We start from the raw sequence: 56,180 nt of genomic DNA, 5'->3' as shown, positions 1-56,180 counted from the left end.
CGGGTCCTGGAGCACGATCCTCGAGGTGGTCGTCTCGGCAGGCGGGGTCGTCCTGGAACCGCACCATCCTCGTGACGTTCCGGTCCGGGAGGCTCTGCCGTACCGGCGCCGTGCGGAGTGGTGGGCGACGGCTCCACGGCTCGATACCCCCGATGCTCGTGTCCGTGGGCTGCTGCAGACCAGCGTCGAGGATCTCGGCATCCTGCGAATCTTCGACTCCGACGACCCCGACCACCCGGTCGTCGCGGCCGGAGCTCCGTGGTTCATGGCCCTGTTCGGCCGTGACGCGCTGATCTCGTCGCTGATGATGCTGCCGCTCTCGCCTGAGCTGGCGCTGGACACCTGCCACGTCCTGGCCGCACACCAGGGGCGGCAACGCGATGCGGTGTCGGAGGAGGAACCGGGGCGGATCCTGCACGAGCTGCGGCTCGGTCCGGCGGGGACGCTGGCACTCGGTGGGGGCAGTGCCTACTTCGGGAGCGTCGACGCGACGCCGCTCTTCGTCGTGGCCGTCGGACAGGTCGCTCGCTGGTCCGGCCCTGCCGCGGTCACTCCCGACCTGCTCCAGGCAGTCGACCGCGCCCTGGACTGGATCACGGAGTCCAGCGACCGCGACGGGTTCTTGTCGTACGTCCGCAAGACCCCGAACGGTCTGCGCAACCAAGGGTGGAAGGACTCCTGGGACGGCGTGAACTTCGCCGACGGCCGGCTCGCGGAGCCGCCCATCGCGCTGGCCGAGGTCCAGGGCTACGTCTACGCCGCATTCCGCGCTCGGGCAGACCTCGCCGACGCACTCGAGGGCGGCCGCCATGCCGGGGAGTGGCGCCGACGGGCCGACGACCTCAAGGAGCGGTTCGGCCAACGCTTCTGGTTGCCCGACCGCGGCTGGTACGCCGCCGCGCTCGACCGTGACCAGCAACCCGTCGATGCCCTCACCTCAGCGCTCGGGCACCTGCTGTGGTCCGGCATCGTCGACCTGCGGCTCGCCGACCAGGTGGTGTCCCACCTGCTGTCGCCCGAGCTCTTCTCCGGCTGGGGAATCCGGACCCTCGCCTCTTCCATGGGCCGCTACGACCCGTTGAGCTACCACAACGGGTCGGTGTGGCCGCACGACACGGCCCTGTGTGTCTCCGGGCTGGCGCGCTACGGCTACACCGTCGAGGCCGCGCGAGTCGCGAACGCCCTGCTCGACGCCGCCCGCGTCTTCGACCACCGGTTGCCCGAGCTGTTCGGCGGCTTCGACCGCGCGACGACCGGCATCCCGGTGCCGTACCCGGCGGCGTGCTCGCCTCAGGCGTGGGCGGCGGCCGCGCCCGTGGAGATCATGCGGTCGCTGCTGGGGCTGGAGCCGGGGCAGGACGGTCTCGAGTGCGAGCCGTTCCTGCCCGACCAGATGCTCCCGCTCCGGCTGGACGGCCTGCGCTGGCGGGGCGCGACCTACACGATCGAGGTGGACCCGGCCGGACGGCACCGGATGGGACCAGGCTCCTGACCCGCCGACCGACGACGGGCGAGCTCACCGGACGGGCACGGTCCAGCGGACCCGGGTGCCGTGCGGGTCGACGTCGCGGACCTCGAGGTCACCGCCGAGCTCGCGTGCCCGGAGTGCAGCGTTGGCCAGGCCGCTGTGCGGCAGGTCGCCGTCGAGGCCCTTCCCGTCGTCGGTGACCAGCAGGGTCACCTCGGTCGGGAGTGCGTTCACCTCGATCGCCAGCTCCGTCGCGTTCGCGTGGCGGGCCGCGTTGGACAGCAGCTCGCGCAGCACCGCCTCCAGGTGCCGCGCGTGGTCGGACGTGAGCAGCGTGTCCACGGGGCCGGTGAGTCCGAGGGTCGGCCGGAAGCCGAGCATCTCCTCCGCCTCATCCACGAGGGCCAGGATCTTCGCCCGCGCGGAGCCGACGGGACGCTGGAGCTCGAAGATGGTCATCCGGATGTCGCGGATGGTGGCGTCGAGATCGGCGATCAGGCGATCGAGGCGGTCCCCGCCCGGTGGGTGCACCTGGTGGCGCAAGCCTTCGAGCCCCATCCCGGTGGCGAACAGCCGCTGGATCACGAGGTCGTGCAGGTCGCGAGCGATCCGGTCGCGGTCGGTCAGCACGGCCAGGGCCTCGCGGTCGCGGAGGGCCTGCACCCGGTCGAGGGCGAGGCCGGCCTGCTCGGCGAAACCACAGACGAGGTCGTGGCTGTCCGGGTCCACGGGCGCTGGCGCGGCGACCAGCGCGACGGGCGGGTGCACCCGCGTCGGCAACGGCACGACCATGCCCCACGCGAACCGGCGCGGCCGGTCCCCGCGTGCCGCCGCCTGGATGGCTGGGCCCTGCGCTGTCAGCCGCTGGCGCAGGGCGACGGCGCCGTCGCCGTCGGAGGCACTCATCAGGTGGAGGTCGTGCGTGCGCAGGAGGACCCCGACGGTGTCACATCCGAACGCCGTGCGGGCGGCGCTGGCGACGAGCTCGAGCGGTCCAGGCCCGCCCTCCGGGTTGCCGGCAGCCTCGGTGACGCGGGCGATGGCCTCCAGCATCGTTCGCCGTGACTCGGTTCGGGCGTAGGCGAGGGCGTTGGCGATCGTGAAGCCGGCCACCCGGGCGAGTGCCTGCACCAACGATGCGTCCTCGGCGGTGAACGGGAGGCCCTCCCGCTTCTCGGTCAGGTAGAGGTTCCCGAAGACCTCGCCCCGCACGGTCACGGGCACGCCGAGGAACGTCGTCATCGGTGGGTGGCCGGCCGGGAACCCGTAGGACGCGAGATGGTCCTGGATCCGATCCAGCCGCAAGGGCCGGGGGTCGTCGATCACGAGTCCGAGGAGTCCTCTCCCGTGCGGGGGGTCTCCGATCGCGGCACGCTCCGAGGCGTCGAGGCCGTGGGTGACGAAGTCGCTGAGCGAGCGGTCCGGAGCGATCACCCCCAGCGCGCCGTACCGTGCGCCGGTGAGGTCGCAGGCGGCTCGCACGATGCGGTCCAGGACGTGGTGCGGGTCGAACTCGGAGCTGATCGCCACCATGGCGTCGAGCAGTGCCTGGGCCGCGGCGGGCAGCCCAGACGCGCCCTCCCTCGTGTCGTCGCCGACCACGTGGCCCATCCTCACTCCGGCCCGGGGCCGGGCGGAATGGTCAATTCGGGGGTCCGCGGGACGGGCGGACCATTGACCCGGTCCTGCGGGCCTCTCGGCTCTGGCGCGAGCCGTGCTCCCTGCCGAGGCTGGGTGTGGGGCGGCCTGCCACCGAGACGAAGGGGGAGCGCATGCGTGCGGAACTGAGCCTGGGAAGGGTCGGCGGATTCCCCGTGGCGGTCAGCTGGAGCACCGCGGTGGTGGTGCTGCTGCTGACCTGGGCGCTCGCCGACGGCGTGCTGCCGACAGCGGTCCCCGGCCGAGCGGTCGGGACGTACTACGCGGCGGGGGTGTCGGGTGCGGTCCTCCTGATCGCCTCGCACCGGTCCTGAGGAGATCGCCGTCATGCGAGCCGACCGCACCTACGGAGCCGTCGTACTGGCTTGGGCAGGCGCCGTGGGTGCGGTCGCCGGCTCCGACGACCTGCTGGCGCGGGTCAGGTCCTTGTCCGCACGCGGGGTCCACGTCGGGATCCTGGGACGCGGCGCGGCTCGGCAGCTGGGCACGATGCCGGGACCGGGCCAGGTGTGGTGCGTCGACGACACCCTGCCCGTTGCACGGCCGGAGCTGTTCCGGCGGTTCCACGATCTCGGTGTGGGCCCCGACCTGGTCCTGGTGCTGGAGGGCCCGGACTCGCCGCTCGAGATGCTCGACGACCAGCTGCGGCGATCAGGGCGGCTCCGGGTGCCGGACATCGATCGCGACCCGCGCTGGGTCGTGCAGCGTCAGGGACAGGCGGCGAACCGGCGTCGCGTCGACGAGGCTCTCTTCACGTTGTGCTCCGGCTACGTGGGCACCCGAGGTGCGGTCGAGGAACAGGTTCCAGGCCGCGAGGCGATGGTGCTGGCCGCGGGGGTGTACGCCGGCGACCGTCCGGAGGACGGCCTGGTGGTCGGTCCGAGCTGGACCGATGTCTCGTCGCTGAGCCCTGTCGAGCAGGACGTGCGCTGGCTCGACCTGCGCAGCGGCGTCCTGGTACGGGAGCAGGTCGCCGCGGGCACTCGACCGTTCAGGAGCGCCCGGTTCGCCAGCCTCGCCCTGCCGGGGTCGGCCGCGATGAGGGTCGAGGCGCCGGCGGACCAGGTCCGCTCCGTGGCGGGCGAGGGGGGAGAGGTGTGGCGGTGGTGCGAGGGCGCAGCTGGGGGCGGAGTCGGGGTGATGATCCGCGACTGCACCAGCACGGACGACGACCTGCACACCCACGAGCGCCTCGCGGCGTTCGTGGGCGAGCCCAGCTCCGTTCCGCGTCGAGCCGATGCCGAGGAGCATCTGGGGGCCGCGGCCCGGCAGGGCTTCGACCGCCTGCTCTCAGCGCAGCGACGGGAGTGGGCCGAGCGCTGGGCCACGGCCGGGGTCAGCGTGCCTGACGATCCGGAGCTCGAGCTGGGCCTTCGCTTCCTGCTCTTCCACCTCTGGTCCCTGAGCGACGGTCACGGCGAGCTCGCCGTGGGGGCGCGCGGGCTGTCCGGCAGTGGGTACGCCGGCCACGTCTTCTGGGACGCCGACGTGTTCGTGCTGCCGGCCATGATGACGATCGCCCCGGCGGCGGCGGCCGCGATGGTCCGCTACCGCTTGAGTCGGCTCCCGGCGGCTCGCGCACACGCCGAGGCTCACGGATGCCACGGAGCCCGGTTCCCGTGGGAGTCGGCTCTCACCGGCGACGACGTCACTCCGCGGCACGGCCAGCTCGGGGGAGAGGAGGTGCCCATCTTCACGGGGCTTCGCGAGGAGCACGTGACGGCTGACGTCGCTTGGGCGGTCGTGCGCCAGGCGCGATGGGCAGGACGCGACCTCTCCGCGCAGGAGCGCCGTCTGCTGGCAGCGACGGCGGACTACTGGGTGTCCCGGATTCCGGTGGGTGCGGATCGGCGGGCGCACCTTCGCGGTGTCATCGGGCCGGACGAGTACCACGAGGACGTCGACGACAACGCCTTCACCAACGTCATGGTGAGGTGGAACCTGAGGGCCGCAGCGGCGGAGGTCCCGCGCGCGGGCCAGGCGCGACGGCGCAGGTGGCTGGACCTCGCCGATGCGATCGTCGACGGCTATGACGAGGAGACGGGGCGCTACGAGCAGTTCCAGGGCTACTTCGCGCTCGAGCCGTTGACGGTCGGCGACCTGGGTCCGCCGCCGTTGGCCGCCGACGTCCTGATCGGACGGCGGCGTGTCGCCCGGTCCCAGCTGATCAAGCAGGCCGATGTGCTCATGCTTCACATGATGGTGCCGGGCGAGGTCGCACCGGGGTCGCTCCAGGCGAACCTCGACCACTACCTGCCCCGCACGGCCCACGGCTCCTCGCTCTCACCCGCGGTCAATGCGCTGGTGCTCGCCCGTGGTGGACACCCGGACCAAGCCCGTGCGCTGCTCAGGACGGCGTTGCGGATCGACCTCGACGACCTCGCCGCAACGACCGCGGGCGGTCTTCATCTCGGTGCGATGGGTGGCGCCTGGCAGGCGTTCCTCTTCGGCTTCGTCGGTGTCGAGGTGGTCGATGCGGTGCTGTGCATCGATCCGCACCTCCCCGCGAGCTGGCGGGAGGTCGAGGTGGCCTTCCGGTGCCTCTCCTCGGACGTGCGGGTACGGGTGGGCGAGGGCGTGGTGACGGTCTCGTCACGGTGTCCGATCCGCGCGCGCCGGGGTACGGCACCGGTCGTCGAGATCCCGGGCGGGCACCGGCCACGTCGGCTCGAGAGGAGTCGGGGATGAATGACGTCGTCACGATCGTGGAAGCGCCCCAGAGCCGTCAGGTGGCGATGGACGTCGGCGCCGCCGGAGCGCGGTTGCTGGGCTGTCGGTCGCGGACCGTGACGGTCGGCGTGCGCGGATCCGACGCGGTCGTCGAGGTCGCGCGCGCCACGCTGGCCGACCCGCACGTCGACGCGCTGGTCCTGGCAGGCACCCCGGAGGGGGCGCCGTCGTGGCGGATCATCACGGAGGCGACGAAGCCGGTGTTCGTGGTCCCGACGGGCTCGCGGTCGCCGAGTGGTGGCTTCCGGCGGGTACTCCTGCCCCTCGACGGTGGGCCGGCGGCCACCGCCGCTGCCGCCGCCGTGGTCCGGCGGATGGCGCCGGACACCGTCATCCTCGCCACGCACGTCTTCAGTGAGGGCACGGTGCCGGCCTTCTGGGACCAAGCCGCCCATGCCGGCGTCGCGTGGGGCAAGGAGTTCGTCGCCCGGAACCTCCCCGCCGCGGCAGACCTGCGACTGTGCCGGGGCGACCCAGCAGCGGAGGTCGTCGCCCAGGCCGACGAGTGTGGGGCTGATCTCCTCGTCCTCGGGTGGGCGCAACAGCTCACGGGGAGCCGGGCCAAGGTCGTCCGCCGGGCACTCGCCGGCCGGGTCCCGGTCCTCCTCGTCGGAGCCGTGGCAGGCGAGCAGCCGGGACGGTCCTAGCGGGACCCGGCGTCACCGGGTGCGGCCGGCGCTCAGCAGCGCGGTGTAGAGCCGTTCGTGGTCGGCGGCCATCCGTTGCAGCGAGAACCGTCGCGCGACCTCTCGGCGACAGGCGATGCGGTCGATGGTGTCGAGTCGACCGACTGCGGTGACCGCCTCGGTCTCGCTCTCGGCCAGGAAGCCGGTCCGACCGCTGGCCACGATCTCGGGCGCGGCGCCCCTGGGCCGCGTGATCACCGGCGTCCCGGTCGCCATGGCCTCGACCATGACGAGCCCGAAGGGCTCCGGCCAGTCGATCGGGTTGACCAGTCCGGCGGAGCGGCCCACCAGGTCGACCCGCTCGGCGGTGCCCAGCTCGGCGACCTCGTCCTCGGTCGCCGACAGCAACGGCCGCACGCACGTGCGGTAGTAGTCGAGCTCCTCGGGTTCGCGCATCTTGGACACGATCCGCAAGGGGCGACCGGCCGCGTGGGCGATCCGGACCGCCGCCGCCACGCCCTTGTCGGGGGACATCCGGCCCACGAAGACGAGGTGGTCCTCGTCGCCCGGCCCGAACCGGTGCGTCTCGAGGTCCACGCCGTGGTGGATGACGGCCGCGATGGGCACCTCGCCCGCCCTCCGGGCGTGGTCTCGGGAGATGGCGACCACGGCGGCCCGACGGGCGATCCTCGTGAAGATCGGAAGGGTGAGCGGGGTGAACGGACCATGGTTGGTGGTGACCACGGGCGGCCTGCCGCGGCCCGGTGGTGGCGCCAGCAGCGGGCCGAGGACGGTGTGGTCGTGGATGATGTCGACGTCGGCGAGAGCCTCGTATGCGGCCAGCACGTGGGCGGCCTCGGGCACCGTCTGGCCCAGCGGCTCCACGGGCGCGTCGAAGAGGTGGCTGCGCTCGACCGGGCACGTGGACGTGCCGAGGGTGAACAACCGGACGTCGTGCCCCAGCTCGGCCAGCCCGCGCGCGAGATCGGCGATGACGGCCTCCGTGCCGCCGTACGCCGGTGGTGGGACCGGGATCCACGGGGGCGCGATCAGTCCGATCCGCATCGGTGTGCGGGGCCGCGCGGGAGTCGTCATGGGAATCGCCTCCCGCGTTCCGGGCCGAGCTGGCGTTGGGTCTGAGGCGGTCGGCCGCCTCGATCCCCAGGATTCGTCCCGGCGAGGTCGTCCAGTAGGGCCGAAGGGCACTGCTGGGGATGACGGATGGCCGTGGATGAGGCCGAACGAGCTGGCTTGACTGGTTGGCGGACCGACGGAAGGCATGTGATGGTCACCTCGACCACGGTCGAGACCGAGGCCCGAGGAGGACGGGTGGGGCTGTGTGCTGTGCAGAGGATGGTGCCGGGGGACCGGCTGCGGGTGGGGGAGCCGGGGTGAGGCGCGCGGCTGAGGACCTCGGTGCGCGGCCGCGGCCTGCCGGGCGGCGTACCTGGCTGCTCCGGCTCGCCGCTCTGGCCTTCACCGTGCTCGCCCTCGCGTACGTCGGACCGCGTCTGGCCGGGGAGGTCGGCAGGTCCTGGTCGTCCGCCGGCGCGGCCATCGAGATCCTCCTGGTCCTCGGGCTGCTCGCCGAGCTGGCCTCCTCAGGCTTCTTCAGCCGGTTGACCTACGTGCTTCTCCCGCCGAGGGTGCGTCCTTCCTACGTCACGGTGCTGGCGATCGACGTGGCCGGGAACGGCTTCAGCCACGTCGTTCCCGGCGGTGGCGCCGCCGCCGCTGCTCTCCGGTTCCGGCTCCTCGGGCGGGTGGGCGTACCCCCGTCCGAGGCGGTCGGCGCCGCGGCGCTGGAGTCCGCGATCTCGATCCTGTGGCTGGTGGTCGCCTTCGTCCTGGGGCTGGTCGCGGCCGTGCCCGACCCGCAGACCCATCCGTTCCTCAGGACCGCGTCGGTCCTCGCCGTCGTCCTGGTGCTCGTCTTCGGGGGACTGGTCGCGGTGCTGGGCGTGCGCCCCGATCTCGTCGTCACGGTGACGGGAGCTCTGGCCGCACGACTGCCCCTGGTGCAGCAGGCGGCCCTGGAACGTCTGGTGCGAGGCCTGGTCACCCAGGTCGGGTTGGTGACGAGCAGCTGGACGCGCAGTGCCCGTGCCGTGCTGTGGGGCCTGGGCAACTGGTCGTTCGATGCCCTGTCGCTCTACCTGTGCGTGTCGGCGTTCGGGGACGCACCGAATCCGGGCGGGCTGCTCACGACCTACGCGCTCGTGGCCCTGATCGCCCTGCTGCCGCTCACCCCGGGTGGCCTCGGTCTGGTCGAGGGCGTCGCGGTCCCGGCACTGCTGTCCTTCGGTACCGACCACGAAGCGGCGCTGCTGGGCGTGCTGGCGTGGCGTGTGTTCGCCTTCTGGCTGCCGATCCCGTTGGGCGGGGCAGCAGGCCTCTGGCTGCGTCGGTCCGCGCGACCTCTCAGTCGTCGACGAGCCGTCGACCGGTGATCTGCGTGGGCCGGATCCGGACGTACACGGGCCGGAAGCCGCGCGCCCAGGGCAGAGGGCGGGTCGAGCGCTGGGCCGGGAGGTCCTCGCTCTCGACGTACGACGACGTCCCGCGCACCAGGACGCTCCATCCGGTCTGGTGGAAGTCGTCGAGCCGGTCCACCTGGAAGGACACCTTCGCGTCGTTGAGCCGCAGGCACATCTGGCTGGCCGGCGAGACCCGGAACAGCACGGTCTCGCCGTCCATCCGGAAGTTGACCGGGAGCGCGAGCGGACCCTCGTCATCGGCGTAGACGATCCGGCCCACCCGCGCCAGGCCGAGGAGTTGGAGGCACTCCGAGCGCGGGATTTCGTGCAGCGTGGCCTGCTGGAGGTCCTCGTAGGCGTCCATGTCCGCTCTCCGTTCTGGTCGCTCTCGGTCGGGGCACGCAGCCTAGGCGAGCAGGCGTCCGCCGTCGACGACGATCTGGGTGCCGGTGACGTAGGACGCCAGGTCGCTGGCCAGGAAGAGCGCCGCGCGAGCGACGTCGTCGGGGGCCCCCATCCGGCCCATCGGGACCTGGGCGAGGAACGCCTCCAGGATCGCCTGGGGGTCGATGCCCGCGCCGGCCTGCATCGTGGTCGCGCCGGGCGTCGCGATCGCACCGGGGGCGATGGCGTTGACCCAGATGCCGTGGGGGGCGAGCTCGAGGGCCAGGTTCTTGGTGAAGCCCCAGACCCCGTGCTTGGAGGCGTCGTAGTGCGCCAGGCCGACGGCGGACGGGTGGAGCGCGTCGATCGAGGTCACGTTGATGATGCGGCCGCCCGCGTCCTGGTCGCGCATCCGCAGCGCGGCCTCCCTCGAGCACAGGTACACGCCTCGCAGGTTGGTGCGGATGACGCGGTCGAAGTCGTCGGGGGTCATGTCGAGCACCGGCATGCTCGGGAAGATGCCGGCGTTGTTGACCAGGATGTCGACCCGCCCCCGCCAGCCGATCGTGTCCGCGACCAGACGGTGCACCTCGTCCGCGTCACCGACGTCGACGTACATGGCCAGCGCCGACCGGCCGTGCTCGGTGAGCTCCTTGGCCGTGGCGTCCGCGGCCTCCAGGTCGGCGTCGGCGACCACGACGGAGGCTCCCGCCTCGGCGAGGCGCTCGACGATGCCGCGCCCGATGCCCATGGCGCCGCCGGTGACGATCGCCGTGCGTCCCGTGAGATCCACGAGGTCGGCGATGCTGGGGGAGCTGATGGTCATGACTGTTCCTCTCGTTCCTGGGTCACCTCAAGGCTCTGCCCCGCGGCCCGGGCACCGACAGGGCCCCTGGTCCCCCGAGGGAGGACTTCCGGCCCTGACCCGGGCGCCGTCGGCGGCGCAGGATCGATGGTGGAGATCTTCACCCCAGCGGATCGAGGACTGCGATGAGCCCAGGAACCGAGGTGACCTTCGCCGACCGGGCGGACGCCGGAAGGCAGCTGGCCCAACGCCTACGGCACCTGCGCGGCCAGGACGTCGTCGTCCTCGGACTCCCGCGCGGCGGGGTCCCGGTCGCCCTGGAGGTGGCACGCGAGCTGCGCGCTCCGCTGGACGTGATCGTGGTTCGCAAGCTGGGTCTGCCCTTCCAGCCCGAGGTCGCCATGGGAGCCATCGGCGAGGGCGGGTACGAGGTGCTCGACCGGGGCCTGATCGCGCGCACGGGTGTCACCGACCGCCAGCTCGAGCTGGTGGAGGCGCGGGAGCGGGCCGAGCTCCAGGATCGGGTACGGCGCTTCCGGCCCGGCCGGGAGCCGGCCGACCTGACGGGACGCACGGCCGTGATCGTCGACGACGGCATCGCGACCGGCGCGACGGCTGCCGTGGCGTGCCAGGCCGCGCGCCATCTCGGCGCGACCCGCGTGCTGGTCGCGGTGCCCGTGGGTCCGGCGGGACTGCGCCGGACCGATCTCGGCGCCGACGACGTGGTCGTCGTCCAGACGCCCGACCCGTTCTGGTCCGTCGGCCAGCACTATCGCGACTTCGCGCCCACCACGGACGACGAGGTCGTCCGCCTGGTCACCGCGGAACCGCGCGTGGCACCGTCCCCGTTAGCGACGCAGCGACCCGGGTACGACGCCGACGTCGAGCTTCCCCTCAGGCAGCAGGTCCTGAGGGGCCACCTGCACCTGCCGGCCGACCCGCGGGGGATCGTCGTCTTCGCGCACGGCAGCGGGAGCAGCCGCCACAGCAGTCGTAACCAGTACGTCGCTCGGGTGCTCCGCGAAGCGGGCCTCGGCACGCTGCTGCTCGACCTGCTCACCCCCGAGGAGGAGCAGGACCGCGACAACGTCTTCGACGTGGCCCTGCTGGCCGGGCGGGTCGCCGCAGCCGTCCGGTGGCTGCGGGACAGGCCGGACGCGGCCGCCGCGCGGATCGGCCTGTTCGGGGCGAGCACCGGTGCCGCCGCGGCGCTGGGGGCCGCGGCCGATCCGGGCCTGCAGATCGCGGCCGTGGTCTCGCGTGGCGGCCGCCCGGACCTCGCCGGCCCGCACCTGCGCCACGTCACGGCTCCCACCCTCCTGGTGGTCGGCGGCGCGGACACGCAGGTGCTCCGGCTCAACCAGCTGGCGGCGGACCAGCTCGGCTGCGTGCACGAGCTGCGGGTGGTGCCCCGCGCAACGCACCTGTTCGAGGAGCCGGGTGCGCTGCGGGAGGTGGCCCACCTGGCCCGCGACTGGTTCAGCCACTACCTCCTGGCAGGTGGAACGGAGCGGTCAGCGCCCCTGGGGGTCGCGTGATGGGCGTCCGACAGCACTCCCTCGACCACGCCGCGATGGCTCAGGTCCGGCACCTGGCGGGCCCGCTCGTCGTACCGGCCGACCTCGACCCCGTCGTCGAGCGGCTCGGTTCCGTGCGCTTCGCCTGCCTCGGCGAGGCGTCCCACGGCACGCACGAGTTCTACCGGTGGCGCGGAGAGCTGAGCCGGCGCCTGATCGAGGAGCAGGGGTTCACCTGGATCGGCGTCGAGGGCGACTGGCCCGACTGCTGGCGGATCAACACCTGGCTGCGTGGCCCGGCCGAGGACGCCCGCACCGCGCGAGAGGTGCTTGCCGGGTTCGCACGCTGGCCGACCTGGATGTGGGCCAACAGCGAGGTCGCCGACTTCCTCGACTGGCTCCGGGGTCACAACCTCGCCCGCCCTGCCGAGCGCCGGGTCGGCTTCTACGGTCTCGACGTGTACTCGTTGTGGGACTCCCTGCGCGAGATCATCACCTGGCTCAGCGAGCACGCGCCGGACTCGGTCGGCGATGCCCACCGGGCCTGGCAGTGCTTCGTGCCGTACGGCGAGGACCCGCACCGCTACGCAAGGGCCACCCGGCTGGTCCCCCTGTCCTGCGAGAACGACGTCGTCGCCCTCCTGGCGGAGGTCCGGGCCCGGTACCGGTCGACGGGGGAGGGCGACGAGGGTGCCTTCGCGGCGGCGCAGAACGCCGAGGTGGCCGCCAACGCCGAGCTCTACTACCGGACGATGGTGCGCGGCGACCGTACGTCCTGGAACGTGCGCGATCACCACATGGTCGACACGGTGGAGCGCATCGCGAAGCACCTCGGCCCCGGGGCCAAGGGGCTGATCTGGGAGCACAACACCCACGTCGGAGACGCCCGCGCGACCGACATGGCGCTCGCGGGGATGGTCAACGTCGGACAGCTCCTGAGGGAGAGGCGGCTGAGCGCCGACGTCGCACTCGTCGGGTTCGCGTGCCACCGCGGGACCGTCCTCGCCGCGTCGGGGTGGGGGGAGCCCGAATGTGTCCTCGAGGTCCCCGGCGCCCGGCCGGGCAGCCACGAGGACGTGCTCCACCACGCCCTCGGCCGTTCCGCGGTGCTCGTCTTCCCCGAGGACCGAACCGGCCCGTGGCTCTCCGCGCGGCGCGGCCATCGTGCCATCGGGGTCGTCTACGAGCCTGCCCAGGAGGGGCGCAACTACGTGCCGACGGTCATCGGGCGCCGCTACGACGCGCTCGTCTGGCTCGAGCGGACCCGCGCCCTCCTGCCGCTCCACCACGAGTCGCGCCCGGTCGAGCCCGAGCTCGAGACGGAGCCGTCCGGGTTCTGAACAGGGCCCTCACCCACGCAGCGCGCGGAACGCGTCGTATACCAGGTAGGCGGGCCAGAACACGCCCTGGACGAGCGCCCACAGGTGCTCGCCGAAGCCGTCGGCCGCGCGCCAGAACCAGACCCATGCGCCGATGATGCCGAGGCCGTACAGGGCCTCCGGCGGGCTGGGTACCCGACTGGTGGCGGGGGCTGGCGGGGATGCGACCTTCTCGATGTTCTCCATGCTTCAGGGAACGCCAGGCGCACGGCCCACATCCAGAGGACGAAGGTCCCCCTCGGCAGGCCTCTCGGCCCTGCGGCGAGGGGCCGGATCAGGGCAGCTGCACGTAACCGTGCTCCATCTTCCACAGGAAGTACTTCTCGAACGCCGGCTTCATCAGGTGTGCCTGCGGCCCCGGGACCAGGACCCCGTGCTTGCGCGGGGGCAGCATCCTTCTTCAGGACGCGCTGGCGGCCTCCGTCAGGTCGAGCGCCCGGACGGCCGCGATCAGCTGCTCGAGCCCGGCTGCCGGGAGCGCGCCCGCCTGGCGGAAGACGAGCTGACCGTCCTTGAAGGCCATCAGGGTCGGGATCGAGGTGATCTGGGCGGCGGCCGCGAGGTCGCGCTCCGCCTCGGTGTCGACCTTGGCGAAGACGATGTCCGGGTGTGCGGCGGCGGCGCGCTCGAAGACGGGGGCGAACATCCGGCACGGGCCGCACCAGGACGCCCAGAAGTCGACCAGGACGATGTCGTTGTCCTGCACGGTGGTCTCGAAGGTGGCGGCGGTGAGGTCGGTGGTGGACATGGCATTCCTCCCGTGGGATGTGGGTTCGGCTTCGTGGGGATAACCCCCTGGGGGGATATTTGATTCCCGTTCCGCCACAGGTCCTTCCGCTCCGGGACCTTGCGCCCTGCAGCGGGTGACCGCGCTGCGCGAGCGTGGCGTCAACCGACCACCGAGGAGGCCCCATGTCCCCGTCCCTGCTGGCTCCCGCGTCCGAGCTGATGTCCTGGCCGGTCGCGACCATCGACCACGAGTGCACCCTCCAGGAGGTGATCGAGCTGCTCGGTGCCGAGGAGGTCGGAGCTCTGGTCGTCACGCGTCAGGAGCATCCGATCGGCATGCTCTCCGAGCGCGATGTCGTCGTTCACCTCGCCCGAGCCGCCGATGCGGCGCACCTCACGGCGGGGGAGGCGATGACGACCGAGGTCGTCAGCGCCCCCGAGACGATCACGATCGTCGATGCAGCGCGGCTGCTCGCGTCGGCCGACATCCGACACCTGCCCCTGACCAGGGACGGCGCGATCGTCGGCATCGTCTCCTCCCGCGACGTCATCGACGTCCTCGCCAACCAGACGTGAGGTGCCGGCTCGGCCGGACCGCGAGGTACGGCGGGCGCGAACGATGCGCCCGTCAGGCGGCCTGGTCGAGCTCGGCGAGGCACGCGGCGCCGATCACCTGGCCCCAGTGCTCCGCCCGCTCGTCCTCACCGGCGATCAGCGGTCCACGCGTGCCGTCCACCACGAAGGCGACCGGCTTGCGAAGCAGCCGGAACCCGCGGCGGTGGAGGAGCCGCGCGGCCGTGAGACCGGCGGCCAGTGGCAGCCTGCGCACCTTGGCCACCCGGGTGTCGAAGACCGCGATCCGGGTGGTTCCCATCCGCTCGGGCGTGACGTGGGCGATCCACTCCCGGGCGCCGATCTTCGCCCGGCCGGGGGCCGCTCCCTGGCGGACCGCGTCGGAACGGCTGCTCGGCCTGCTCAGCGAGAAGGCATGGGTGGGCGCGCCCAGCAGGACCAGGTCGACCTCGACCGGTCCGGTCGAGGCCAGGGAGGTGACCGGCACGCTGTGGGCCTGGAACCCAGCCCTCTCCAGCCCCCGGACGACCGCCCGCGCCACCTGCGCGGTGTTGTCAAACATCGACTCGTACACCACGAGGGCGCTGGGCGCGGCCCGGCTCATGACGGCAGGACCTCGGTCGGCTCCGGGACGACGGCAACCGTGGTGTGGGCCCGCTCCACCACGGCGGTCGCGATCGAGCCGGTCACCAGGCGCCCGACGGTGTCGAGGGGGTGGCGGCCGACGACGACGAGGTCCCACGCGGCGGTGCGGCCGCCCAGCACGTCGTCCACCAGCCCGTGCGTGACCCGCAGGGTGACGGGGACGTCGGGGTACTTCTCGCGGAATCCGGCGACGGACTCGGCGAGCAGGAGGTGCGCCTCGTCCTCGGGGCCGAGGTCGACGTCCTCCACCCGGACGTTACGGAGCCCGGCGACCGCGGCGACGACGTCCCACACGCAGTGCACGACCATGAGGGACTGACCGCGCAGCGACGCCTGGGCGAAGGCGAAGTCGAGGACCGCGAGTGAGGACTCAGTGCCGTCGACGCCCACGAGCACGCCCTTGCCGCTGTGCTCCTCGGCGCGGGGCCGGCACACGACGACGGGGCAGTAGGAGAGCCGGCTGACCGCGGTGCTCACCGAGCCCAGCAGCATGCTGCGAACGGTTCCGCGCCCTCGTGAGCCCAGGACCAGCAGGTGCGCCTCCCGGGACAGCTCGACCAGCGTGCCGCGCGGGTCGTCGGCGGCGGTCAGTCCGACCACGTCGACGTCCGGGGCGGTGGCGCGTGCGTGCTGGATGGCTTCGGCGTTGATGCGATGGACGGCACCGTCCTCGGCCGTGAGGACCACGAGGGGGCGTCCTTCGAGTGCCGCCTGCTCGGCGGCCCAGGTGATCGCGCGCTGGGCGTGCTTGGAGCCGTCGGCTCCGACGACGATGCTGCCCGAAGGGATGGGGGTGCTCATGGCTTGTCTCAGCTCTCTGCCGGCGCGTCGGCCTGCGGTACGACGGCCACGGTGGTGTGCGACCGCTCGACGACGGAGGTGGCGACCGCGCCAGTGACCAGGCGCAGTAGCGAGTCGACCGGGTGGCGGCCGACGACGATCAGGTTCCACATCGGGCTGGTGTCGCTCAGGCAGTCCTCGGCCATGCCGCGCGCCAAGCGCAGGTCGACCTCGACCTCGGGGAACTTCGAGGAGATGCCGGCGACGCTCTCGCCGAGCAGGAGCCGGTACTCGTCGAGGCCGGTCTCCCGGGGCGAGACCATGACCGGACCGTGCGCGGCACCGATCTCGTCCCAAACGGCGTGGACGACGGTGAGCGGGAGGTCCATGAGCGAGGCCTGCTGGAAGGCGAACTCGATGACCGGAAGCGACTCGGCCGTGCCGTCGGCACCGACGAGGATGCCCTGCCGGGCCCGCTCCTCGTGACGCTGGGGGCGGCACACGACGACCGGGCAGCCGGCGTCGCGACTGACCGCGGCACTCACCGAGCCGAGCAGCTTGCTGCGCAGCGAGCCGCGACCGCGCGAGCCCATCACGACCATGTGGACGTCGCGCGAGATCTCGACGAGGATCTGACGCGGGTCGCCGATCCGTGCGTCGACCGCGACGGTCAGCCCGGGGTGCAGGTGGTGGGCGACGTCGGCCGCCTCCTGGGCGACGGCACGGGCGCTCGCCAGCATCTGCGTGGGGTCGTAGGTGTAGCCGCCCATGCCGCCCCAGCCCGCGGACGGGACCTCGGGGCCGTGGACGGTGCTCACCACCGTCAGCGGACGACGCTCGAGGAACGCCTGCTCGGCGGCCCAGTGGACTGCGCGGTCGGCGTCGTCTGAGCCGTCGGTCGCGACGACGATGCTGTCGGCTGCGATGGTGTGCTCACGGGTGGGGTCAGTGGTGGTCATGGGTCCAGCCTGGGCCGCCGCCGCCGGGCACGGTACGGGCCGACGCCCCGCGCCCGGCGGGACCTTCGACCCGCGGCTCGAGGCTTACCGTGCGGTCGACGAGGTCCAGACCGGCCGCCCCGTGGGTGATCCAGAGCACCGACCGGTCGTGCTGGCCGGTCAGGACCTCGCGGGCGAGAGCCTCGGCCGTCGGGTGGTCGAGGTGGGCGGTGGGCTCGTCTAGGACCAGGACCGGGTGGTCGGCGAGCAGGGAGCGGGCGACCCCGAGGCGGGCGCGCTCCCCACCGGAGAGGCCGCCGTGTCCCGCACCGAGCCAGGTCCCGAGCCCCTCGGGGAGAGCGTCGAGCCACGGCCCGAGGTGAGCCCTGCGCAGGGCGTCCTCGACCTCGGCGTCGCTCGCGCCGGGCCGGGCGAGGCGGACGTTCTCGGCCACGGTGGTGGCGAAGACGTGGGGGTGGTCGTCGACGAGCCCCACGTGGCGTCGTACGTCGTCCGGCGCGAGGTGCGCCAGCGGAGCGCCGCCCAGCAGGGCGTCGCCGGAGGCGGCGTCGAGGAAGCGCAGCAGGACCGCGGCCAGCGTGCTCTTCCCCGAGCCGGAGGGACCGACGACCGCGACCCGGTCGCCGGGGGCCAGGTCGAGGGTGACGGGGCGCGTCAGCGGCGCTCGCACGTCCCACCGTGCGGTCAGCTCGTCCAGGACGACCGCGTCGTCGCGCGGGGAGGTGCGGCTCGGGAAGTCGGCGACCGCGGGCGGCATGGTCTCGAGGGCTCGCAGCCGGTCGTCGGCCGCGGCGGTCCGCGCGGCGAGGACGCCCGCGTCGGCACAGGGCAGCGCGACGTCGGAGAGGGCCAGGGGGATGAGCACGAGCAGCGCCATCACCGGCCCGGAGAGACTCCCCGCCGCCACCGGGCCCGCGGTGAGCGCGGCCATCGCGGCAACGCCGGCACCGCTGCCGACCAGCACGACGGCGCGTGCCGCGCTCAGCCATCGGGCTGCGGTCGCGGTGACCGCGCCCATCCGTGCACTGGTCTCGGCGACCCGGTCCGCCACGGGGAGGGAGCGCTGCCACATCCGCAGCTCGCTGCCCACCTGGACGGCCTCGACCACCGTGTCCGACAGCCGGGCCCGCAGCCCGACCAGCTGCTGCTCGGCGGTCTGCGCCCCGTGGCGGGCCAGGAGGTACGCGACGCCGCCGAGCAGTGACACCCCGGCCACCACGGCGGCCGCCGTGACGTGCAGGGAGCCGGCGACGACAGTGGCGAGCAGGCCGACGAGGGCGAGCTGGGCCAGCGGCATCCGGACCCGGAGCTGTCGGTCGACGACACTGTCGACGTCGTCGACGACGGTGCTGAGCACGTCACCGCGGCGCCGGCCCAACCGCCCCGGCACGAGCGGGACGAGGGCGTCGTAGACCTCGACGCGACGTCGCGCGAGCAGGCGCAGCGCGGCGTCGTGCGACCAGAGCCGCTCGACGTAGCGCAGCACCGGCCGGGCCAGACCGAAGGCGCGCACACCGACGACGGCCACGAGCAGGGTCAGCACGGCGGGGTGGGTGGAGGCCTGGACGATCAGCCATCCGGCGGTCGCGGTCAGCGCCACCCCGGACGCGGAGGCCAGCGAGCCCAGGACGGTTGCGCCGAGAAGGGCACGTCGCTCGGGGCGGACCGGCGCCGATGCCGGCCCGGCCGACACGGGGACGGGGGAGGAGGTCGCGAGCACCGGCGGACGTGCCGGCGGTGCCGCGGCCGCCGGTGCGGACAGCTCGATGCGCCGGTCGGCCAGGTCGACCAGGCGGGGGCGGTGCGCCACCACGACGACACCGCTGCGGCGGGCGAGGGCCATCACGGTGTCCGCGATGACCTGCTCGGTGAGGTCGTCGAGGTGGGCGGTCGGCTCGTCGAGGAGCACCCAGGGCCGCTCGGCCAACACGATCCGGGCCAGGGCCAGGCGGGCTCGCTCGCCGGCGGACAGTGTCGTGCCGTCCTCGCCGAGCGGGGTGGACAGGCCGTGGGGAAGGGAGCGGACCCGCTCCTCGAGCGCGACCTCGCGCAGCACCTCCCACAGCCGATCGTCGCTCGCCGCCGGCCGGGCGATCCGCAGGTTGTCCGCGATGGTCCCGGCCACGAACTGCGGCTGCTGGGGGAGCCAGGCCACCTGCGCCTGCCAGGCGGGTCCGCCGACCTGCTCGCCGGCCGCGCTGATGGTGCCCGCGTCGAGCGGAACCAGCCCGGCGACGGCGGCGAGCAGGGTGGACTTGCCACACCCGGAGGGGCCGGTGAGCGCGGTGATGCCGCGGTCGGGGATCAGGGCGGTGACGTGCTGCACCGCCGGGGCGGTGCGACCGGGCCAGGTGACGCTGACGTCGCTCAGGGCCAGGGCGGCACCCGGCGAGGCAGCGTGGTCGAGTTGCTCGAGGGGGGCGGCGGCAAGCAGGTCGTGGACCGCCTCGAACGTCGCGGTGCCCTCGGAGGCGGCGTGGAACTCGGCGCCGACCCGGCGCAGCGGCCAGTACGCCTCCGGAGCGAGGAGCAGGACGACCAGGGCGGTGTGCAGGCCCAGGCCGCCTCCGGCGAGCCGGACGCCGACGGTCACCGCCACCAGGGCCACCGACAAGGTGGCGACCAGCTCCAGCACGGCGGAGGACGCGAAGGCGATCCGCAGCGTGCGCAGCGATGCCCGCCGGTAGCGGTCCGTGACCTCGGCGATCCGCGCGGACTGGGCGCGGGCGCGACGGTGCGCGACCAGGGTCGGCAGGCCGCGCACGACGTCGAGGAAGTGGCCCGACAGCGAGGCCATCGCCCGCCACTGCTCGTCGGCCCGGTCACGGGTGGCGAGGCCGACCAACGCCCCGAAGACCGGGACCAGGGGCAAGGTGGCGAGGACGATCACGGCGCTGAGCAGGTCCTGGGTGGCGATCGCGACCACCGTCAGCGGCGGCAGCACCGCCGCGACGACCAGGGCCGGGACGTAGCGGGTGACGTAGGGCTCCACGGCCGCCACGCCGCGCGTGGCCAGCACCGCCTCCTCGCCCGAGGAGGCGGCGGCGCCGGCCCGCTCGACGTAGGCCCGCACGAGGCGGTGGCGCAGCACCGTGCCCACGACGCCCGCGGCGCGGGTGGCGCACAGGTCGCCCGCCGCGCCGGCCAGGGCACGCAGCGCGAGCACGGCGACCACGCCCAGCGCCCAGCCGGTGAGCTCGCCGCCCCGCAGGACGGCCACGACGAGGCCGGTCACCACCCAGGCCTGGGCGATCACCACCGCGCCGCTCACGACGCCGGCCACGACCACCCCGGACAGCTCGGCCCGCGCCGGCGCCAGAAGGGAGCGCAGGCGCGGGTCCGAGGGCCTCATCGGGTGCCCGCGGGCTCGGCCGGGCTGCTGGCGGGGATGTGGTGGGTGGCGATCCGCTTGCGGAACACCCAGTAGGTCCAGCCCTGGTAGGCGAGCACGAGCGGCGTGAAGATCACCGCGGTGACCGTCATGATCTTCAGCGTGTACGCCGTCGCGGCGGCGTTGGTCGTCGTCAGGCTGGTGCCGCCGACCAGCGTGCTCGGCATGACGTCGGGGAACAGCGCGAGGAACAGCCCGCCGACGGCCAGGGCGATCGTGACGAAGGTGCCGAGGAAGGCCCAGCCCTCACGGCCCGCCTGCGCGGCGATGCCCGCGCCGATGAGCGCGAGCGCGGCGACCGCGAACGCGACGGCCGAGCTCACGGTCCCGGTCTGCTGCTGGGTCCAGGCGAGGAACGCCACGGCAAGCACGGCGGTGACGACGACGGCCCGCACGGCCAGGTTGCGCGCCCGGTGCCGGATCTCGCCGTCGGTCTTGAGAGCGATGAAGAGCGCACCGTGGGTGACGAACAGAGCCAGCGTGGTGAGGCCGCCCAGCAGGGCGTAGGGGTTGAGCAGGTCGAAGAACCCGCCGACGTACTCGAGGTCGGCGTCGATCTCGACCCCGCGCAGGATGTTGGCGAATGCGACTCCCCACAGCAGCGCCGGCACGAACGAGCCGACGATGATCGCCATGTCCCACCGGGACTTCCAGCGGTCGTCGGGTCGCTTGGCCCGGTACTCGAAGGCCAGGCCGCGCACGATCAGGGCGACCAGGATCAGCAGCAGTGGCAGGTAGAACCCGCTGAACAAGGTGGCGTACCACTCGGGGAAGGCCGCGAAGGTCGCACCTCCGGCGACCAGCAGCCAGACCTCGTTGCCGTCCCAGACCGGACCGATCGTGTTGATCATGACGCGGCGCTCGGTGTCGTCGCGGGCGAGGACGGGCAGCAGCATGCCGACGCCGAAGTCGAACCCCTCGAGAGTGAAGTAGCCGATCCACAAGATGGCGATCAGGCTGAACCAGACGGTGGTGAGCTCCATGGTGTGATCTCCTCGTGGGCGCTCAGTAGGCGAAGGCGAGGGGGCGGTCCTCGCCGGAGTCGGTCGGTACGTCGGGGGGCAGCTCGTCGGCGCCCTTGCCGATCCAGGTGAGCAGCAGCCGCACCTCGACCACCGCGAGCACGCCGTAGACGGCCGTGAGGGTGATCAGCGAGATCCAGGCCTCGGTGGTGGTGAGGCCGGGGGAGACCGAGTGCGCGGTGGTCATCAGGCCGAAGACGGCCCAGGGCTGACGGCCCATCTCGGTGAAGATCCAGCCGAAGGAGTTGGCGAACAGCGGGAGGAGCGGCAGGGCGATCGCGGCGGCGAGCACCACCTTGCCCTGCGGGACGCGGTCCTTGCGGGTGGCCCACAGGATCCACAGCGCCAGCGCGGCGCCGGCCATGCCGAGCCCGATCATCAGGCGGAAGGTCCAGTAGGTCAGCGGGATGATCGGGGTGTAGTCGCCGGGGGAGTAGTACGCCGCACCGGGGTCGCTGCCGTAGGTCTCGCGGTACTGCTCGCGCAGCTGGTTGATGCCCTCGACCTCGCCGTCGGTGGTTCCCGTCGCCAGGTAGGACAGCAGGCCCGGGACCTTGACCGAGAAGGTCTCCTTCTCGCCGTCGAGGGTGCCGAGCTGGAAGATGGAGAAGTCGGCGGGCGCCTCGGTGTCGTAGAGCCCCTCGGCCGCCGCCATCTTCATCGGCTGGACCTCGGTCATGATCTTGCCCTGGACATCGCCGCTGAGCACGACGCCGAGCGCCGCGACCAGCATGATCCAGGCGCCGGTGCGGACCGCGGGGCGGTAGACGGCCCGGTCGGCGTCGGTCCGCGCGCGGCGCAGGTGCCACACGGCGACGGCGACCACGAACGCGGCGCCGGTCATGTACGCCGACAGCACCACGTGCGGGAAGGTGACGAGCTGGACCTTGTTGAACAGCACCGCGGCGAAGTCGTTCATCTCCGCGCGACCGGTGTCCGGGTTGAACGCGTAGCCGACGGGGTTCTGCATCCACGAGTTGGCGGCCAGGATGAAGTACGCCGAGAACAGGGTCCCGACGTGCACGAGCACGATGCAGGCGGCGTGCAGCTTCGGGGACAGTCGGTCCCAGCCGAAGATCCACAGGCCGAGGAAGGTCGACTCGAGGAAGAAGGCCAGCAGCCCCTCCACGGCCAGCGGCGCACCGAAGATGTCGCCGACGAAGCGCGAGTAGTCGCTCCAGTTCATCCCGAACTGGAACTCCTGCACGATCCCGGTCACGACGCCGATCGCGAAGTTGATGAGGAACAGCTTGCCGAAGAACTTGGTGAGGCGCAGCCAGCGCTCGTCACGGGTCCGCAGCCAGGTGATCTCGTAGCCCGCGATGATCGCGGACAGTCCGATCGTGATGGGGACGAAGAGGAAGTGGTAGACGGTCGTGATGGCGAACTGCCACCTCGCGATGTCGGTCGGGTCCACGGTTGCTCCTGGCAGGGGTCGAGGGGCGTCACAGGCATTCGCCCGGTGTCGACCACGCTAGAGAGCGGCGGTGTTCCCGCCCTACGGTCCGATTGCCCGTCGCGGTGGGACCTTTGGCCTCCGGGGCGCGGGACCGCAGACGGTCTCGGTCAGCCACGTGGCCGCGCGGGCGGCCGCGGCAGCAGCGGTGATGCCGATCGCCTCCGCGAGCATGCATGCCCGCGGCCAGGCCAGGCTCACCGCTGCAGGACGTCGCGCAGCGGGCGTCGTGGCGTTCGGGGAAGGTCGCGCCGACCGATCGCCTGCCAGCCGACGCGTAGGAGCAGGTGCGGCTCGAACCCACCGGTGAGGACCGTGGTGGCGATCTCGTGACGGGTGCTCTCCACCTCCATCGGCTGGCTCATCGGGACGACCGACATCCCCTCGCGGGTGGCCTCGAGCCAGAGGTCGCTCATCGCCTCGCCGGTGCTCAGCCAGCCGGCGACGTCGTCGTGCTCGCCGCCGAGGGCGATGACCCGCTCCCCGCTGTGGATGACCAGGCGCGTGTCCTCGAGCACCCCCGGCCGGAAGCGGGACCGGGCGTGGAGCGGGTCGGGATCGTCGGGCAGCAGCTCCAGGGGGATGCCGTCCGGGCCCTCCCGGTCGATCCACCGGTCCTGCTCGAGCAGGCGTCGTCCCTCGACCTCGAGGAAGCTGATGGCGCGGTTGGCGAGCAGCTCGAGCCGGAACCGGGCCGCGTCGCTGGTCACCGCCTCGCTGCGCGCGCCCCACAGCTCGGCACGCCGGCACAGGTCGTCGAGTCGATCGGTCGGCACCGGCCACGCCGTGAACCTGCGCCGGTCCGTGCACCGGGTCCGCAGCAGGTCGATGTCTCCCCGGGCGACCCCGAACCGGGCGGTGCGGCTGACCGTGACGCGGGCGAGCAGGGCCTGGTCGGCGGGATCCGGGAGTCGTTCGACGGCCGTCTCCCAGCCGAGGGCGCGCGCGGCGAACTGCAGGTGGTGCAGGGCGGCGCCGCAGCTGATGACCATGTTCCGTCCGCGCGGGTCCTCCGCGGGCAGCCGTCGCCCCAGGTCCGCGTGCAGCTCGAGCACACCGGCGTCGTAGCGCCACAGCCACGGCTGGGTGTTGTGCACGCTCGGCGCCAGGCAGGCCAGCGACACCAGGCGCTCCACCACAGCGGCCGGCGCCTGCTCACGGCGCGTCTCGAGACGGTTAGGCATGGCAGCGGTTCCCCCTCTTCCTTCGCTGGCTCCCAGGGTGCCCGACCCGAGACGGGCCGGAGCAGGGCAAAAGGTCCTCAACGCGCAGGCGCCGAGTCCCGGCGCGGAGCGGGGCGTGGGGCTACCGTGGGCCCTGTGAGCGACGAAGCGACCCGTGCCGAAGCGACCCGTGAGGGCGACCAGCAGATCCGCGTCTACCTGCTCGACGACCACGAGATGATCCGCCGCGGCATCCGTGACCTGCTCGAGAGCGAGGGCGACATCGTCGTCGTCGGCGAGTCCGACTCGGCCGCCGAGGCCGCCCGCCGGATCCCGGCCCTGCGCCCCGACGTGGCCATCCTCGACGGACGTCTCCCGGACGGCTCCGGCATCGACGTGTGTCGCGACGTGCGTTCCCAGGACCCGTCGATCAAGGCGCTCATCTTGACGTCGTACGACGACGACGACGCGCTCTTCGCGGCGATCATGGCCGGCGCGGCGGGCTATGTGCTCAAGCAGGTCCGCGGCACCGACCTGCTCGACATCGTGCGCCGGGTCGCCGCCGGGCAGTCCACGCTCGACCCGTCGGTGACCGCACAGGTGCTCGACCGGATCCGGTCCGGCCCGCCGGTCAACAAGGAGCTCGAGTCACTCACCGACCAGGAGGGCCGGATCCTCGACCTGATCGGCCAGGGCCTGACCAACCGGCAGATCGCTCGCGAGCTGCACCTCGCCGAGAAGACGGTGAAGAACTACGTGTCCTCGCTCCTGTCCAAGCTCGGCATGTCGAGCCGCACCCAGGCCGCCATCTACGCCGTCAAGCATCCGCCGAACCCGAGCTGACGATCCGGCGTCCGCTCAGCGAGCGCACGCCGATGCGCAGACCCAACAGGCGCGAGCCGGTCGCCCACGGGTGAGGGCCCTCGCTCGGGCGCTCCTCGCGCTCGCACCGGCCCCGGACCAGCACGCTCCACCCACGCCGGTGCTCGTCGTCGATCTCGTCCACCTCGAAGGCCACCTCCTGGCCGGCGCAGTCGCGCGCCATCAGGGAGTAGGGCGTGGTGCGCAGCAAGATCGCCTCGCCGTCGACCGCGAAGTTGACGGGGACGACCGACACTCCCTGGTCCCCGGACCAGGCGATCCGGCCCACGGGGCGCGAGCGGAGGAGGTCCCAGCACTCGTCGTCGGACAGCACCACCAGCCGGCCCGGCCGGACATCGGACGTCGACATCGCCGACCACCTCCTTCTCGATCGCACCTCCATCGTCGTCCTGGATCGCGCCGCGCGCCAGGTCGCGGGTCCCGCAATATTCGGGTCCTTGTGCCCGCGACGAGGTAGCGTCTTCCTCGTGGAGGGTGCAGAGTCCGAGCCGTCGGTCGAGCTGGGCCAGTTCGAGTTCGAGGACCTGGTCCGCGAGGTCCGGGACCGGATGCACGGTGCCCTCGACCAGCAGGCACGACTGCAGCTGCTCCTCGACGCGGTCGTCACGATCTCGGCCGACCTCAGCCTCGATGGCGTCCTGTCCCGCATCGTCTCGATCGCCAGTCGCCTGGTCGACGCGCGTTACGCCGCTCTCGGGGTGCTCAGCGCCGGTCGTCAGCGGCGGCTGCGCACCTTCATCCACCACGGCATCTCGGGCGACCTGGCCGCGGAGATCGGTGACCTGCCGACCGGCCACGGGCTGCTCGGCCTGATCATCGACCGCCCCGAGCCGCTGCGGCTGCACGACATCGCCGAGCACCCGGCGTCGTACGGCTTCCCCGAGCACCACCCCCCCATGAGCTCCTTCCTCGGCGTGCCGGTGCGGATCCGGGACCGCGTGTTCGGCAACCTCTACCTGACCGAGAAGGCGGGCGGCGGCGACTTCACCGCCGAGGACGAGGAGATCGTCGTCGCGCTGGCAGCGGCCGCGGGCGTCGCCATCGAGAACGCCCGGCTCTACGAGGAGACGACGGCCCGGGAGACGTGGGCCCTCGCGACCGCCGCGCTGGGCTCCGTCCTGGCCGAGCCGGACCCGGCCGACGACCCGGTGGCGGACCTGGTGGCGCAGGCGCGTGACCTCGCGGGGGCCGACGCGGCCTGGGTCGAGCTGGTCGACGACGACGACCGTTCCCGGGTGATCGCGCGCAGCGGGGCCGAGGAGGTGGGGGAGGACACGCCGGTGCTGACGGTCCCGTTCAGCCCGTCCTCGGCGTCGGCCGGCACGCTGTCGCTGGCCTGGTCGCCGGAGCACGAGGACCGCTACTACGCCCTGGACGCCAAGCTCGTCACGGCGTACGCCGAGCAGGCGACGCTGTCGCTCCAGCTCGCCGAGGCCCGGGAGGATCGTCGCCGGCTCGCGGTCTTCGAGGACCGCGACCGGATCGGCCGCGACCTGCACGACCTGGTGATCCAGCGCCTCTTCGCCGTCGGGCTCGGGCTGCAGGGGGCCACCCGTCTGGTCCAGAAGCCCGAGGTCGCGGCGCGCATCGAGCAGGCCGTCGACGATCTCGACGCCACCATCAAGGACATCCGGCGCGCGATCTTCGGTCTGAGCTCGCTGGAGTCGGCCGGTGACGTGCAGGCCGAGGTCACCCGGCTGGTGGAGCGGGCCGCCGCGACGCTGAAGTTCCGCCCGTCGCTCAGCTTCGAGGGGCCCGTGCGCACGCTGGTCCCCGACGAGGTCGTGCCGGACCTGCTGGCCGTCCTCGCGGAGGGGCTGTCCAATGCGAGCCGGCACGCCGAGGCGAGCGCGGTCCAGGTCGTGCTCGAGGCCGGGGACCAGGTCGTGCTGGTCGTGCGCGACAACGGCCGCGGGATGTCGGAGGTCGTGGCGGAGAGCGGGCTGGCCAACATCCGCTCGCGCGCCGTGCAGCGCGGCGGGAGCCTGGTCGTCGAGACCGCGCCCGGGGGCGGCACGGCCCTGATCTGGTCGGTGCCGGGCCGGGGGAGCGCTACCGGACGATGATCGTCCGCGTGTCGCTCATCGGGGTGCCGCCCGCACCGCCCGAGGGGTCGTCCTCCTCGACCAGCACGACGTAGCTGCCGGGCATGAGGGACACCGTGAAGGAGTAGGGGGCGAACCGCTGACCCCGGCTGGTCATGGTCGTACCCTGCTGGGCCACCGCGCCGTCTGCGGTGAGGACCTGCCAGGACAGCTGCGCCTCGAACACCGCCGCGATGCCGTCCACGCTCACCGGCGAGGTGAGCGCGGCGCCTTCGCCGGGATGGTCGATCTGCACGAGCAGCCGTACGTCGACAGGCCGCCCCCGGGTCACCGGGCGGTCCCAGGCCAGCACTCCCCACAGCTCGCCGGCCCGGCGGCCCTCGATCAGGAGCTGGACCGGCATGCCGCGGCCGAGGACCTCGGTGACGGTGTAGACCAGCTGCTGGACCATCCGCGCCGCGGCCTCGGAGCCGACGTTGGCCCGCCGGGCATCGGCCGACAGGTCGACCTCGATGACGCCTGCGCTCCGCCGCACCGACAGCACCCGCGTCCCGGGGGCCCACGTCGTGGTGTAGTCGGGGTCCGTCGGCCCCGCGATCATCGCCTCGACGGCGCTCCTCGCGGGGTCGGCGGCGTCCAGGCTGCGCTCCTCGCGGGCGAGGCGTACCCCGGCGCGGGTGTCGATGAGGAAGTACACGCCCGAGGTCACCCTCGGGGGCACGCTCGGGCTGCCACTCGGGCTGGTACTAGGGCTGCTGCTCGAGCTGGTGCTCGGGCTGGGACGGGCCGGACCGTCCCCGGGCTCGTCCGTCGCGCACCCGCTGACGACGGCGAGCGCGAGGACGAGCCCGACCAGTGCTGGACACCGCATGACGTCCCTCTCTCGCTGCTCGCCGTCCCGGTCAGGACAGCGCCGCCCCCAGGGCCAGCGCGCCGGTGCCCAGCACCAGCAGGATGCCGACCAGCGGCAGCACGAACCGCAGGTACTGGTCGTAGCGGACCTTGGCCAGTGCGAGTCCGCCCATCACCACGGCGGAGGTCGGGGTGATCAGGTTGACCACGCCCGAGGCCGACTGGAAGGCCGTCACCACGACCGAGCGCTGCACGTTGGCGAAGTCGGCGAGCGGCGCGAGGATCGGCATCGCTAGGGCGGCGTGGCCGGAGGTCGAGGGCACCAGGAAGGCGAGGGGGACGTTGATCAGGAACATCACGGCGCCGAAGACGCCCGAGGAGGTTCCGCTGACCGTGTTCTCCATCGCGTGCAGCACGGTGCCGGTGATGTCGGTGTTGTTCATGATGACTGTGACACCGCGGGCGAGCACGATGATCAGGCCCACGCCGACGAAGTCGCCGGCGCCGCGGGTGAGCGCCTCGCTGACGCCGTGCTCGCCGAGCCCGCCGACGATGCCGACGACCAGGGACATGACGAGGAACAGCGCGGCGAGCTCGGGGAAGTACCAGTCGAGCTGCCAGGAGAAGCTCGCCGCGTCGGGGCCGTGGATGACCTGCGCCCACGGCACGATCGCGAAGATCATGAAAGCGAAGGTGACCGCGACGATCGCGAGCACCGACTTCTGTCGTCCGCTCAGGCCGGGGACGTCCCGCAGGCCGTGCGCGCGCAGCTCGTCGTCGCCGGCGACCGGGCCGACCATCGAGCGGGACGGGTCCGCCTTGACCCGGCGGGCGTAGCGAACGACCCACCAGACGGCGACCGGCACCAGGACGACGTACATGGCGAACCGGAACGCGATGCCGTCGCCGATCGAGATGTCGGCCGCGTCGGAGGCGACGCCGGTGGCGAACGGGTTGACCGTCGAGGCCAGCACCCCGATGCCCGCCCCGAGCAGGATCGTGGCGGCCGCGACCATGCGGTCGTAGCCGAGGGCCAGCATGAGCGGGATCAGCAGGGCGTAGAAGCCGAGGGTCTCCTCGGCCATGCCCTCCGTGGTGCCGCCGATGGAGAACAGGACCATCAGCACGGCGATCAACGCGGTGCCGCGTCCGCTCATCCGCTGGGCGACCCGGGCCACGCCGTCGTCGATGGCGCCCGTGCGCATCGCCATGGTGATGAAGATGCCGATCGCCAGCACGAAGAGGAAGACCCCGGCGGCGCCGTACAGCTCCCCGGACTCGTAGGGCCCGATCTTCCCGTCGGAGTTGAGGACGCCGTACAGGCCGTTGACGGGTGCCAGGAACAGGTCCATGAGCCGGTCGCCGAAGGACAGGCCGCTGTCGGAGGTGGCGTAGGTGCCGGGGATCGGGCGCCCGCTGTCGGCGTCGGTCTGGTACGTCCCGGACGGGATGACGAAGGCGAGCAGCCAGACGGCGATCGTGACACCGAACAGGACCGCGAAGGCGCTGGGGAAGTGGAAGCTGCGCCGGTGTTCCGACGTCTCGCCGGGCGGCGGGCCGGCGGGTTGCTCGGCGCGATGGGTCGTGCTCATGTGGATACCTCCTGTGCGATCCATGTCCCGACTACGGAAGCACTGCCGCGGTCGGGGCGAGATCGGTCGATGTGCCCGAGGCGTCGGGACCTATGACCCCTCCGCAACTCGGCCGAGCCGCGCAGGATCGAGCCAGACACGAGAGAGGAACCCCCATGAACCTGCACGTCGACTCCGAGGTGGGCGCCCTGCGTCAGGCGATCCTGCACCGGCCGGGCCTGGAGCTGATGCGGCTCACCCCCACCAACAAGGACGCCTACCTGTTCGACGACGTCCTCTGGGTCAAGCGGGCCAAGCAGGAGCACGACGCCTTCGCCGAGGCGCTGCGCGACCAAGGGGTCGAGGTGCACCTGCTCGACCGGCTGCTCGCCGAGACGATGGCGATCCCGGAGGCCCGTCGCCACGTGCTCGACGGCACCTTCGACGAGCGGGTCTACGGGCCGCTGGGGGCCGACACGTTGCACAACCTGTGCACCAGCATGCCGGCCGACGAGCTGGCCACCCTGCTCATCGGCGGGCTGACCAAGCGCGAGCTGCTGGAGCTCATCGAGGAGCCGCAGTCGGTGGTGGTGCAGGTGATGGGTGCCGACGACTTCGTGGTGCCGCCGCTGCCGAACCACCTCTTCACCCGCGACACCTCCGCGTGGGTGTACGACGGGGTCTCGGTCAACGCGATGCGCAAGCGTGCCCGCACCCGGGAGACCGTCCACTACGAGGCGATCTACCGCTGGCACCCCTCCTTCGCGGACGCCGGCTTCCACTGGTGGGCCGACGGCTCCACCAACGCCCCGGCCACCACGGAGGGCGGAGACATGCTCGTGCTCGGCCGCGGCTCGGTGCTCGTCGGCATGAGCGAGCGCACGACCCCGCAGGGGGTGGAGCGGCTGGCCCGGCGGATCTTCGCCTCCGGCAGCGCGCAGCGCATCGTCGCCCTGGCCCTGCCGCAGAAGCGGGCCTTCATGCACCTCGACACCGTGATGACGATGGTCGACGAGGAGACCTTCACGCAGTACGCCGGGCTCGGCCCGCTGCCGTCGTACACGATCGAGCCGGGCGACACCGACAAGGAGCTGGCCATCACCGCCCACGCGCCCGACGACATGCACACCGCGATCGCGGCCGCGCTGGGCCTGGAGCGGATCCGGGTGCTCACCCCGACCCAGGACGTCCGATCGGCCGAGCGGGAGCAGTGGGACGACGGCTGCAACGTGCTCGCCGTGCGGCCCGGCGTCGTGGTCGCCTACGAGCGCAACGTCACCACCAACACCCATCTGCGCAAGAACGGCATCGAGGTGATCACCATCGAGGGCAGCGAGCTGGGCCGCGGCCGGGGTGGTCCGCGCTGCATGACCTGCCCCATCGAGCGTGAGGGGATCTGAGCCGATGGCCGCGCCCCTGCGCAACCGCTCCTTCCTCAAGGAGCTCGACCACACGCCCGAGGAGTGGCGCTACCTGCTCGACCTGGCCGCCACCCTCAAGGCGGCCAAGCGGGCCGGCACCGAGCAGCCCCGGCTGACCGGCAAGAACATCGCGCTGATCTTCGAGAAGACCTCGACCCGCACGCGGTGCGCCTTCGAGGTCGCCGCCCACGACCAGGGCGCGCGGGTCACCTACCTCGACCCCACCGGCTCGCAGATCGGGCACAAGGAGTCGATGGCCGACACCGCCCGCGTCCTCGGCCGGATGTACGACGGCATCGAGTACCGCGGCTCGCGGCAGTCCGACGTCGAGGTCCTCGCCGAACGCTCGGGCGTGCCGGTGTGGAACGGCCTCACCGACGAGTGGCACCCCACCCAGACGCTGTGCGACATGCTGACCATGCGCGAGCACACCGGCAAGCCGGATCGGGAGATCTCCTTCGCCTACCTCGGGGACGCGCGCAACAACATGGGCAACTCGCTGCTCGTCGCCGGTGCCCTGATGGGGATGGACGTGCGGATCGTCGCGCCCCGCGCCCTGTGGAACTCAGAGAGCGTCGTCCGGCAGGCCACGGCGGTGGCCGAGCAGACCGGCGCCCGGCTGCTGCAGACCGAGGACGTCGCGGAGGGCGTGGCCGGCGTCGACTTCCTCTACACCGACGTCTGGCTCTCGATGGGCGAGCCGAAGGAGCGTTGGCCCGAGCGGATCGCGCTGCTGCGCGGCTACCAGGTCGACGCGGGGGTCGTGAAGGCCACCGGCAACCCGGCCGTCCGGTTCATGCACTGCCTGCCGGCCTTCCACGACCGGCACACGAAGGTGGGCGAGGAGATCTACCAGCAGACCGGGCTCACCGCCCTCGAGGTGACCGACGAGGTGTTCGAGTCGCCCCACTCCATCGTGTTCGACCAGGCGGAGAACCGGATGCACACCATCAAGGCGGTCCTCGTCGCGACGCTGGGCGGCTGAGGTGCGCATCGTGGTCGCCCTCGGGGGCAACGCGCTGCTGGCGAGGGGTGAGCGGCCGGACGCCGACGTGCAGGAGGCCAACGTACGACGGGCGGTGGCCGCCCTGGCCCCGCTGGCCGCGCACCACGAGCTCGTCATCACCCACGGCAACGGTCCCCAGGTCGGGGTGCTGGCCCTGCAGAGCGCGTCCGACCCGCGACTGACCACGCCGTACCCGTTCGACGTGCTCGGGGCGCAGACTCAGGGGATGATCGGCTACTGGCTGCTCCAGGCGCTCCAGAACCGGCTCCCCGGACGGCAGGTCGCGGCGATCGTCAACCAGACCCTGGTCTCCGCCGCCGACCCGGCCTTCGACCGGCCGACCAAGTTCGTCGGGGAGGTGTACCCCGAGGCCGAGGCGCACCGCCTGGCGGCCGAGCGCGGCTGGACGGTGTCTCGCGACGGCAGCGGCTGGCGTCGTGTCGTCGGGTCGCCCCGGCCCGAGCGGGTCGTGGAGACGCCGCTGATCCGCGCGCTGCTGCGCCTCGGTGCCGTCGTCGTGTGTGCCGGCGGGGGAGGCGTCCCGGTGGTGCGCGACGAGCTGGGCGAGCTCAGCGGCGTCGAGGCCGTGGTCGACAAGGACCTGGCCAGCGCGGTGCTGGCCGAGGCGCTGGACGCCGACGCGCTGCTGGTCCTCACCGACGTGCCCGCCGTGATGCGGGGCTTCGGCACCCCGGACCAGGCGGCCATCCATCGCGAGACGCCGGCCGGCCTGCGCCAGCTGGACTTCCCGGCAGGCTCGATGGGGCCCAAGGTCGACGCGGTGTGTCGGTTCGTCGAGCTCACCGGTGGGATGGCGGCCATCGGCGCACTCGACGACGCCGAGGCGATCCTCGCGGGCACCTCCGGCACCGTGGTCACCCCGTCGGGTCGCTACGACGGCCCGGTGTCCTCGCCGGGCGTGTCGCCGTGACCGACGCGTCGCCTGCGGCCCCTGCCGGGGCGCTCGCGGGTGGTCTGGACGAGCAGCAGGTCGAGGAGAGCCGCCGTGCCCACGGCGCCAACGTGGTGCCTCCGGCGCGCCGCAGGCCTGCGTGGCGGCTGCTCGTCGACCAGATGACGCACCTGCTCGCGGTGCTGCTGTGGGTCGCGGCGGGCCTCGCGGTGATCGCCGGCATGCCCGAGCTGGGCGCCGCCATCTCGGTCATCGTCGTGCTCAACGCGCTGTTCGCGTTCTGGCAGGAGTTCCACGCCGACCGCTCCACCGAGCGACTGCGCGCGCTGCTGCCTGTTCGGGCACGAGTGATGCGAGCGGGGCGCCTGGCCGAGGTCGACGTGACCGATCTCGTCGTCGACGACGTCGTGCTGCTCGACGCCGGTGACCGGGTGGGCGCGGATCTGCAGGTGATCACCGCGAAGGGGCTCGCCCTCGACGAGTCGATGCTGACGGGCGAGAGCGCCGCCGTGCCGCACGATGTCGGTGACCTGCTCATGTCCGGGACCTTCCTCACCCAGGGCACCGCGCGGGCCCGGGTGGTGGCCGTCGGGCGGGCGACGACGCTCGCCGGGATCTCCCGGCTCTCGGAGGGCGCCGAACGCCCGCCGAGTCCGCTCACCGTGCAGCTGCGGAAGGTCGTCCGGGTGATCGCGGTGGTCGCGTTCACGGTGGGCATCGGTCTCGGGGTCGGTTCGCTGGCGCTCGGGCTCGACGCGACCGAGGCGTTCCTCTTCGGCGTCGGCGTCTCCGTGGCACTGGTTCCCGAGGGCCTGCTCCCGACCGTCACGCTGTCGCTGGCCCGCGGTGCCCAGCGCATGGCGAGCGAGCACGCGCTCGTCCGGCGACTCGACGCGGTCGAGACGCTGGGGGCGACGACCTTCATCTGCACGGACAAGACCGGCACGATCACCCAGAACCGGATGAACGTCGTCACGGTCGTCACCCCGTCCGGGCGCCACGACATCGCGGGCGACGGCTACGCGCCGACGGGCAGGGTCACCGGGACGGGTGACCCTGCCGACCTGCGGCAGGCGGCGCTGTCCGGTCTGCGCTGCGTGACCGGGCGCATCCGGGAGCGGGACGGGACCTGGGCGGCCGTCGGTGACCCGATGGAGGCCGCACTGCACGCCCTCGCCCTGCGGGTCGGGGCGCCGGTCGAGGACGTGGTCGTCCGGCGTCCCTACACGGCCGAGCGGATGCTGAGCTCGGCGTGGTACGACGGGCAGGTCGCCGTCCTCGGGGCGCCCGAGGCCGTGCTCGGCCGGTGCCGTGCCGTGCCCGACGCGATCCGCACGGCGCTCGCGGACCTCACCTCGGCGGGCCTGCGCGTGCTCGCGGTCGCCGGTCGGGCCGCCGACGAGGCGACGAACGAGACCAACGAGCACGACCTGGAGCTGCACGGCCTCCTCGGGCTCCAGGACCCGCCGCGACCCGACGTCGGCAAAGCGCTCGGCCAGTGCCGCCGCGCGGGCATCCGGGTCGCCATGCTCACCGGCGACCACCCCAGCACGGCCCAGGCCATCGCCCGCCAGGTCGGCCTGCTGCACGAGGGGGGAGTGGTCGTCGAGGGGCGCGACCTGCCCGACGACGACCACGCGCTGGCGGACCTGCTCGACTGCGAGCAAGGAGCGGTCGTGGCTCGGGTCGCGCCCGCGGACAAGCTGCGGATCGCTCGCGCGCTGCGTGGACACGGACACGTGGTCGCGATGACGGGTGACGGCGTGAACGACGCGCCGGCCCTGCGGATGGCGGACGTCGGGGTCGCGATGGGAGCCAGCGGTAGCGACGTCGCGCGCGAGGCGGCCGACCTGGTGCTCCTCGACGACCACTTCGCGACGATCGTGACCGCGGTCGAGCTCGGCCGGGCGACGACCCAGAACGTGCGCCGGTTCCTCACCTTCCACCTCACCGACAACGTGGCCGAGCTGGCGCCCTTCGCCGCCTGGGCCCTCAGCGGTGGCAACTTCCCCCTCGCGATCAGCGTGCTCCAGGTGCTGGCCCTCGACATCGGCACCGACATACTGCCGGCGCTCGCCCTCGGCGCCGAGCCGGGGCGGGCCGACGTGATGCGGGGACGGCGGCGGCGCACGCTCATCGACCGGGCCCTCGCGGTCCGAGCCTTCCTCGTGCTCGGACTCACCGAGGCGGTGCTCGCCCTCGCGGCGTTCACCGCGGTCCTGCTCACGCACGGCTGGCGGTGGGGCGACACGCCGTCGTCGGCGACCCTCGCGCTGGCCTCCGGCACGGCGTTCGCCGTCATCGCCGGCACCCAGGTCGCCAACGCGTTCGCCTGCCGCAGCACCCGCCTGCCGGTCTGGCGCCTCGACCTGCTCGGCAACCGGCTGGTCCTTGCCGCCGTCGCCGCCGAGGTCGTCCTGCTCCTGGTCTTCCTCGGCGTGCCCGACGTCGCGGAGCTGCTGGGCGGCAGCTTCCCCGACGCCCGAGGCTGGCTGCTGGTCCTGGCAGCCGCCGGGATCCTGCTCCTCGTCGACGGCCTCGCCAAGTCACTGCGCAGGACCAAGGTCCCCGCAGGCACGGGCGCGGCGACCCTGCCCGTCGCCCGGACACCCCGCGAGGCTCGGAGCGACCCCGAGGAGGAACCATGACCACCACCCAGCCGCGCCCGGTTGTCGTCGGGCACGACGGCACCGAGGCCAGCAGCGGTGCCCTGAGCTTCGCGATCGCCGAGGCCCGGCGCAGCGGAGCACCACTCCGGATCGTGCACGCCATGGTGTTGCACACCTCCCCGTTCGTCGACCTGCCGGTCCTCGCCGAGGAGCTGGACGCCGAGCGGCAGCAGGTGGAGGCGACCCTGCGCTCCGAGGCGGCCCGGTCGGCCGACGGCGTCGAGGTCGAGGTCGTCATCCGCCACGGCGGTCCCGCCGCGGTGCTGCTGGACGCGGCCGCCGACGCCCGCCTGGTCGTCCTCGGACGCGAGCACCGCAGCGGGCTCCAGCGGTTCCTCGGGGGCGCCACGACGGAGGACGTCGCGGCGCACACGCGCGCGCAGGTCGTCGTCGTGCCCGACGGCTGGCGGGACGATCGCCCGTCCCGGCACCGGGTCGTGGTCGCCCTGAAGGGCCCCGAGCACAGCACCGAGCTGGTCGGCACCGCCTTCCGCCGGGCGGAGCAGTCCGGCGCCGTGCTGCGGATCGTCCACGCCTGGGTTCCCGACGACCGCGTCGAGGGCCGCCGCCCCGACGGGTGGACGCCTCAGGAGCTGCTCGTCGACCGGGCGGCCGCGACCATCGACGAGCTGGTCCAGCCCTGGCGACGCGCCTACCCGTCGGTCACCGTGAGCGTCGAGGTGCATGTCGCGGACCCGCGGGCCGACCTGCTCCAGGAGACCGCGGCCGCCGACCTCGTCGTCCTGCTGCGCGCCGACTCGCCGGCCGTCGGGCCCCATCTCGGCCGCGTGCTCCGCCCGCTGCTCCACACGGCGGACTGCCCCGTGCTGGTGGTGCCCGCGACGGACGCCGAGCTCCCGCCTCTCGACCTCGAGCTCGAGCGCGCCGGCACCCTCCTGCGATGACCGGTGCCGCGGAGGCCTTCTTCGCGGGAGACCCGCTCGCCTCCCGGATCCACGAGCGTGTGGTCGCCGAGGTCATGGCGGCGGACGGCGTCGAGACCAAGGTCAGTCGCTCCCAGATCGCCTATCGACTCTCCGGTCGACGCGGGCGCACCTTCGCCCTGGTGTGGCGCCCCGGTCGGTACCTGCGCTCCGACGTGCCGCTGGTGCTCTCCCTGCCGCTGCGCGAACGGCTCGACTCGCCCCGCTTCAAGCAGGTCGTCCAGGTCGCTGCGCGCACCTGGATGCACCACCTTGAGCTCCGCGACCCCGACGAGGTCGACGACGAGGTGCGCTCCTGGATCAGGCTGGCCCGCGCCGAGGCCGGCGCAGGTCCCGCACCGCGAGCGGCACGATGACGGCGAGGGCGGGGACCACCCAGAACAGGAATCCCCACCCGAACAGCACCAGCAGCAGGTGGAAGACGATCACGCCCACCCAGCCGACGCGGGCCGCGCGCCCGCCGGCGAGCAGGGCTGCCCCGAGGCCGATCTCCCCGGCCATCAACAGCAGCCCGTAGAGCTCGGGGCGAGCCATCACGACCTCGGCCCAGGCGTCGCGGACGAACGGGAACAGCGCGTCGTCGGCGAACGGCCGGTAGAACTCCGGGTCCGCCGCCACGATGCCGAGGTGGACGCCGCCGGTCATCACGAAGAAGCCGCCCACCAGCCTCCGACCGAGGTTGCCGGGGGCGGTGCGCGCGCTGGGTGCGGGTCGGTGCATGGCCACGACGCTAGGAGGGCTGCGGCGTGCGGGGCAGGGCCCGAGTGTCTCGGCGCGCAGGCACTTGGTCCCGGCGCCGCGGGTGCTTCGCCCCTGCCCGGACGCGGCCGGGAGCGGGACGCTCAGCAGGTCAGGACGTCCACGACGCGAGGGAGCACGACGATGATGTGGGACGACGACCGCTACTACCTGGGCTGGCCCGGCATGGTGCTGGTGATGGTGCTGTTCTGGGCCCTGGTGGGTGTCGGGGTCTACGTCGGCGCCCGGTGGCTCGGTCGTGACCAGACCTCGTCCGACCCGCTGGACATCGTCGACGAGCGCCTCGCGCGCGGCGAGATCGACGTCGAGGAGTACGCGCGCCTGTGGCAGGCCATCGAGGACCGCCGTTCCGAGGTGCGGTCCCGATGACCTCGCTCCCTCAGGACCTTGGACCCTGCACCGCGCCGTCCGCTCCGGCGAGGATCCTGGCGTGACCAGCTTCGTGCACTCCTTCAGCGCCCCGGGCACCCCCGACCGTGACCAGCTGGGAGGCAAGGGCGCCGAGCTCGCCCGGATGGTGCAGCTCGGCCTGCCGGTCCCGCCGGGGTTCACCATCACCACGGCTGCCTGCCGACACGTGTTCGAGCACGGCACCCGGCCCGCGGGGCTGACCGGCGACATCGAGCACCACCTGGCCCTGCTCGAGGAGGAGACCGGACGGCGCCTCGGTGACGGCGAGCAGCCCCTGCTCGTCTCCGTGCGCTCCGGTGCGGCCAGCTCGATGCCCGGCATGATGGACACCGTCCTCGACATCGGCCTGAACGACGAGACCGTCGCCGCGCTCGCTCGCGTGACCGGCGACGACCGCTTCGCCTGGGACTGCTACCGACGGCTCGTGCAGATGTTCGGGGAGACCGTCCTCGGTGTCCCGGCCGAGCGCTTCGGGGAGCTGGTGGCCGCCGTGGTCGCCGAACACGGTGCGGAGGACCTCGCCGGGGTCGGGGCCGACGGGCTCCGCGACCTGGTCGAGCGGGGCGACGCGCTGTGCCGGGAGGTGGCGGGGCGGTCCCTTCCCCAGGACCCCCGTGAGCAGCTCGACCTCGCCATCGACGCCGTGTTCGCCTCCTGGCACGGCGAGCGCGCCCGCCTGTACCGCAGCAGGTTCGGCATCCCCGACCATCTCGGGACCGCCGTCAACGTCCAGGCGATGGTGTTCGGGAACCGCGGCGCCGCCTCGGGGAGCGGCGTCGCCTTCACCCGCGACCCGGCGACCGGCGACCTCGGCGACTACGGCGAGTACCTGCCCGACGCGCAGGGCGAGGACGTCGTCTCCGGCACCCGCACCGCCGTGCCGATGGCGCGGCTGCGCGAGCTCGACCGGCCGACGTACCACCAGCTCCGCGCGATCATGGGCACGCTGGAGCGCCACTACCGCGACCTGTGCGACATCGAGTTCACCGTCGAGGACGGCCGGCTCTGGATCTTGCAGACCAGGGTCGGCAAACGGAGCCCCGCCGCGGCCTTCCGGATCGCGGCCGACCTGGTCGAGGAGGGGATGATCACCGAGGACGAGGCACTGGTGCGCGTCAGCGGTGAGCAGCTCACGCAGCTGATGTTCCCCCAGCTCGACGCCGGGTCGGCCGGCCCGCCGGCTGCGGCGGGGCTCGCCGCGTCGCCGGGCGCGGCCGCGGGCCGCGTCGTCCTCGACAATGCCACCGCCGTCGCCATGGCGGCGCGGGGCGAGGACGTCGTGCTGGTGCGGCCCGAGACCAGGGCCGACGACCTGCCCGGCATGGTCGCCGCGCGGGCCGTGGTGACGGCCCGCGGCGGGCGGACCTCGCATGCTGCCGTCGTGGCCCGGGGCATGGGACTTCCGGCCGTGTGCGGCATCGAGGGCCTCGAGATTGACCTGACGACCCGCCAGGTCACCCTCGCCGGTCGACCCGTGTTCGCGGAGGGCGACGTGGTGTCGGTCGACGGCGGCACCGGTCGGGTCTACTGCGGCCACCACCGCACCGTCCCCGCCGAGGTGACCCGCTGGCTCGAGGGGGAGAACGTCGAGTCCCCGCTGGTCTCCGCTGTCGCCCGCCTGCTGGCGCACGCCGACCGGACCCGCCGGGTCGGGGTGCGGGCCAACGCCGAGACCGGGCACGACGTCGAGCGCGCCGTCCGGTTCGGTGCCGAGGGGGTCGGCCTGGTCCGGACCGAGCACATGTTCCTGGGGGATCGCAGGACCTACGTCGAGAGGGTGCTCATCGGCAGCGACGCCGAGCGCGAGGACGCACTGCGCGAGCTGCACGCCCTCCAGCGCGAGAGCTTCGCCGTCCTGCTCGCCGCGGCAGGAGGTCGTCCGGTGACGATCCGCCTGCTCGACGCTCCGTTCCACGAGTTCCTGCCCGACCTGACGGAGCTGGCGGTCTGCGCCGCGACCGCGCAGGTGCGGGGCAACCCGAACCAGGCCCTCGAGGACCGGCTGGCCGCCGTACGACGCCACCACGAGGAGAACCCGATGACAGGGCTGCGCGGCGTGCGGCTCTCGATCCTGCGCCCCGAGCTGGTGGTCGCCCAGGCCTCGGCCGCGTTCGAGGCGGCCGCCGACCTCCGCGACCGCGGCTGCCCGTGCGACCTCGAGCTCATGGTCCCGCTGGTGAGCTCGGCGCAGGAGCTGGCCGTCGTCGCCCGGTCGGTCGCGCAGGCCGCCGACGACGTCGCAGCCCGCCGCGGCCGGGTGCCGTACCGGCTCGGCACGATGGTCGAGACGCCCCGGGCGGCGGTCACCGCGGGCCCGCTGGCGCAGCGGGCCGACTTCCTCTCCTTCGGCACCAACGACCTCACGCAGCTGACCTGGGGCCTGTCCCGCGACGACGCGGAACGCTCGTTCCTCCCGCGCTACCTCGACGACGGCGTGCTCCGGTCCTCGCCGTTCACCACGATCGACGAGGAGGGGGTGGGACGCCTGGTCGGCCTCGCGGTCGACGAGGCTCGCGCGAGCCGACCGGGGATCCCGGTCGGCGTGTGCGGCGAGCACGCCGGTGACCCCGCCTCGATCGGGTTCCTGGCTGGGCTCGGCGTGAGCTACCTGTCGTGCTCGCCGTTCCGGGTGCCCGTGGCCCGGCTGGAGGCCGGTCGTGCCGCGGTGCTGGCCGAGGGCTGCCCCGCGGACCGGTTCGACGAGCTCGCCGCCCCGATCCCGGCGACGGCGGGGTGAGTCCGGTGCTGGTGGAGGACATCATGAGCCCGCGGCCGGTCACGGTGCGGACCGACCTGCCGCTGGGGGCCGCCGCGCGGCTGCTCGCCCGGCACGCCGTCACGGCGCTGCCCGTCGTCGACGACCGGGCGCGCATCGTGGGGGTGATCAGCGAGGCCGACATCCTCGCCCGTGCCTGCCTGACGGACCCCGTCGGGACGGCGATGAGCAAGGTGGTGGCGCTGGTGCACCCCGAGACCGACATCGCCGAGCTCCGCGACGTCTTCACCCGGACCGCGGTGAAGAGCATGCCCGTGGTCGACGCGGCCGACCAGGTGGTCGGCATGGTCAGCCGCAGCGACCTGCTCCGTGCCTTCGCGCACGACGACGAGACCCTCGAGCAGGAGGTCGCCGACGTCCTCGCCCGCGCCCGGGTCTCGGGATGTCGGGTGCAGGTCCGCAACGGGATCGTGCAGCTCACGGGTCTGGGCCCGGCCGACGACGCCCACCTGGCCGCCGTCCTCGACGCCGTCGTCGCCACGCCCGGCGTGGTGGCGGTCCGGGCCGGGTGAGCACCGTGAAGCATCTCGAGGAGATCGAGGTCGACGACTGCGAGCGACTGCTGCGCTCGGGGGTGTTCGGACGTCTCGTGCTGGTCGCGGACGGCCGCGCGGAGATCGTGCCCGTCAACTACACCACCCACGGCGACGCGGTGTGGGTGCGCACCTCTCCGGGATCGCTGCTGGACCGCCACGCCGACGGCGTGCCGCTGCTGCTCGAGGTCGACCACGTCGACCACGAACGCGCCCACGGCTGGTCGGTGGTCGCGCGCGGCCGCGGCGAGCGGGTGCCCGACGGCGAGCGCACCCCGGAGGAACGGCGCACGCCCGGCCCGCCGCGCTGGGTGCGGCGCGAGGACGAGGTGTGGATCCAGCTGCGCTGGGAGGAGCTGACCGGACGCCGGACCGGGTCGGGCTGGGACCTGACCGACGGGCTGCCGGTGAGCAGGGTCGGCCGATGACGACGGCGGAGGTCCTGCTGCGCGACGGCGGGCTGGCGGAGATCCGGCCGCTCGAGCGCCGCGACGGCCCGGGCCTGCACACCCTGCACGAGAGCGCCTCGGCGGACGCGCTGCGGCTGCGCTTCTTCAGCAGCGGGCGCCGCGCGGCCAGGATGTACGTCGACCGGGTGCTCGACTCCACGGAGACGATCGCGCTCGTCGCACTGATCGGCGACCGGCTGGTCGCTCTCGCCACGGCGGAGCCCGTCGACGAGACGACCTGCGAGGTCGCGTTCCTGGTCGCGGACGAGCTCGCCGGCCACGGCCTCGGCACCCTGCTCCTCGAGCACCTCGCAGCGCAGGCCCGCGATCGCGGGGTCCGACGGTTCACCGCCCTGGTGCTCGCCGAGAACCACCGGATGCTCGACGTCTTCGCTGCTGCGGGGTTCGCGGTCACCCGGGCCAGCGCGCACGGCGAGTGCGAGCTGGCCATGGACACCGCCGTCACGCCGAGCGTCCAGGAGGCGGCGGACCTGCGCGAGTTCGCGTCGGAGGCTCGCTCGCTCGCCCCGGTGCTGGCGCCCCGCTCGGTCGCGATCTACGGCGCCCGGCGGGACGGGACCGGCATCGGCGCGGCGGTCCTGGCCGCCGTACGCCGCGACGGCTTCGGGGGCGACGTCGTGGTGATCCACCCCCGCGCGGACGAGGTCGGTGGGGTGCCGGCCCGCGGGTCCTTGGCGGAGGGACCGCCGGTCGACCTCGCGGTCATCGCGGTCCCGGTCGCTGGGGTGCTGGACGCGCTGGAGGACGCCGCCGCCGGGGGAGCCCGGGGCGCGGTCGTGATCTCCTCGGGCTTCGGCGAGATGGGAGCCGACGGGGCGCGTCGGCAGCGCGAGCTGGGCCGGTTCGCCCGCCGCCACGGGATCAGGGTGATCGGCCCCAACTGCCTCGGCGTCCTCGACAACGCGCCCGACGTCCGGCTCAACGCCACCTTCGGGTTCCGGGCGCCCGCGACCGGCAGCCTGGCCGTCGCCAGCCAGTCGGGCGGCGTGGGCATCGCGCTGATGGACCTGCTGAACCAGGCAGGCGTCGGCGTGCGGACGTTCGTCTCCCTCGGCAACAAGGTCGACGTCTCGGGCAACGACCTCCTCGCCGCCTGGTACGACGATCCCGAGGTCACCTGCGCGGCCCTCTACCTCGAGTCCTTCGGCAACGCCCGCAAGTTCGCGCGCTTCGCCCGCCGGTTCTCGCTGCGCAAGCCGATCGTCGCCGTCGTCGGCGGGCGCTCGGACGGGGGCCGGCGCGCCGGCGCCTCGCACACGGCCGCCGCGGCCACCCCGGCGGTCGGGGTGCGGGCGCTGCTCGCGCACGCCGGCGTCATCGCCTGCCAGGACGCGGAGGAGGTGGCCGACACGGTGACGGTGCTGACCCACGAGCCGCTCCCGGCGGGACACCGCGTCGCGGTGCTCAGCAACGCCGGCGGACTGGGGGTGCTCGCCGCCGACGCCGCCGAGGACGCGGGGCTCGAGGTCGCCGCCTTCTCCGCCGGCCTGCAGGCCGAGGTGGGTGCGCTCGTCGCGCAGACCACCGGGGCCGCCAACCCGGTCGACGCCGGTGCCGGGGCCGACGCGGAGCGGGTCGCGGCGATCGCCGCCACGGTGCTGCGCTCCGCGGAGGTCGACGCCCTCCTGGTCGTGCTCGTGGCCACCGACACCAACGACATCGACGGCGCGCTCGCCGCGCTGGCCGGCGTGCGCCGGCAGTGCCCCGACCGGCCGCTGCTGGTGGTCGCCCTGGGCGCCGAGGACGACGCCACCCCGGCCGGGGTCACCACGATGCGCTCCGCCGCGGCGGCCGTCGCGGCCCTGGGCCGGGCCAGCACCTACGCCGCGTGGCGCCGGACTCCCGCCGAGCCGGCGCCGGTGTCCGACCCGGTCCGGGCCCGCGCGGCCCGGAGCGACGCCCGGGACCTGCTCTCCCAGGCCGGTGCCGACGGCTGGACGGTGCCGGGGGACGCCGCCCGGCTGCTCGAGCGCTACGGGCTCCGCCAGGTCGGCGAGGTCGTCGCACCGCAGGACGTCCCCACGCTGGCCGCGCGGCTCGGGTACCCGGTCGCGGTCAAGGTCGCGAGCGGCGAGGTCGTGCACCGCACCGAGCGGAGGCTGGTGGCGACCGGGCTGACCTCCGCGGACGAGGTGACGGCCGCCGTCGACCGTCTCACCGCCCAGGTGGGGCAGTCGTGCGGAGTTCTCGTGCAGCCGATGGTGACCGGCGTCGAGATCGCGCTCGGCGTGGTCCGCGACCCGGTGCTGGGGCCGCTGGTGATGGTCGCGCCCGGAGGAACGGCGACCGACCTCGCCGGGGACCGGGCCTTCCTGCTGCCGCCGTTCAGCCCGGGCGAGTTCCTGCGCACCCTGCGGGGGCTGCGCACCTGGCCCCTCCTCGACGGCTTCCGGGGCGCGGCGCCGGTCGCCGTCGCGGACCTGGCCCAGGTCGCCTCCGCGCTCGGCCAGCTGGCCGTCGACGTCCCGGAGGTCGCCGAGATCGACCTGAACCCGGTGATGGTCGCCGAGCACGGCGTCCACCTGGTCGACGTGAAGGTCCGCCTCGCGGCGGCCGAGTCCCTCGACCTGCCGCGTCAGCTGCGCCCGACCTGAGAGGCCGGGTCTCCCGTCAGGACCCGCAGCGCCAGCGCGGTGGTCGCCTCCATGTCGAGGTGCCCGACCACCCGCTCCACCCGCGCGATGTCGAGGGGGAGCAGGCCGGGGGTGCCGGGGACGTCGGGCGTCAGGCCCAGGTCGAGGTCGGTGCGCCCGGCCATCAGCCGCAGGTTGAACTCGTAGGTCTCGCGCGCCCCCGGGGCGGAGAGCCGCTTGAGCACCGTCGCGCCGGTACGGCGGGCGCCGGTCTCCTCCGCCCACGCGTCCAGCGCCGCCACCACCGAGCGGCCCTCGTCGTGCTCGATGTCGGCCCAGATCTCGCGCATCGACCCGATGTGGGAGAGCAGGTAGGCGGCCGTCTTCTCGCCGATCCCGGGCACGCCGGGGAGGTTGTCGCTGGCATCGCCCCGCACGGCGGCGAACTCCAGGTAGCGCTCCGCCGGGACGCCGTACAGGGACCGGAGGTGGGCGGAGGTGAGCAAGGGGGAGGCGTTGATGCCGCCGTTGATCAGCCGCAGCACCCGGGTGTGCTCGCTGATGTGGGCGAACGAGTCCCGGTCGGAGGTGATGATCACGCAGTCCCAGCCGTTCTCACCTGCCCAGGTCGCCGCCGAGGCGTTCACGTCGTCGGCCTCGAGCCCCGGCGGGGTGAGCGTCGCCAGGCCGAGCGCGTCGAGCAGCGCCCCGGCTCGGTCGAGCTGGTCGACGAGGTCGGGGTCCTTCTCGGCGCGGCCCGCCTTGTAGTCGGGGTACATGTCGCGGCGGTGGGAGGCGACGCGGTCGTCGAGCCCGAAGATCACCGCGTCCGGCGCGAACTGGTCGATCGACTCGATGATCTGGCGCAGCATGCCGTGCAGCGCCCAGGCCGGCCGGCCGCCGCGGTCGCGATGCCGGGTGTGGGCGCGTGCGTGGTGGTGGCGGTGCAGCAGCGACGGGGCGTCGACGGCGAGCAGCAGCCGGCGGGGACGGTCCGGGACGGCGTGCATGCTCACGAGCCCTGGTTGAGCGGGGAGTCCTTGCGGGCCACCATGTCGAACCGCTCCGCGGGCGAGAGCGCCCGGAACGGCTCCAGCATCTCCAGGCCGTAGCCGCTCACCTCGTCCGCGTCGAGCGCCGGGACGACCGAGTGGACCACGCGGTCGTCGTACAGGTGGAGGAGGGTGAACGCCTGGTGCGCGTCGACGGCCGACAGCAGCCGGCGGTCGGGCGCGAGCTCGGAGGTGTAGCAGGTCGCGGCGGCCACCGACACCGGGACGCCCGCGAACGTGGAGTACGACGTGAAGTGGAAGTGGCCGCCCAGGATCCCGCGGACGTCGCTGCCCGCGACCACCTCGGCGAGGCGCGGCTGGTCGTGCAGCTCGATCAGCTCGGCCAGGCGCAGCATCGGCACCGGGATCGGCGGGTGGTGCAGCGCCAGCAGCGTGCCGTGGGGCGCCGGCGTCGCGAGCACGTCGGCGAGCCAGGCCAGCTGGTCGTCCGACAGCTCGCCGTGGTGCCAGCCGGGGACGCTCGTGTCGAGGGCGACGATCCGCAGCCCGGCGACCTCGTGGACCCGGTCCTGCGGTGCGTCGCTGTCGACGCCGAACAGGCCGCGGCTGTAGGCGCGGCGGTCGTCGTGGTTGCCCATCACCCACACCACCTCGGCCCCGAGCTCCGCGGCCACCGGCTCGACGATCTCGCGGAGCCGGTCGTACGCCGCCGGCTCGCCCCGGTCGGCCAGGTCACCGGTGAACACCAGCGCCTGCGGCGGTGTCGGCAGCCGGCGCAGCCGCACGAGCGCGCGCTCCAGGTGGGCGACGGTGTCGATGACGCCGTACTGCAGGCTGTCGGCGAGCAGGTGCGGGTCGCTGAGGTGGGCGACGACGTGGGTCGGGTCCGGGTACTGGCCGAGGGGCTCCACGAACAGGAGCGTAGGTCCTCGGCCGGCGGAGGTGGCCGGCGCGCCACCCATGGCCTAGGCTTCGAACATGCGTTCGGTCCGAGGCGGTGCGGCGGCCCAGGAGTGCCTGCCGCTCGAACTGCCCCCACCGGTGCCACCGCCCGCGCCCCGTGAGCGGCCGGCCCAGGTGAAGGCCGACGGCGAGGACATGCGGATCCGGCTGCGCAACGACGCTCTCGCCTCCCGCGGCTGGCCGGCGGGGACCGAGCTGGTGGTGTCGACCGACCGCCGCCCGCGCCGCGGGGAAGTGGCGTTGGTCCGGGAGGGCGGCCGGCTGCGGATCGGCGTCCTCGAGGTGCAGTTCGGGCGCTCGGCGCTGCGCACCGACCACGGCGCGACGCTGGTCGGGTCCGCGGCCCGGATGGTCGGCGTGGTGACCGTGGCCGCCGCCCCGCTGGAGGGGATGCCGCTCGTCTCGCCGCCACCGGCGGGTCGCGGCTAGCGGGGTTCCTCGCCGACGTCCGGCTCCCTCGGGCCCGCCCCGGTGCGGCAGGCTGGGGCCATGAGCCCCGACCTGCTGCTGGCCCGCCGTGACCTCGCGTTCCTGCTCCACGAGTGGCTCGAGGTCACGGCGTTGTGCTCCCGGGAGCGGTACGCCGAGCACAGCCGCGACACCTTCGACGCGGTCCTCGACCTGTCCGCCGAGCTGGCGGCCGAGCACTTCGCGCCGCACAACGCGCTCAGCGACGCCCAGGAGCCGCAGTTCGACGGCGAGAGCGTGACGATCGTGCCCGAGGTCGGGGCGGCCGTCCGGGCGTTCGCCGAGGCCGGGCTGCTGTCGGCCGCGATGGACGAGGCGGTCGGCGGCGGCCAGCTGCCGCACGTCGTGCAGCAGGCCTGCTTCGCCTGGTTCCAGGCGGCCAACGTGGCCACCTCGGGCTACCCGATGCTCACGATGGCCAACGCCAACCTGCTGCTCGCGCACGCGACGCCCGAGCAGGTGGCCCGCTTCGTGCCGCCGATGCTCGACGGCCGCTGGTTCGGCACCATGTGCCTCTCCGAGCCGCAGGCCGGCTCCTCGCTCGCCGACGTCGCGACCCGCGCCGTACGCCAGCCGGACGGCAGCTTCCGCCTGTTCGGCAACAAGATGTGGATCTCGGGCGGCGACCACGAGCTGGGGGAGAACATCGTCCACCTGGTCCTCGCCCGCGTCGAGGGCGCGCCGCCCGGGGTGAAGGGGCTCTCGCTGTTCGCGACGCCGAAGTACGTCGTCGACGCCGCCGGTGGCCGCGGCGAGCGCAACGACGTCACCCTGGCCGGCCTCAACCACAAGATGGGCTTCCGCGGCACGGTCAACACCGTCCTCAACTTCGGCGAGGGCCGCCACCTGCCGGGCGGCGCGCCCGGCGCGGTCGGCGAGCTGGTCGGGGAGGAGGGCCGCGGCCTGGCCGTGATGTTCCACATGATGAACGAGGCGCGGATCGGCGTCGGTGCGGGCGCCGTCGCCCTCGGCTACACCGGCTACCTCCGGGCCCTCTCCTACGCCCGGGAGCGGGCGCAGGGCCGTCCCCTCGCCGGCAAGGACCCGGCCGCGCCGCAGGTCCCGATCGCCGAGCACGCCGACGTGCGCCGGATGCTGCTGGCCTCGAAGTCGTACGTCGAGGGCGGGCTCGCGCTGGTCCTGCGGGCCGCGCTGCTGCTCGACGAGCAGCACACCCACCCGTCACCGGAGGCCCGGGCCCGGGCGGGCGCGCTGCTCGACGTACTCACCCCGATCGTGAAGAGCTGGCCCTCGCAGTGGTGCCTGGCCGCCAACGACCTCGCGATCCAGGTCCACGGCGGCTACGGCTACACCCGCGAGTACGGCGTCGAGCAGCTCTACCGTGACAACCGGCTCAACCCGATCCACGAGGGCACCCACGGCATCCAGGCCCTCGACCTGCTCGGCCGCAAGCTGGTCCAGGCCCGGGGGTCCGGCCTGCAGCTCCTGCTCGAGGCCGTCCGGGAGACCGTCGAGCGGGCCCGGGGGACCGGTGACGCCGCGCTCGCGTCGTACGCCGACCGGGTGGCGGCCGCCGCCGACCGGTTCGCCGCGGCGGTGGCCGCGGCGTGGGAGTCCGGCGACCCGCGCACCTCGCTGGTCAACGCCACGACCGGCCTCGAGGCCGCCGGCCATGTCGTGATCGCCTGGACCTGGCTCGACCAGCTGGTCGCGGTGGGTGATCGCGAGGGCGCGTTCTACGACGGCAAACGGGCCGCCGGCCGGTACTTCCTGACCCACGAGCTGCCCAAGGTGGGGCCGATGCTCGACCTGCTCGCGGGCGGGGACCAGCTCTTCAACGAGGTGGACCCGGCTACGTTCTAGCCGACCGGTCGCGGGGCCAGGTCCATGCCCACCGGACGATGAGGCCGAGGAGGAGCAGCTCCAGCACGACGCCGAGGCCGTAGAAGAGGACCCAGGACTCGCCGAGCAGGTTGAACGCGGTGACCGGGACGTAGAGCGCGGCTACGACCAGGTTCGTGATCCGGCTGGCCCGGGCGGGCAGCGTCATCGACAGCACGATCATCAGGTTCGGGACACTCACCAGCGCCAGCGCCGTGGTCGAGAAGGTCTGGGAGAGGTCGAACTCGAAGACCTTGCCGTCGAGGATGTCCTCGATGATGCCGGGCGTGTAGAAGTTGAGGATGTCCACGTAGGCGTAGAGGAACATGAAGCTCGTCCACGCCACCGCGAGCTTGGCTCGCACCGGGATCGGCGGGTCGTGCAGCGTTGCGGCGGGGTGAGATGCACTCATCGTGGGCTCCGTTGTCGTGGTGTAGTCGTGGTGCGGATCGGTGGGTCCACGATCGCGGTCCTCGGGGGTGGTCCGCCTCGGCCCGGAGGCCGGGATCGACTCGGCCGATGGCAGGGTCCGGCTCTCGTCCTTTCGGCCGATGCGCCGACACGTCGATGCCCTTCGCGGTACGTTGCGCGGTGCCGCCCCGCGGTCCGCCCCCTGACAGGAGACCCCATGACCAACGACCCGAGCCCGTCGAAGCCCGCCCGGCCCTTCACCCGTCAGTCCACCGTGCTCGAGCTGTCCTCGACCCTGCCCGGCCGCGCGTTCAAGGCGCTGATCGTGCGCCAGCTCCCTCCGGTCGCCACCGAGAAGGAGCGTCAGGAGCTGGAGGACATGACCGTCGGTCTTCCGCTGGAGACCCTGGTCGAGCTGTCCGAGGGCAAGCTCACCTGGGGTATCGCCGACTCCGTCGTCGACCTCGCGAACGGCAAGCCGCACCGCCTGATCCCTCGTGGTGTGGGCGCCGGCGCGGGCGCCCTGAAGAAGGTCACGAGCGCGGTTCGCCGCTGATCACACGCGACCGTCTCGACGCGCGGCCGCTCTGCATCCTGACGCCCGGCATGCCCCGCGAATCGTAGGTGGTTCGCGTCGTCGACGCTCGGGTCCTCCAACGGGACCGGGGCGAATGGGCGGACGTTCGGACGGGCTGCCTGATGCGGCGGAGAGGCGTCGCCGTCGCGCGCCCCAAACGTCTCGCGGCCCGTGCCTACCCGAAACGATCCGTCCAGCTGGGCTGCCACAACGCCACGAAAATGAGGGCGACGTCAATCGCTACGCCCCACAGGAGCTGACGATCCCAGAACAGCACCATGGTGGCGAGTGACGCTACGGAGGCCGCGATCGCCAGGACCGACCAGATCGAAGTCAGGCCAGGAACTCCCCAAATGGCGAGGCCGAGCAAAGCGAACCCCACGACAACCAGCGCGATGAGCACGACCGCGATGGGTGTACGGGCCGCTCCGGGCACCAGCCATGACCGGTCGAGCCGGAACGGCCACGCTGGATCGGCGCTCGGTGCCAACCACAGCAGGTGAACCAGGCCGTGCGCGATGAGGAGTAGGCCCAGAATGCTGCGGACGATGATCTCCACGTGCCCTCCTTACTGCCTACACCAGTGTTCGATGACAGGGCTTGGCTCGACCAGAGGCGTCGGTCACGTCTTGGAATCATTCGGATCCGCTCATCGGCAGTTCCGCGCGCTTGGGCGGCGGAATGGGCTAGGTCGGGCTGACATCGGTAGGTGCAGCAGACCCCAAGACGGCGACCGCTGATACCCGACTTGGAGAATCGCCCAGGTCGCACCGATGAGGACCGGATCTACTTACGGAGGCGTTTCGCCCAAACGGCCTACCCATGGTGCGGTCCGCATCGCGGCACGATTGCAACCAAGGGTCTTGTGGCGTTCGAGTCTGGACTGAGATCAGGGTCAGCCATGTGACCTCGGGAATGGTCAGACTTGGTGTGTTCCCACGAACGCACAAGGCGGAGCGCTTTCAGCGTCATTCTGGGCGAACTGACGCACGCTTCCAGCCACGACTGACGTCAACCGTGTGCCGGCGGTCCGGCGTCGTAGCAGACGTCGTACCGCGCGGGGTACGCCTCTCCGACGAGAGTGCCGTCGACGCTCCGGAGCGGCTCGACCACGGTTGTGCCGTACCGGGACACGACCCGGAGGAGGCCGTGCGGCGTCTCCCACCGGTAGGCGCCGAGGGCGAGCTGGCGAGTGCGGTAGGGGAGGTGGGTCTTGGCCCGGTGATGTCGGCGGGTGAGCGGGGCGTCGTTGTGGTCGCCGGTCTGGCCGGGTGGTCCGTCCTTGTCGTACGGCGCGACGTGGTCGTGGTCGAGGCGGCGGGTGCGGGAGGCGGAGTGGGGGAAGACGTCGCCGCCGGTGCGCAGGCGGGTGCGCTCCTTGCAGGTGGCGGGGTGCTCGTAGGCGTCGACGGCCGCGCCGGAGCTGAGGTCGATGACCGGGTGCAGGTCGATGGAGCGGTGGCGCAGCAGGGCGGCGACCTGTTCGAGCAGCATCGGGCCGAGGTCCTCCACCCGGGCGATGCCGGTGGCGAAGCCGGCGAGGACGGCGGCGTCGAGGTGGACGTAGACCGTGGCCCGGCGCGGGGTGCGGGCGGGCTGGGGGGCCGGGGTTGCCTCGGGCTCGCGGAGGCCTTCGAGGAAGCGGACGGCGGCGTACGGGTCGGCGAGCAGCTCGACCGCGCGGGCCCGGAACTGGTGCATGGTCGGGACGTCGTCCTCGTCGGCGGGGACGTGCTGGTCGGCCAGGGCCTGCGCGACCTCCTCGACGCTCGTGGTGAACTCGAGGGCTCCCGCGTCCGGGAGCCGGAGGGTGATCGGCTGTACGCCTGCCTGGCCGTCGATGCTCGCGACCGCGTCCCCGGTACGGCGACGGCGGGCGAACACGCCGATCCGGGCCTCCTCGGCGGCGATGCGCTTGCGGTGGGCCTCGGGGTCGGCCTCGATGATGCGTGCCTCGGCGAGCTCGATCAGCTTGCCCGGCGGCAGGTCGTGGGCGGCGGCGACCGAGACGTCGACCAGCTCGACGGCCGCGCGGGAGAGCTTGCGCGAGAGCTCCGCGATCCTGCGGGCCACCCACACCTCCACGTCGAGCTGCTGCACGCGTTCCCACAGGTGGGGGAGACGGTGGCGCAGGTCGAGGGCGGCCGCCGCGCGGTGGGAGGTGGCGACGTACCCGACGCGGCTGGCGACCGCGAACTCGGTGAGGCACAGCTCGGAGGTCTCCGGCGTGCCCTCGCCGCCGAGGCGCACGAGCCGGTCGCCGCCGAACCTCGCGGGGACGGCGCCCGGCTGGGACTGCGGGTCGACCGAGTGCAGGTCGCACCAGGCGAGCAGGCGCAGCAGCGAGTCGACCTCCTGCTGCCTCTTCTGGAGCACGCCGGACTCCTCGGCGGCGAGCAGCTCCGCCGCGCTGAGGTCCCCGAGGTCCGTCATCCTCCGACAGTATTCGAACAGGCGTTCGAAGTCAAGGGAGATGTCACGAGTGCCGCGGTCCGAGCCGGTCCCGTCCGTGCGGGCTGCGCCAGCCCGTCTCGTCCGGCCCCTTCGGCACGATCCCGGTCGGGTTGATGTCCTCGTGCACGACGTAGTAGTGCCGCTTGATCTGGTCGAAGTCGATCGTCTCGCCGAAGCCGGGCGTCTGGAACAGGTCACGCGCGTAGGCCCACAGCACCGGCATCTCGCTCAGCTTGTTGCGGTTGCACTTGAAGTGGCCGTGGTAGACGGCGTCGAAGCGCGCCAGCGTGGTGAACAGCCGCACGTCGGCCTCGGTGATCGCGTCGCCCATCAGGTAGCGGCGGTCGGTCAGCCGCTCCTCCAGCCAGTCCAGAGCCGACCAGAGCCGGTCGTACGCCGCGTCGTACGCCTCCTGGGTCCCGGCGAAGCCACACCGGTAGACACCGTTGTTGACCTCGGTGAAAACCCGCTCCATGACCTCCTCCATCTCCTCGCGGCACTCCTCGGGCCACAGGTCCGGCGCGTCGGGCCGGTGGTGATCGCGCCACTCGAAGAAGAGGTCGTGGGTGATCGCCGGGAAGTCGTTGGTCACCAGCGACCTCGTCGGTACGTCGACCAGCGCCGGCACCGTGACGCCCCGGTCGTACGACGGGTCGCGGGCCAGGTAGGCCTGCTCGAGCCGCTCGTAGCCCAGGACGGGGTCGACGCCGCCCGGGTCGAGGTCGAAGCGCCAGCTGCGCCGGTCGTGGGTCGGGCCGGCCAGGCCGAGGGAGATCACGTCCTCGAGGCCGAGCAGGATCCGCACGATGATCGACCGGTTGGCCCAGGGGCACGCGCGGGCCGCGACCAGGCGGTAGCGGCCGGGTTCGACGGACCAGGTCGGTACGTCGAGCGCGCCGACGTGAGGATCCTGGCTGCGGCCCTGCTCGCGGGTGATCCGGTCCGCGACGTACCTGGTGTCCCGCTCGAAGGCCTTGCCCTTCGTCGCGTAGGCGGCCACGCCCCGGCTCAGTCCTTCTTCACCGCGTCGGCGATGTCGGCCGGTGTCACGTCCACGTGGTCGGGGTCGGCCTGGGCGTCGATGTCGGTGACGGGCGGCGGCGCGGGCGTCGTGCGGGGACGGGGCTTCGACACCGGCGCCGGGTCGAGACCGAGCTCCTCGGTCACGTTGACCGGCTCGTCGGGCGAGATGGTCAGCGTCGGCTCGGCGGCCTTGCCGCCCTGCACCCGGCGGACGGCGGTCTGTGCGACGCCGACCGCCGCGCCGGCCACGGCCGCCGGCGCCTTGAGGGCGGCGACGCTCAGGCGCTTGATCGTGCCGATCGGGTCGAGGTGGATCACGGGGAGCTCCTCTGCTGGTCAGGTTCTCGGGGACGTCCGATCAGTACCCGTTGCCGCGGGTGCCACCCGCGCCGACAGGGGCGTGGGTCGGCAAGTGCCTCCTACCGCCGCACCAGCACGACGTCGAAGGTCGTCCCGGGCGGTGCCCCGGGGCCGAACGGCGGCGGGAAGCCGAGGTCGAAGCGGCCGTTGACCGCGGCGATCAGGTCGCCCTTCACCGCCATCGTGGTCGGGACGTGGAACAGCTCGGAGGTGATCGTGCGGACCACGGTGCCGCGGGAGAGGTCGCCCGACAGGGCGATCTCGACGATGGAGCTCGCGAAGTTCTGTACGACGAACAGCCGGTGTCCCTCGAGCTGGAGGCCGTCCGGGGTGCCGGCGAGGAGCCCGCCGCCGGCGATCGGGATCTGTGTGCTGACGCCGGTCGCCGGGTCGACGAGGGCGACGATGCCCAGCGCGGTGTGGTCGACCACGAGGGTCGAGCCGTCCGGCGTCGCGTCGATCCCGTTGAGGCCGAACGTCCCCGGGGTGGACGACCCTGCCGGCCCGGTCACGTGGATCGCCTCGGGCGGACCGAACCCGCTGTCGCCGTACGGCAGCTTGTAGAGGAAGGGGGCGAAGGTGTCGGTGAAGTACGCCGCGTCCCCGGTGAGCGCGACGTCGTTGGTGAACGCCGTCGGCGGCCCGACCGCGACGTCGGCGACCTGCGAGCCGTCGCGGGTGTCGTAGACGTAGACGTGACCGCCGGGCCCGCCCGCGACGAACAGCAGCTTGCGGGCCTCGTCGACCCGCATGCCGACCGCGGCCCGGCCGGTGTTGTCGATGAACACCGCGCCCTTCCCGGTGCTCAGGTCGCCGCGGTAGATGTCACCGTCGCGGAGAGAGCCGACGTAGAAGGTGTCGCCGGTCCCGATCGCGATGCCCTCCGGCTGGAAGTCGACCGGGAGCGGGACGCTCGTGGCTGCCGGGCGCGCCGAGGCGGGCACGGCGAGGAGCGCCACGGTGGCGAGCGCAACGGTGGCGAGCGCCACGGGCAGGTTGAGCCGGCGCATGGCAGCCTCAGCCGACCGAAGCGATGAAGCCCAGCGCCTCGCCGGAGAGGGCGGCCAGGTCGCCGATCTCGACGACCGGGACGACCTCCATGTCGAACCAGGTGCCGAACGTCGCCATGTCACGCACGAGGGCGTTGATGTCGTCGGTCGTGACGACGGCGAACCCGCCCCTGGCGTCCGCGCGTCCCAGGAACTGCTCGAAGGTGACGGTCTCCGACGGCGTCCACTTGCCGAAGACCTGCAGGGAGCGGGCGATCTCGGCCTCGCCCAGGCTGGGCTTCGCCAGCCACGAGATGACGTACTTCACGACGACCTCCTCGGAGTGGTTTCGGCCCCCTTCGGACCGTACGCCGCCTCGGGCTGCCGCACATCCGCCATTTGGTGGCCATCGTCGAGCCTGCCTGCGGCCGCGTCGTACCCCTATGTGATGCTTTTCGTTCGCACCTAGCAGGCCAGATCACGACGACGGACACCGGGGGACAGGGTTGAGCGACATCGCTGCCGAGCTGGCGCGGGTCAAGGGTGCCTTCGCGCAGCCGACCCTGACGCTGCTCCACCAGCGGCAGGCGCCGGTCGTCATCACGATCTTCCGGGCGGCCTTCGGGCGCAACAACAAGCCGATCCCGACGGCTCGGCTGCACACCCAGGTCGAGGAGCACCTCGCCGAGATCCGCAGCGCGGGCGACACCGACCTGCCCACGGGCACGGGGCGCGACATCTGCCAGCGGTGGATGCGGGGGCAGTGGCTGGTGCGCTCGCTCGACGAGCAGGGCAACGAGGTCTACTCGCTGACCTCCCACGCGCAGCAGGCGCTCGAGCTGGTCAAGAACCTCGCGCGCGACCGCGCGACGCTCAGCGAGCACCGGATCACCACCATCCTCAGCACCGTACGACGGTTCAACTCCGAGGCGAACCCCGACCGCGGCGCCCGGGTGACCCTGCTCAACGACGAGATCGCGCGGCTCAAGGTCGAGCGCGACCGGCTGGTCGACGGGGCCGAGATGGTCAGCGCGACCGAGGACTACATGCTCGAGGGGTTCACCGAGCTGCTCTCCCTGATCAGCGCGCTGCCGAGCGACTTCGCGCGGGTGGAGGAGCGGTTCGCGACGATCCGCGGCGAGATCCTGGCCGCCTTCCGGGCCGAGGACCGCCCGGCGGGCGAGGTCATCGACGACTACCTCGCGCGCGCCGACGCGCTGATGACCGCGACCCAGGAGGGGCGGGCCTTCGAAGGAGCGTTCGCGCTGCTGCGCGACGACGGGCTGGTGACCCAGCTGCGCGAGGACCTCGGCGCGCTGCTCGAGCACCCGCTGTCGTCCGGGATCCTCGGGGAGGCCGACCGGGCCGAGCTGCGGGGGACCGTCAAGCTGGTCCGCGACGGCCTCGACCGGGTGCTGGCGCAACGCAGCCGGGTGACGGCGACGCTCAAGGAGTACATCGTCTCCCACGACGCCGCCCGCGACCGCGAGCTGGAGCAGACCCTGCGCCAGGTGGAGTCCGAGCTGATGACGTGGATGTCGACGACCGGACCACGCGCCACCCACGATGTGGCGCTGCTGCCCAACCGGGTCGCCGTCGACCACCTGCGCGAGCGGTTCCACGACCCGGCCGACGACGTGCTGCCGGAGCCGATCACCCGGGCCGACCCCGCCGAGGCGCCCACGCTGTCGCTCGAGGAGCTGATGGCGCAGGGCGGCCCCCAGCTCGGGTCGCTGCGCCAGCGGCTCGACGACGCGCTGGGCGACCTGCTGCCCGCAGGCTCGCTCGGCGAGCTCTTCGAGGCGCTCGAGCCGTCCCTGCGCCGGCCCGTGGAGATCTTCGGCCTGCTGCACCTCGCCGCCGACCGCGAGTGGGAGACCGAGGACGTGCTCGAGTCGTTCGCCGCCGTACGCCCCGACGGGTCGCGGCGCACCTTCGCGGTGCCGCGCACCCCGCTGCCCGACCCCGACCTCGAGAACAGCCGAGAGGAGACCCGCCGGTGAGTGTCGACCTGGACGAGCCGACCGCAGGGAGCAACGAGTTCGACGACCTCGACGAGGTCGCCGACGCCACCTCGGTCTCCCTGTTCGAGGGCGACGAGGGCGGGTTGGAGTACGCCCAGCGGCACGCGCTGGTCACCCTGCTCAAGCAGCGGTTCATCAGCGCCCGCACCCACCCGCGCGACTGGCAGGTGCTCGTCGAGAACGAGCGGGTGATCCGCTCGCGCCTCAACGACCTCTTCCTCGACCTCCAGGTCGACCCGAGCCGCGAGGTCGCCTGGAAGCGGCAGGCCGTCTCGGAGACCGCCAGCAGGTTCCCGACCCTGCTCCACGACACCGCGTGGTCGCGCGAGGAGACCCTGGTGCTGGTCCACCTGCGCGACCGGCTGCGGGCCGGCCTGGCCAGCGGCGACGCCCGGGTCTACATCGACCGCGAGGACATCGTCGAGTACGTCGCCAGCTTCCGCCCCGGCCACGCCACCGACGAGGCGG

At 73.0% G+C, this 56,180-nt stretch carries 52 protein-coding genes (2 of these 52 only partly in view); 26 read left to right on the top strand and 26 right to left on the bottom strand.

The features are described 5' to 3' along the window. Positions 1 to 1,492: the 3' portion of an amylo-alpha-1,6-glucosidase gene (locus tag KU893_RS14710; protein ID WP_218235109.1), read on the top strand. 581 nt of this gene lie to the left of the window's left edge; 1,492 of the gene's 2,073 nt are visible here — the last part of the coding sequence; its start codon lies beyond the left edge, outside the window; it ends in the stop codon at positions 1,490 to 1,492. A 24-nt stretch (positions 1,493 to 1,516) separates the two neighbouring features. On the opposite strand, the gene KU893_RS14705 is transcribed toward KU893_RS14710, so the two are convergent. Beyond that, entirely contained in the window at positions 1,517 to 3,070 is a 1,554-nt protein-coding gene (locus KU893_RS14705) for a GAF domain-containing sensor histidine kinase (RefSeq protein WP_218235108.1), read from the bottom strand. A 170-nt stretch (positions 3,071 to 3,240) separates the two neighbouring features. On the opposite strand from KU893_RS14705, the gene KU893_RS14700 reads away from it, so the two are divergent. From KU893_RS14700 to KU893_RS14690, 3 genes are read left to right on the top strand one after another with little or no spacing between them, the layout of a single operon-like run. Then, entirely contained in the window at positions 3,241 to 3,441 is a 201-nt protein-coding gene (locus KU893_RS14700; protein WP_218235107.1) for a zinc metalloprotease, read from the top strand. Positions 3,442 to 3,454: 13 nt separating this feature from the next. Beyond that, a complete protein-coding gene (locus KU893_RS14695) occupies positions 3,455 to 5,815 on the top strand; it encodes a glycoside hydrolase family 65 protein (protein WP_218235106.1) in 2,361 nt (786 codons plus the stop codon). Next, positions 5,812 to 6,504: a universal stress protein gene (locus KU893_RS14690; RefSeq protein WP_218235105.1), complete on the top strand. Its 693-nt coding sequence runs from the start codon at positions 5,812 to 5,814 to the stop codon at positions 6,502 to 6,504. The genes KU893_RS14695 and KU893_RS14690 overlap by 4 nt, the downstream gene beginning before the upstream one ends. Positions 6,505 to 6,516: 12 nt before the next feature. On the opposite strand, the gene KU893_RS14685 is transcribed toward KU893_RS14690, so the two are convergent. Continuing rightward, the gene (locus KU893_RS14685; protein ID WP_218235104.1) at positions 6,517 to 7,578 is read right to left on the bottom strand and encodes a glycosyltransferase; all 1,062 of its coding nucleotides are present in this window, start codon (positions 7,576 to 7,578) and stop codon (positions 6,517 to 6,519) included. Between the two features lie 296 nt (positions 7,579 to 7,874). Here KU893_RS14685 and KU893_RS14680 point away from each other — a divergent pair, with 296 nt between their 5' ends. Continuing rightward, entirely contained in the window at positions 7,875 to 8,933 is a 1,059-nt protein-coding gene (locus KU893_RS14680) for a lysylphosphatidylglycerol synthase transmembrane domain-containing protein (protein ID WP_218235103.1), read from the top strand. On the opposite strand, the gene KU893_RS14675 is transcribed toward KU893_RS14680, so the two are convergent. Together KU893_RS14675 and KU893_RS14670 are read right to left on the bottom strand one after the other, a co-directional pair. After that, a complete protein-coding gene (locus KU893_RS14675) occupies positions 8,905 to 9,324 on the bottom strand; it encodes a pyridoxamine 5'-phosphate oxidase family protein (RefSeq protein ID WP_218235102.1) in 420 nt (139 codons plus the stop codon). The two genes, KU893_RS14680 and KU893_RS14675, sit on opposite strands and share 29 nt — an antisense overlap. Before the next feature lie 42 nt (positions 9,325 to 9,366). Next, positions 9,367 to 10,170: an SDR family NAD(P)-dependent oxidoreductase gene (locus KU893_RS14670; protein ID WP_218235101.1), complete on the bottom strand. Its 804-nt coding sequence runs from the start codon at positions 10,168 to 10,170 to the stop codon at positions 9,367 to 9,369. A gap of 164 nt (positions 10,171 to 10,334) precedes the next feature. On the opposite strand from KU893_RS14670, the gene KU893_RS14665 reads away from it, so the two are divergent. Together KU893_RS14665 and KU893_RS14660 are read left to right on the top strand one after the other, a co-directional pair. Further along, positions 10,335 to 11,687: a phosphoribosyltransferase family protein gene (locus KU893_RS14665; protein WP_218235100.1), complete on the top strand. Its 1,353-nt coding sequence runs from the start codon at positions 10,335 to 10,337 to the stop codon at positions 11,685 to 11,687. Beyond that, positions 11,687 to 13,006 (top strand): erythromycin esterase family protein, encoded by a 1,320-nt coding sequence (locus tag KU893_RS14660; RefSeq protein WP_218235099.1) that lies wholly within the window; start codon positions 11,687 to 11,689, stop codon positions 13,004 to 13,006. The genes KU893_RS14665 and KU893_RS14660 overlap by 1 nt, the downstream gene beginning before the upstream one ends. Before the next feature lie 9 nt (positions 13,007 to 13,015). Here KU893_RS14660 and KU893_RS14655 read toward each other — a convergent pair whose 3' ends face one another. Both KU893_RS14655 and trxA read right to left on the bottom strand, forming a co-directional pair. Further along, positions 13,016 to 13,231, bottom strand: a complete 216-nt coding sequence (locus tag KU893_RS14655) for a hypothetical protein (RefSeq protein WP_246592649.1) — start codon at positions 13,229 to 13,231, stop codon at positions 13,016 to 13,018. 214 nt (positions 13,232 to 13,445) lie between these two features. Further along, entirely contained in the window at positions 13,446 to 13,793 is a 348-nt protein-coding gene (gene trxA, locus KU893_RS14650) for a thioredoxin (RefSeq protein WP_218235098.1), read from the bottom strand. Positions 13,794 to 13,957: 164 nt separating this feature from the next. On the opposite strand from trxA, the gene KU893_RS14645 reads away from it, so the two are divergent. After that, positions 13,958 to 14,350 (top strand): CBS domain-containing protein, encoded by a 393-nt coding sequence (locus KU893_RS14645; RefSeq protein WP_218235097.1) that lies wholly within the window; start codon positions 13,958 to 13,960, stop codon positions 14,348 to 14,350. 52 nt (positions 14,351 to 14,402) lie between these two features. Here the strand turns inward: KU893_RS14645 and KU893_RS14640 are convergent, their stop codons facing one another. From KU893_RS14640 to KU893_RS14610, 7 genes are all read right to left on the bottom strand, one after another. Then, positions 14,403 to 14,951, bottom strand: coding sequence for a flavodoxin family protein (locus KU893_RS14640; RefSeq protein WP_218235096.1), 549 nt, complete (start codon positions 14,949 to 14,951; stop codon positions 14,403 to 14,405). Further along, positions 14,948 to 15,793 (bottom strand): universal stress protein, encoded by an 846-nt coding sequence (locus KU893_RS14635; protein WP_218235095.1) that lies wholly within the window; start codon positions 15,791 to 15,793, stop codon positions 14,948 to 14,950. The genes KU893_RS14640 and KU893_RS14635 overlap by 4 nt, the downstream gene beginning before the upstream one ends. 8 nt (positions 15,794 to 15,801) lie before the next feature. Continuing rightward, the gene (locus KU893_RS14630; protein ID WP_218235094.1) at positions 15,802 to 16,731 is read right to left on the bottom strand and encodes a universal stress protein; all 930 of its coding nucleotides are present in this window, start codon (positions 16,729 to 16,731) and stop codon (positions 15,802 to 15,804) included. Beyond that, complete coding sequence (gene cydD, locus KU893_RS14625; protein ID WP_218235093.1) at positions 16,718 to 20,083, bottom strand: thiol reductant ABC exporter subunit CydD; 3,366 nt, start codon at positions 20,081 to 20,083, stop codon at positions 16,718 to 16,720. The genes KU893_RS14630 and cydD overlap by 14 nt, the downstream gene beginning before the upstream one ends. After that, a complete protein-coding gene (gene cydB / locus KU893_RS14620) occupies positions 20,080 to 21,105 on the bottom strand; it encodes a cytochrome d ubiquinol oxidase subunit II (protein WP_218235092.1) in 1,026 nt (341 codons plus the stop codon). Before cydB ends, cydD begins: the two co-directional genes overlap by 4 nt. A 22-nt stretch (positions 21,106 to 21,127) precedes the next feature. After that, entirely contained in the window at positions 21,128 to 22,561 is a 1,434-nt protein-coding gene (locus KU893_RS14615) for a cytochrome ubiquinol oxidase subunit I (protein ID WP_218235091.1), read from the bottom strand. 236 nt (positions 22,562 to 22,797) lie between these two features. After that, a complete protein-coding gene (locus KU893_RS14610) occupies positions 22,798 to 23,784 on the bottom strand; it encodes an Acg family FMN-binding oxidoreductase (protein WP_218235090.1) in 987 nt (328 codons plus the stop codon). 135 nt (positions 23,785 to 23,919) lie between these two features. Between KU893_RS14610 and KU893_RS14605 the strand changes: the two genes are divergently transcribed. Next, positions 23,920 to 24,606 carry a response regulator gene (locus KU893_RS14605; RefSeq protein ID WP_308167225.1) on the top strand — a complete coding sequence of 229 codons (687 nt, stop codon included), beginning with the start codon at positions 23,920 to 23,922 and terminating at the stop codon, positions 24,604 to 24,606. Here the strand turns inward: KU893_RS14605 and KU893_RS14600 are convergent. After that, a complete protein-coding gene (locus KU893_RS14600) occupies positions 24,581 to 24,994 on the bottom strand; it encodes a pyridoxamine 5'-phosphate oxidase family protein (protein WP_218235089.1) in 414 nt (137 codons plus the stop codon). The genes KU893_RS14605 and KU893_RS14600 overlap by 26 nt on opposite strands. A 118-nt stretch (positions 24,995 to 25,112) precedes the next feature. Here KU893_RS14600 and KU893_RS14595 point away from each other — a divergent pair, with 118 nt between their 5' ends. After that, positions 25,113 to 26,711: a GAF domain-containing sensor histidine kinase gene (locus tag KU893_RS14595; RefSeq protein ID WP_257441277.1), complete on the top strand. Its 1,599-nt coding sequence runs from the start codon at positions 25,113 to 25,115 to the stop codon at positions 26,709 to 26,711. Here the strand turns inward: KU893_RS14595 and KU893_RS14590 are convergent. Beyond that, positions 26,698 to 27,387, bottom strand: coding sequence for a GerMN domain-containing protein (locus tag KU893_RS14590; RefSeq protein WP_218235088.1), 690 nt, complete (start codon positions 27,385 to 27,387; stop codon positions 26,698 to 26,700). The genes KU893_RS14595 and KU893_RS14590 overlap by 14 nt on opposite strands. 205 nt (positions 27,388 to 27,592) lie before the next feature. Then, positions 27,593 to 29,134 carry a YfcC family protein gene (locus KU893_RS14585; RefSeq protein WP_218235087.1) on the bottom strand — a complete coding sequence of 514 codons (1,542 nt, stop codon included), beginning with the start codon at positions 29,132 to 29,134 and terminating at the stop codon, positions 27,593 to 27,595. A 155-nt stretch (positions 29,135 to 29,289) separates the two neighbouring features. Here KU893_RS14585 and KU893_RS14580 point away from each other — a divergent pair, with 155 nt between their 5' ends. Genes KU893_RS14580 through KU893_RS14555 form a run of 6 tightly spaced genes read left to right on the top strand, consistent with a single transcriptional unit; the run spans position 29,290 to position 36,422 of the window. After that, positions 29,290 to 30,513 carry an arginine deiminase gene (locus KU893_RS14580; protein WP_218235086.1) on the top strand — a complete coding sequence of 408 codons (1,224 nt, stop codon included), beginning with the start codon at positions 29,290 to 29,292 and terminating at the stop codon, positions 30,511 to 30,513. A gap of 4 nt (positions 30,514 to 30,517) precedes the next feature. Then, on the top strand, positions 30,518 to 31,519 hold the full coding sequence (argF, locus tag KU893_RS14575; RefSeq protein ID WP_218235085.1) for an ornithine carbamoyltransferase: 1,002 nt from the start codon (positions 30,518 to 30,520) through the stop codon (positions 31,517 to 31,519). 1 nt (position 31,520) lies between these two features. Continuing rightward, positions 31,521 to 32,471, top strand: coding sequence for a carbamate kinase (gene arcC / locus KU893_RS14570; protein WP_218235084.1), 951 nt, complete (start codon positions 31,521 to 31,523; stop codon positions 32,469 to 32,471). Continuing rightward, positions 32,468 to 35,101 carry a cation-translocating P-type ATPase gene (locus tag KU893_RS14565; RefSeq protein WP_218235083.1) on the top strand — a complete coding sequence of 878 codons (2,634 nt, stop codon included), beginning with the start codon at positions 32,468 to 32,470 and terminating at the stop codon, positions 35,099 to 35,101. Before arcC ends, KU893_RS14565 begins: the two co-directional genes overlap by 4 nt. Continuing rightward, positions 35,098 to 36,027, top strand: a complete 930-nt coding sequence (locus tag KU893_RS14560; protein WP_218235082.1) for a universal stress protein — start codon at positions 35,098 to 35,100, stop codon at positions 36,025 to 36,027. Before KU893_RS14565 ends, KU893_RS14560 begins: the two co-directional genes overlap by 4 nt. Beyond that, on the top strand, positions 36,024 to 36,422 hold the full coding sequence (locus KU893_RS14555; RefSeq protein WP_218235081.1) for a DUF5655 domain-containing protein: 399 nt from the start codon (positions 36,024 to 36,026) through the stop codon (positions 36,420 to 36,422). The genes KU893_RS14560 and KU893_RS14555 overlap by 4 nt, the downstream gene beginning before the upstream one ends. Here the strand turns inward: KU893_RS14555 and KU893_RS14550 are convergent. Further along, positions 36,367 to 36,786 carry a hypothetical protein gene (locus KU893_RS14550; RefSeq protein ID WP_218235080.1) on the bottom strand — a complete coding sequence of 140 codons (420 nt, stop codon included), beginning with the start codon at positions 36,784 to 36,786 and terminating at the stop codon, positions 36,367 to 36,369. The genes KU893_RS14555 and KU893_RS14550 overlap by 56 nt on opposite strands. 162 nt (positions 36,787 to 36,948) lie before the next feature. Here KU893_RS14550 and KU893_RS14545 point away from each other — a divergent pair, with 162 nt between their 5' ends. From KU893_RS14545 to KU893_RS14525, 5 genes are all read left to right on the top strand, one after another. Then, positions 36,949 to 37,194, top strand: a complete 246-nt coding sequence (locus KU893_RS14545; protein ID WP_218235079.1) for an SHOCT domain-containing protein — start codon at positions 36,949 to 36,951, stop codon at positions 37,192 to 37,194. Positions 37,195 to 37,255: 61 nt separating this feature from the next. Beyond that, complete coding sequence (gene ppdK, locus KU893_RS14540) at positions 37,256 to 39,973, top strand: pyruvate, phosphate dikinase (protein ID WP_218235078.1); 2,718 nt, start codon at positions 37,256 to 37,258, stop codon at positions 39,971 to 39,973. 23 nt (positions 39,974 to 39,996) lie between these two features. Continuing rightward, positions 39,997 to 40,524 carry a CBS domain-containing protein gene (locus tag KU893_RS14535; RefSeq protein ID WP_218235077.1) on the top strand — a complete coding sequence of 176 codons (528 nt, stop codon included), beginning with the start codon at positions 39,997 to 39,999 and terminating at the stop codon, positions 40,522 to 40,524. Further along, on the top strand, positions 40,521 to 40,973 hold the full coding sequence (locus KU893_RS14530) for a pyridoxamine 5'-phosphate oxidase family protein (RefSeq protein ID WP_218235076.1): 453 nt from the start codon (positions 40,521 to 40,523) through the stop codon (positions 40,971 to 40,973). The genes KU893_RS14535 and KU893_RS14530 overlap by 4 nt, the downstream gene beginning before the upstream one ends. After that, positions 40,970 to 43,609: a bifunctional acetate--CoA ligase family protein/GNAT family N-acetyltransferase gene (locus tag KU893_RS14525; protein WP_218235075.1), complete on the top strand. Its 2,640-nt coding sequence runs from the start codon at positions 40,970 to 40,972 to the stop codon at positions 43,607 to 43,609. The genes KU893_RS14530 and KU893_RS14525 overlap by 4 nt, the downstream gene beginning before the upstream one ends. Here the strand turns inward: KU893_RS14525 and KU893_RS14520 are convergent. Next, a complete protein-coding gene (locus tag KU893_RS14520) occupies positions 43,591 to 44,598 on the bottom strand; it encodes a 5'-3' exonuclease (RefSeq protein WP_218235128.1) in 1,008 nt (335 codons plus the stop codon). The genes KU893_RS14525 and KU893_RS14520 overlap by 19 nt on opposite strands. Before the next feature lie 2 nt (positions 44,599 to 44,600). Further along, the gene (locus KU893_RS14515) at positions 44,601 to 45,512 is read right to left on the bottom strand and encodes a metallophosphoesterase (protein ID WP_257441261.1); all 912 of its coding nucleotides are present in this window, start codon (positions 45,510 to 45,512) and stop codon (positions 44,601 to 44,603) included. 67 nt (positions 45,513 to 45,579) lie between these two features. Between KU893_RS14515 and KU893_RS14510 the strand changes: the two genes are divergently transcribed. After that, positions 45,580 to 45,993, top strand: coding sequence for a hypothetical protein (locus KU893_RS14510; protein ID WP_218235073.1), 414 nt, complete (start codon positions 45,580 to 45,582; stop codon positions 45,991 to 45,993). A gap of 60 nt (positions 45,994 to 46,053) precedes the next feature. Continuing rightward, positions 46,054 to 47,856 (top strand): acyl-CoA dehydrogenase, encoded by a 1,803-nt coding sequence (locus tag KU893_RS14505; protein ID WP_218235072.1) that lies wholly within the window; start codon positions 46,054 to 46,056, stop codon positions 47,854 to 47,856. Here the strand turns inward: KU893_RS14505 and KU893_RS14500 are convergent. After that, the gene (locus KU893_RS14500; RefSeq protein WP_218235071.1) at positions 47,846 to 48,286 is read right to left on the bottom strand and encodes a DUF6326 family protein; all 441 of its coding nucleotides are present in this window, start codon (positions 48,284 to 48,286) and stop codon (positions 47,846 to 47,848) included. The two genes, KU893_RS14505 and KU893_RS14500, sit on opposite strands and share 11 nt — an antisense overlap. 216 nt (positions 48,287 to 48,502) lie before the next feature. On the opposite strand from KU893_RS14500, the gene KU893_RS14495 reads away from it, so the two are divergent. Further along, the gene (locus KU893_RS14495) at positions 48,503 to 48,841 is read left to right on the top strand and encodes a hypothetical protein (protein WP_218235070.1); all 339 of its coding nucleotides are present in this window, start codon (positions 48,503 to 48,505) and stop codon (positions 48,839 to 48,841) included. Positions 48,842 to 49,037: 196 nt separating this feature from the next. Here the strand turns inward: KU893_RS14495 and KU893_RS14490 are convergent, their stop codons facing one another. From KU893_RS14490 to KU893_RS23305, 6 genes are all read right to left on the bottom strand, one after another. Then, a complete protein-coding gene (locus KU893_RS14490; protein ID WP_218235069.1) occupies positions 49,038 to 49,421 on the bottom strand; it encodes a hypothetical protein in 384 nt (127 codons plus the stop codon). A gap of 452 nt (positions 49,422 to 49,873) precedes the next feature. Next, complete coding sequence (locus tag KU893_RS14485; protein ID WP_218235068.1) at positions 49,874 to 51,295, bottom strand: hypothetical protein; 1,422 nt, start codon at positions 51,293 to 51,295, stop codon at positions 49,874 to 49,876. A gap of 43 nt (positions 51,296 to 51,338) precedes the next feature. Continuing rightward, the gene (locus KU893_RS14480) at positions 51,339 to 52,316 is read right to left on the bottom strand and encodes a glutathione S-transferase C-terminal domain-containing protein (RefSeq protein WP_218235067.1); all 978 of its coding nucleotides are present in this window, start codon (positions 52,314 to 52,316) and stop codon (positions 51,339 to 51,341) included. A gap of 8 nt (positions 52,317 to 52,324) precedes the next feature. After that, positions 52,325 to 52,657: a hypothetical protein gene (locus KU893_RS14475; RefSeq protein WP_218235066.1), complete on the bottom strand. Its 333-nt coding sequence runs from the start codon at positions 52,655 to 52,657 to the stop codon at positions 52,325 to 52,327. A 101-nt stretch (positions 52,658 to 52,758) separates the two neighbouring features. Continuing rightward, positions 52,759 to 53,709 carry an SMP-30/gluconolactonase/LRE family protein gene (locus KU893_RS14470; protein WP_218235065.1) on the bottom strand — a complete coding sequence of 317 codons (951 nt, stop codon included), beginning with the start codon at positions 53,707 to 53,709 and terminating at the stop codon, positions 52,759 to 52,761. A 7-nt stretch (positions 53,710 to 53,716) separates the two neighbouring features. Next, positions 53,717 to 54,016 carry a DUF3303 domain-containing protein gene (locus tag KU893_RS23305; RefSeq protein WP_218235064.1) on the bottom strand — a complete coding sequence of 100 codons (300 nt, stop codon included), beginning with the start codon at positions 54,014 to 54,016 and terminating at the stop codon, positions 53,717 to 53,719. Positions 54,017 to 54,194: 178 nt separating this feature from the next. Between KU893_RS23305 and KU893_RS14460 the strand changes: the two genes are divergently transcribed. Beyond that, the gene (locus KU893_RS14460) at positions 54,195 to 55,691 is read left to right on the top strand and encodes a DUF3375 domain-containing protein (protein ID WP_218235063.1); all 1,497 of its coding nucleotides are present in this window, start codon (positions 54,195 to 54,197) and stop codon (positions 55,689 to 55,691) included. Continuing rightward, on the top strand, positions 55,688 to 56,180 hold the 5' portion of the coding sequence (locus tag KU893_RS14455) for a DUF4194 domain-containing protein (protein ID WP_218235062.1). Its footprint extends 227 nt past the window's final position; 493 of the gene's 720 nt are visible here — the first part of the coding sequence; its start codon is at positions 55,688 to 55,690; the stop codon falls past the right edge of the window. The genes KU893_RS14460 and KU893_RS14455 overlap by 4 nt, the downstream gene beginning before the upstream one ends.

The organism is Nocardioides daeguensis, from assembly GCF_019192965.1.
GTDB lineage: Bacteria > Actinomycetota > Actinomycetes > Propionibacteriales > Nocardioidaceae > Nocardioides > Nocardioides daeguensis.
This window is presented reverse-complemented; position numbering and strand designations above follow the sequence as displayed.

What these genes read in the sequence shown, in the direction of transcription:
- KU893_RS14700 (WP_218235107.1), top strand. Translation starts at nt 3,241, where the DNA reads ATGCGTGCGGAACTGAGCCTGGGAAGGGTCGGCGGATTCCCCGTGGCG.
- KU893_RS14695 (WP_218235106.1), top strand. Translation starts at nt 3,455, where the DNA reads ATGCGAGCCGACCGCACCTACGGAGCCGTCGTACTGGCTTGGGCAGGC.
- KU893_RS14690 (WP_218235105.1), top strand. Translation starts at nt 5,812, where the DNA reads ATGAATGACGTCGTCACGATCGTGGAAGCGCCCCAGAGCCGTCAGGTG.
- KU893_RS14685 (WP_218235104.1), bottom strand. Translation starts at nt 7,578, where the DNA reads ATGACGACTCCCGCGCGGCCCCGCACACCGATGCGGATCGGACTGATC.
- KU893_RS14675 (WP_218235102.1), bottom strand. Translation starts at nt 9,324, where the DNA reads ATGGACGCCTACGAGGACCTCCAGCAGGCCACGCTGCACGAAATCCCG.
- KU893_RS14670 (WP_218235101.1), bottom strand. Translation starts at nt 10,170, where the DNA reads ATGACCATCAGCTCCCCCAGCATCGCCGACCTCGTGGATCTCACGGGA.
- KU893_RS14665 (WP_218235100.1), top strand. Translation starts at nt 10,335, where the DNA reads ATGAGCCCAGGAACCGAGGTGACCTTCGCCGACCGGGCGGACGCCGGA.
- KU893_RS14660 (WP_218235099.1), top strand. Translation starts at nt 11,687, where the DNA reads ATGGGCGTCCGACAGCACTCCCTCGACCACGCCGCGATGGCTCAGGTC.
- KU893_RS14655 (WP_246592649.1), bottom strand. Translation starts at nt 13,231, where the DNA reads ATGGAGAACATCGAGAAGGTCGCATCCCCGCCAGCCCCCGCCACCAGT.
- trxA (WP_218235098.1), bottom strand. Translation starts at nt 13,793, where the DNA reads ATGTCCACCACCGACCTCACCGCCGCCACCTTCGAGACCACCGTGCAG.
- KU893_RS14645 (WP_218235097.1), top strand. Translation starts at nt 13,958, where the DNA reads ATGTCCCCGTCCCTGCTGGCTCCCGCGTCCGAGCTGATGTCCTGGCCG.
- KU893_RS14640 (WP_218235096.1), bottom strand. Translation starts at nt 14,951, where the DNA reads ATGAGCCGGGCCGCGCCCAGCGCCCTCGTGGTGTACGAGTCGATGTTT.
- KU893_RS14635 (WP_218235095.1), bottom strand. Translation starts at nt 15,793, where the DNA reads ATGAGCACCCCCATCCCTTCGGGCAGCATCGTCGTCGGAGCCGACGGC.
- KU893_RS14630 (WP_218235094.1), bottom strand. Translation starts at nt 16,731, where the DNA reads ATGACCACCACTGACCCCACCCGTGAGCACACCATCGCAGCCGACAGC.
- cydD (WP_218235093.1), bottom strand. Translation starts at nt 20,083, where the DNA reads ATGAGGCCCTCGGACCCGCGCCTGCGCTCCCTTCTGGCGCCGGCGCGG.
- cydB (WP_218235092.1), bottom strand. Translation starts at nt 21,105, where the DNA reads ATGGAGCTCACCACCGTCTGGTTCAGCCTGATCGCCATCTTGTGGATC.
- KU893_RS14610 (WP_218235090.1), bottom strand. Translation starts at nt 23,784, where the DNA reads ATGCCTAACCGTCTCGAGACGCGCCGTGAGCAGGCGCCGGCCGCTGTG.
- KU893_RS14600 (WP_218235089.1), bottom strand. Translation starts at nt 24,994, where the DNA reads ATGTCGACGTCCGATGTCCGGCCGGGCCGGCTGGTGGTGCTGTCCGAC.
- KU893_RS14585 (WP_218235087.1), bottom strand. Translation starts at nt 29,134, where the DNA reads ATGAGCACGACCCATCGCGCCGAGCAACCCGCCGGCCCGCCGCCCGGC.
- KU893_RS14580 (WP_218235086.1), top strand. Translation starts at nt 29,290, where the DNA reads ATGAACCTGCACGTCGACTCCGAGGTGGGCGCCCTGCGTCAGGCGATC.
- argF (WP_218235085.1), top strand. Translation starts at nt 30,518, where the DNA reads ATGGCCGCGCCCCTGCGCAACCGCTCCTTCCTCAAGGAGCTCGACCAC.
- KU893_RS14560 (WP_218235082.1), top strand. Translation starts at nt 35,098, where the DNA reads ATGACCACCACCCAGCCGCGCCCGGTTGTCGTCGGGCACGACGGCACC.
- KU893_RS14555 (WP_218235081.1), top strand. Translation starts at nt 36,024, where the DNA reads ATGACCGGTGCCGCGGAGGCCTTCTTCGCGGGAGACCCGCTCGCCTCC.
- KU893_RS14550 (WP_218235080.1), bottom strand. Translation starts at nt 36,786, where the DNA reads ATGCACCGACCCGCACCCAGCGCGCGCACCGCCCCCGGCAACCTCGGT.
- KU893_RS14545 (WP_218235079.1), top strand. Translation starts at nt 36,949, where the DNA reads ATGATGTGGGACGACGACCGCTACTACCTGGGCTGGCCCGGCATGGTG.
- KU893_RS14535 (WP_218235077.1), top strand. Translation starts at nt 39,997, where the DNA reads ATGAGCCCGCGGCCGGTCACGGTGCGGACCGACCTGCCGCTGGGGGCC.
- KU893_RS14525 (WP_218235075.1), top strand. Translation starts at nt 40,970, where the DNA reads ATGACGACGGCGGAGGTCCTGCTGCGCGACGGCGGGCTGGCGGAGATC.
- KU893_RS14520 (WP_218235128.1), bottom strand. Translation starts at nt 44,598, where the DNA reads ATGCACGCCGTCCCGGACCGTCCCCGCCGGCTGCTGCTCGCCGTCGAC.
- KU893_RS14510 (WP_218235073.1), top strand. Translation starts at nt 45,580, where the DNA reads ATGCGTTCGGTCCGAGGCGGTGCGGCGGCCCAGGAGTGCCTGCCGCTC.
- KU893_RS14505 (WP_218235072.1), top strand. Translation starts at nt 46,054, where the DNA reads ATGAGCCCCGACCTGCTGCTGGCCCGCCGTGACCTCGCGTTCCTGCTC.
- KU893_RS14500 (WP_218235071.1), bottom strand. Translation starts at nt 48,286, where the DNA reads ATGAGTGCATCTCACCCCGCCGCAACGCTGCACGACCCGCCGATCCCG.
- KU893_RS14495 (WP_218235070.1), top strand. Translation starts at nt 48,503, where the DNA reads ATGACCAACGACCCGAGCCCGTCGAAGCCCGCCCGGCCCTTCACCCGT.
- KU893_RS14485 (WP_218235068.1), bottom strand. Translation starts at nt 51,295, where the DNA reads ATGACGGACCTCGGGGACCTCAGCGCGGCGGAGCTGCTCGCCGCCGAG.
- KU893_RS14470 (WP_218235065.1), bottom strand. Translation starts at nt 53,709, where the DNA reads ATGCGCCGGCTCAACCTGCCCGTGGCGCTCGCCACCGTTGCGCTCGCC.